The organism is Arthrobacter sp. GW460-12-1-14-TSB2, from assembly GCF_059423525.1.
On the sequence record NZ_JBWKYC010000009.1, the window covers coordinates 1 to 54,726 of the forward strand.

General features: G+C 66.3%; 58 protein-coding genes and 1 pseudogene (1 of these 59 only partly in view). 27 read left to right on the top strand and 32 right to left on the bottom strand.

Translation table 11 applies throughout. From position 1 onward, the window contains the following. Positions 1–5: 5 nt before the first annotated feature. From AC07YR_RS12195 to AC07YR_RS12210, 4 genes are all read right to left on the bottom strand, one after another. Positions 6–683 (bottom strand): YqjF family protein, encoded by a 678-nt coding sequence (locus AC07YR_RS12195; RefSeq protein ID WP_494734205.1) that lies wholly within the window; start codon positions 681–683, stop codon positions 6–8. A gap of 68 nt (positions 684–751) precedes the next feature. After that, on the bottom strand, positions 752–1,159 hold the full coding sequence (locus AC07YR_RS12200; protein WP_055799378.1) for a DUF1622 domain-containing protein: 408 nt from the start codon (positions 1,157–1,159) through the stop codon (positions 752–754). Between the two features lie 79 nt (positions 1,160–1,238). After that, the gene (locus AC07YR_RS12205; RefSeq protein WP_494734083.1) at positions 1,239–2,162 is read right to left on the bottom strand and encodes an NAD-dependent epimerase/dehydratase family protein; all 924 of its coding nucleotides are present in this window, start codon (positions 2,160–2,162) and stop codon (positions 1,239–1,241) included. Between the two features lie 81 nt (positions 2,163–2,243). After that, positions 2,244–3,149, bottom strand: coding sequence for an MSMEG_6728 family protein (locus tag AC07YR_RS12210; protein ID WP_494734084.1), 906 nt, complete (start codon positions 3,147–3,149; stop codon positions 2,244–2,246). Positions 3,150–3,392: 243 nt separating this feature from the next. Between AC07YR_RS12210 and AC07YR_RS12215 the strand changes: the two genes are divergently transcribed. After that, positions 3,393–3,980, top strand: coding sequence for a hypothetical protein (locus tag AC07YR_RS12215; RefSeq protein WP_055799372.1), 588 nt, complete (start codon positions 3,393–3,395; stop codon positions 3,978–3,980). A 98-nt stretch (positions 3,981–4,078) separates the two neighbouring features. Here the strand turns inward: AC07YR_RS12215 and AC07YR_RS12220 are convergent, their stop codons facing one another. Then, complete coding sequence (locus AC07YR_RS12220; RefSeq protein ID WP_494734085.1) at positions 4,079–4,771, bottom strand: transglycosylase family protein; 693 nt, start codon at positions 4,769–4,771, stop codon at positions 4,079–4,081. A gap of 254 nt (positions 4,772–5,025) precedes the next feature. After that, a complete protein-coding gene (locus AC07YR_RS12225; RefSeq protein WP_494734086.1) occupies positions 5,026–7,620 on the bottom strand; it encodes an excinuclease ABC subunit UvrA in 2,595 nt (864 codons plus the stop codon). Between the two features lie 48 nt (positions 7,621–7,668). On the opposite strand from AC07YR_RS12225, the gene AC07YR_RS12230 reads away from it, so the two are divergent. Then, positions 7,669–8,781 carry an adenosine deaminase gene (locus tag AC07YR_RS12230; RefSeq protein ID WP_494734087.1) on the top strand — a complete coding sequence of 371 codons (1,113 nt, stop codon included), beginning with the start codon at positions 7,669–7,671 and terminating at the stop codon, positions 8,779–8,781. Here the strand turns inward: AC07YR_RS12230 and AC07YR_RS12235 are convergent. Beyond that, complete coding sequence (locus AC07YR_RS12235; RefSeq protein WP_494734088.1) at positions 8,772–9,056, bottom strand: hypothetical protein; 285 nt, start codon at positions 9,054–9,056, stop codon at positions 8,772–8,774. The two genes, AC07YR_RS12230 and AC07YR_RS12235, sit on opposite strands and share 10 nt — an antisense overlap. A 178-nt stretch (positions 9,057–9,234) precedes the next feature. On the opposite strand from AC07YR_RS12235, the gene AC07YR_RS12240 reads away from it, so the two are divergent. From AC07YR_RS12240 to AC07YR_RS12255, 4 genes are all read left to right on the top strand, one after another. Next, positions 9,235–11,544 carry an FdhF/YdeP family oxidoreductase gene (locus AC07YR_RS12240; RefSeq protein ID WP_494734089.1) on the top strand — a complete coding sequence of 770 codons (2,310 nt, stop codon included), beginning with the start codon at positions 9,235–9,237 and terminating at the stop codon, positions 11,542–11,544. A gap of 28 nt (positions 11,545–11,572) precedes the next feature. Next, a complete protein-coding gene (locus AC07YR_RS12245; RefSeq protein ID WP_494734090.1) occupies positions 11,573–11,956 on the top strand; it encodes a hypothetical protein in 384 nt (127 codons plus the stop codon). 194 nt (positions 11,957–12,150) lie between these two features. Then, positions 12,151–13,041, top strand: coding sequence for a pullulanase X25 domain-containing protein (locus AC07YR_RS12250; protein WP_055799360.1), 891 nt, complete (start codon positions 12,151–12,153; stop codon positions 13,039–13,041). Between the two features lie 92 nt (positions 13,042–13,133). Further along, positions 13,134–13,928 (top strand): alpha/beta fold hydrolase, encoded by a 795-nt coding sequence (locus tag AC07YR_RS12255; RefSeq protein WP_494734091.1) that lies wholly within the window; start codon positions 13,134–13,136, stop codon positions 13,926–13,928. Positions 13,929–13,965: 37 nt separating this feature from the next. Here the strand turns inward: AC07YR_RS12255 and AC07YR_RS12260 are convergent, their stop codons facing one another. From AC07YR_RS12260 to AC07YR_RS12270, 3 genes are all read right to left on the bottom strand, one after another. Then, positions 13,966–14,196 carry a hypothetical protein gene (locus AC07YR_RS12260; RefSeq protein WP_494734092.1) on the bottom strand — a complete coding sequence of 77 codons (231 nt, stop codon included), beginning with the start codon at positions 14,194–14,196 and terminating at the stop codon, positions 13,966–13,968. A 46-nt stretch (positions 14,197–14,242) separates the two neighbouring features. Further along, entirely contained in the window at positions 14,243–16,120 is a 1,878-nt protein-coding gene (locus AC07YR_RS12265; protein WP_494734093.1) for an alpha-glucosidase, read from the bottom strand. A gap of 88 nt (positions 16,121–16,208) precedes the next feature. Beyond that, positions 16,209–17,453, bottom strand: coding sequence for a mechanosensitive ion channel family protein (locus tag AC07YR_RS12270; protein WP_494734094.1), 1,245 nt, complete (start codon positions 17,451–17,453; stop codon positions 16,209–16,211). A 160-nt stretch (positions 17,454–17,613) separates the two neighbouring features. Between AC07YR_RS12270 and AC07YR_RS12275 the strand changes: the two genes are divergently transcribed. Continuing rightward, complete coding sequence (locus AC07YR_RS12275) at positions 17,614–18,345, top strand: hypothetical protein (protein ID WP_494734095.1); 732 nt, start codon at positions 17,614–17,616, stop codon at positions 18,343–18,345. 127 nt (positions 18,346–18,472) lie between these two features. On the opposite strand, the gene AC07YR_RS12280 is transcribed toward AC07YR_RS12275, so the two are convergent. After that, positions 18,473–18,847, bottom strand: a complete 375-nt coding sequence (locus AC07YR_RS12280; RefSeq protein WP_494734096.1) for a hypothetical protein — start codon at positions 18,845–18,847, stop codon at positions 18,473–18,475. 16 nt (positions 18,848–18,863) lie between these two features. On the opposite strand from AC07YR_RS12280, the gene AC07YR_RS12285 reads away from it, so the two are divergent. Together AC07YR_RS12285 and AC07YR_RS12290 are read left to right on the top strand one after the other, a co-directional pair. After that, positions 18,864–19,388 carry a hypothetical protein gene (locus AC07YR_RS12285; RefSeq protein ID WP_494734097.1) on the top strand — a complete coding sequence of 175 codons (525 nt, stop codon included), beginning with the start codon at positions 18,864–18,866 and terminating at the stop codon, positions 19,386–19,388. 91 nt (positions 19,389–19,479) lie between these two features. After that, positions 19,480–20,700, top strand: a complete 1,221-nt coding sequence (locus tag AC07YR_RS12290) for an acylphosphatase (protein WP_494734098.1) — start codon at positions 19,480–19,482, stop codon at positions 20,698–20,700. An 18-nt stretch (positions 20,701–20,718) separates the two neighbouring features. On the opposite strand, the gene AC07YR_RS12295 is transcribed toward AC07YR_RS12290, so the two are convergent. Together AC07YR_RS12295 and AC07YR_RS12300 are read right to left on the bottom strand one after the other, a co-directional pair. Then, positions 20,719–21,915, bottom strand: a complete 1,197-nt coding sequence (locus AC07YR_RS12295) for a TerC family protein (protein ID WP_055799345.1) — start codon at positions 21,913–21,915, stop codon at positions 20,719–20,721. Between the two features lie 66 nt (positions 21,916–21,981). Beyond that, entirely contained in the window at positions 21,982–22,323 is a 342-nt protein-coding gene (locus AC07YR_RS12300) for a DUF6457 domain-containing protein (protein ID WP_055799343.1), read from the bottom strand. A 102-nt stretch (positions 22,324–22,425) separates the two neighbouring features. Between AC07YR_RS12300 and AC07YR_RS12305 the strand changes: the two genes are divergently transcribed. From AC07YR_RS12305 to AC07YR_RS12325, 5 genes are all read left to right on the top strand, one after another. Next, positions 22,426–22,779, top strand: coding sequence for a GNAT family N-acetyltransferase (locus AC07YR_RS12305; protein ID WP_494734099.1), 354 nt, complete (start codon positions 22,426–22,428; stop codon positions 22,777–22,779). An 82-nt stretch (positions 22,780–22,861) separates the two neighbouring features. Beyond that, on the top strand, positions 22,862–23,245 hold the full coding sequence (locus AC07YR_RS12310; RefSeq protein ID WP_494734100.1) for an AAA family ATPase: 384 nt from the start codon (positions 22,862–22,864) through the stop codon (positions 23,243–23,245). Between the two features lie 24 nt (positions 23,246–23,269). Beyond that, the gene (locus AC07YR_RS12315; protein WP_494734101.1) at positions 23,270–23,761 is read left to right on the top strand and encodes a DUF3592 domain-containing protein; all 492 of its coding nucleotides are present in this window, start codon (positions 23,270–23,272) and stop codon (positions 23,759–23,761) included. Between the two features lie 33 nt (positions 23,762–23,794). Then, positions 23,795–24,682: an alpha/beta hydrolase gene (locus AC07YR_RS12320; protein WP_494734102.1), complete on the top strand. Its 888-nt coding sequence runs from the start codon at positions 23,795–23,797 to the stop codon at positions 24,680–24,682. A gap of 9 nt (positions 24,683–24,691) precedes the next feature. Next, positions 24,692–25,192, top strand: coding sequence for a GNAT family N-acetyltransferase (locus AC07YR_RS12325; RefSeq protein WP_494734103.1), 501 nt, complete (start codon positions 24,692–24,694; stop codon positions 25,190–25,192). 1 nt (position 25,193) lies between these two features. On the opposite strand, the gene AC07YR_RS12330 is transcribed toward AC07YR_RS12325, so the two are convergent. Together AC07YR_RS12330 and AC07YR_RS12335 are read right to left on the bottom strand one after the other, a co-directional pair. Then, the gene (locus tag AC07YR_RS12330) at positions 25,194–25,448 is read right to left on the bottom strand and encodes a helix-turn-helix domain-containing protein (RefSeq protein ID WP_494734104.1); all 255 of its coding nucleotides are present in this window, start codon (positions 25,446–25,448) and stop codon (positions 25,194–25,196) included. Continuing rightward, a complete protein-coding gene (locus AC07YR_RS12335) occupies positions 25,448–25,948 on the bottom strand; it encodes a DUF2975 domain-containing protein (protein WP_494734105.1) in 501 nt (166 codons plus the stop codon). The genes AC07YR_RS12330 and AC07YR_RS12335 overlap by 1 nt, the downstream gene beginning before the upstream one ends. Positions 25,949–26,088: 140 nt before the next feature. Between AC07YR_RS12335 and AC07YR_RS12340 the strand changes: the two genes are divergently transcribed. Then, positions 26,089–27,099, top strand: coding sequence for a squalene cyclase (locus AC07YR_RS12340; RefSeq protein WP_494734106.1), 1,011 nt, complete (start codon positions 26,089–26,091; stop codon positions 27,097–27,099). A gap of 97 nt (positions 27,100–27,196) precedes the next feature. After that, complete coding sequence (locus AC07YR_RS12345; protein WP_055799323.1) at positions 27,197–27,532, top strand: cupin domain-containing protein; 336 nt, start codon at positions 27,197–27,199, stop codon at positions 27,530–27,532. Positions 27,533–27,578: 46 nt separating this feature from the next. Here AC07YR_RS12345 and AC07YR_RS12350 read toward each other — a convergent pair whose 3' ends face one another. Next, positions 27,579–29,024, bottom strand: coding sequence for an HNH endonuclease signature motif containing protein (locus AC07YR_RS12350; protein WP_494734107.1), 1,446 nt, complete (start codon positions 29,022–29,024; stop codon positions 27,579–27,581). 921 nt (positions 29,025–29,945) lie between these two features. Here AC07YR_RS12350 and AC07YR_RS12355 point away from each other — a divergent pair. The 5 genes from AC07YR_RS12355 to AC07YR_RS12375 all read left to right on the top strand — a co-directional run bounded on the left by AC07YR_RS12355 (position 29,946) and on the right by AC07YR_RS12375 (position 35,210). Then, positions 29,946–31,307: an MFS transporter gene (locus tag AC07YR_RS12355; protein WP_436056846.1), complete on the top strand. Its 1,362-nt coding sequence runs from the start codon at positions 29,946–29,948 to the stop codon at positions 31,305–31,307. An 89-nt stretch (positions 31,308–31,396) separates the two neighbouring features. Further along, positions 31,397–32,971, top strand: a complete 1,575-nt coding sequence (locus AC07YR_RS12360) for an SGNH/GDSL hydrolase family protein (protein WP_494734108.1) — start codon at positions 31,397–31,399, stop codon at positions 32,969–32,971. Positions 32,972–33,229: 258 nt separating this feature from the next. Further along, on the top strand, positions 33,230–33,847 hold the full coding sequence (locus AC07YR_RS12365; RefSeq protein ID WP_436056848.1) for a DUF1326 domain-containing protein: 618 nt from the start codon (positions 33,230–33,232) through the stop codon (positions 33,845–33,847). Positions 33,848–33,857: 10 nt separating this feature from the next. Next, a complete protein-coding gene (locus tag AC07YR_RS12370; RefSeq protein WP_494734109.1) occupies positions 33,858–34,694 on the top strand; it encodes a DUF2182 domain-containing protein in 837 nt (278 codons plus the stop codon). A gap of 78 nt (positions 34,695–34,772) precedes the next feature. Beyond that, positions 34,773–35,210, top strand: coding sequence for an ester cyclase (locus AC07YR_RS12375; RefSeq protein ID WP_494734110.1), 438 nt, complete (start codon positions 34,773–34,775; stop codon positions 35,208–35,210). 106 nt (positions 35,211–35,316) lie between these two features. Here the strand turns inward: AC07YR_RS12375 and AC07YR_RS12380 are convergent, their stop codons facing one another. The 3 genes from AC07YR_RS12380 to AC07YR_RS12390 form a co-directional block, all read right to left on the bottom strand. Beyond that, positions 35,317–36,594 (bottom strand): MFS transporter, encoded by a 1,278-nt coding sequence (locus tag AC07YR_RS12380; protein ID WP_494734206.1) that lies wholly within the window; start codon positions 36,592–36,594, stop codon positions 35,317–35,319. A gap of 149 nt (positions 36,595–36,743) precedes the next feature. Beyond that, complete coding sequence (locus AC07YR_RS12385; RefSeq protein ID WP_436056850.1) at positions 36,744–37,184, bottom strand: VOC family protein; 441 nt, start codon at positions 37,182–37,184, stop codon at positions 36,744–36,746. Positions 37,185–37,199: 15 nt separating this feature from the next. Further along, complete coding sequence (locus AC07YR_RS12390; RefSeq protein ID WP_436056851.1) at positions 37,200–37,664, bottom strand: DUF8821 family protein; 465 nt, start codon at positions 37,662–37,664, stop codon at positions 37,200–37,202. A 117-nt stretch (positions 37,665–37,781) separates the two neighbouring features. Between AC07YR_RS12390 and AC07YR_RS12395 the strand changes: the two are divergent. Both AC07YR_RS12395 and AC07YR_RS12400 read left to right on the top strand, forming a co-directional pair. After that, positions 37,782–37,949, top strand: a pseudogene (locus AC07YR_RS12395) (VOC family protein); the annotation flags it as partial. A gap of 145 nt (positions 37,950–38,094) precedes the next feature. After that, a complete protein-coding gene (locus AC07YR_RS12400; protein WP_055799294.1) occupies positions 38,095–38,415 on the top strand; it encodes a GYD domain-containing protein in 321 nt (106 codons plus the stop codon). 76 nt (positions 38,416–38,491) lie between these two features. Here the strand turns inward: AC07YR_RS12400 and AC07YR_RS12405 are convergent, their stop codons facing one another. The 11 genes from AC07YR_RS12405 to AC07YR_RS12455 all read right to left on the bottom strand — a co-directional run bounded on the left by AC07YR_RS12405 (position 38,492) and on the right by AC07YR_RS12455 (position 48,792). Beyond that, positions 38,492–39,244: an ArsR/SmtB family transcription factor gene (locus AC07YR_RS12405; RefSeq protein ID WP_055799291.1), complete on the bottom strand. Its 753-nt coding sequence runs from the start codon at positions 39,242–39,244 to the stop codon at positions 38,492–38,494. A gap of 59 nt (positions 39,245–39,303) precedes the next feature. Beyond that, positions 39,304–40,965, bottom strand: coding sequence for an alpha-amylase family glycosyl hydrolase (locus AC07YR_RS12410; protein ID WP_494734111.1), 1,662 nt, complete (start codon positions 40,963–40,965; stop codon positions 39,304–39,306). Beyond that, positions 40,962–41,891 (bottom strand): carbohydrate ABC transporter permease, encoded by a 930-nt coding sequence (locus tag AC07YR_RS12415; protein ID WP_494734112.1) that lies wholly within the window; start codon positions 41,889–41,891, stop codon positions 40,962–40,964. Before AC07YR_RS12415 ends, AC07YR_RS12410 begins: the two co-directional genes overlap by 4 nt. Continuing rightward, a complete protein-coding gene (locus tag AC07YR_RS12420; RefSeq protein WP_494734113.1) occupies positions 41,888–42,931 on the bottom strand; it encodes a carbohydrate ABC transporter permease in 1,044 nt (347 codons plus the stop codon). Before AC07YR_RS12420 ends, AC07YR_RS12415 begins: the two co-directional genes overlap by 4 nt. Beyond that, a complete protein-coding gene (locus tag AC07YR_RS12425; RefSeq protein ID WP_494734114.1) occupies positions 42,928–44,247 on the bottom strand; it encodes an ABC transporter substrate-binding protein in 1,320 nt (439 codons plus the stop codon). The genes AC07YR_RS12420 and AC07YR_RS12425 overlap by 4 nt, the downstream gene beginning before the upstream one ends. Positions 44,248–44,401: 154 nt before the next feature. Further along, entirely contained in the window at positions 44,402–45,397 is a 996-nt protein-coding gene (locus tag AC07YR_RS12430; RefSeq protein ID WP_494734115.1) for a LacI family DNA-binding transcriptional regulator, read from the bottom strand. A gap of 205 nt (positions 45,398–45,602) precedes the next feature. Further along, positions 45,603–46,859 (bottom strand): MFS transporter, encoded by a 1,257-nt coding sequence (locus AC07YR_RS12435; RefSeq protein WP_055799280.1) that lies wholly within the window; start codon positions 46,857–46,859, stop codon positions 45,603–45,605. Continuing rightward, positions 46,856–47,233 (bottom strand): MarR family transcriptional regulator, encoded by a 378-nt coding sequence (locus tag AC07YR_RS12440; RefSeq protein WP_436059262.1) that lies wholly within the window; start codon positions 47,231–47,233, stop codon positions 46,856–46,858. Before AC07YR_RS12440 ends, AC07YR_RS12435 begins: the two co-directional genes overlap by 4 nt. A gap of 227 nt (positions 47,234–47,460) precedes the next feature. Continuing rightward, complete coding sequence (locus AC07YR_RS12445; protein ID WP_494734116.1) at positions 47,461–47,856, bottom strand: DUF1801 domain-containing protein; 396 nt, start codon at positions 47,854–47,856, stop codon at positions 47,461–47,463. Between the two features lie 17 nt (positions 47,857–47,873). Continuing rightward, complete coding sequence (locus tag AC07YR_RS12450; protein WP_494734117.1) at positions 47,874–48,401, bottom strand: DinB family protein; 528 nt, start codon at positions 48,399–48,401, stop codon at positions 47,874–47,876. Between the two features lie 67 nt (positions 48,402–48,468). Then, positions 48,469–48,792 (bottom strand): hypothetical protein, encoded by a 324-nt coding sequence (locus tag AC07YR_RS12455; RefSeq protein ID WP_494734118.1) that lies wholly within the window; start codon positions 48,790–48,792, stop codon positions 48,469–48,471. A gap of 145 nt (positions 48,793–48,937) precedes the next feature. Here AC07YR_RS12455 and AC07YR_RS12460 point away from each other — a divergent pair, with 145 nt between their 5' ends. Both AC07YR_RS12460 and AC07YR_RS12465 read left to right on the top strand, forming a co-directional pair. Next, positions 48,938–49,438, top strand: coding sequence for a mycothiol transferase (locus AC07YR_RS12460; protein ID WP_436056862.1), 501 nt, complete (start codon positions 48,938–48,940; stop codon positions 49,436–49,438). Between the two features lie 22 nt (positions 49,439–49,460). Next, positions 49,461–50,330 (top strand): class II glutamine amidotransferase, encoded by an 870-nt coding sequence (locus AC07YR_RS12465; protein WP_494734207.1) that lies wholly within the window; start codon positions 49,461–49,463, stop codon positions 50,328–50,330. A 33-nt stretch (positions 50,331–50,363) separates the two neighbouring features. Here AC07YR_RS12465 and AC07YR_RS12470 read toward each other — a convergent pair whose 3' ends face one another. Together AC07YR_RS12470 and AC07YR_RS12475 are read right to left on the bottom strand one after the other, a co-directional pair. After that, a complete protein-coding gene (locus AC07YR_RS12470; RefSeq protein WP_055799258.1) occupies positions 50,364–50,816 on the bottom strand; it encodes an SRPBCC family protein in 453 nt (150 codons plus the stop codon). A gap of 57 nt (positions 50,817–50,873) precedes the next feature. Next, positions 50,874–52,475: a PucR family transcriptional regulator gene (locus AC07YR_RS12475; protein WP_436056864.1), complete on the bottom strand. Its 1,602-nt coding sequence runs from the start codon at positions 52,473–52,475 to the stop codon at positions 50,874–50,876. Positions 52,476–52,641: 166 nt separating this feature from the next. Between AC07YR_RS12475 and AC07YR_RS12480 the strand changes: the two genes are divergently transcribed. Beyond that, positions 52,642–53,913: an alpha-hydroxy acid oxidase gene (locus AC07YR_RS12480; RefSeq protein WP_494734119.1), complete on the top strand. Its 1,272-nt coding sequence runs from the start codon at positions 52,642–52,644 to the stop codon at positions 53,911–53,913. A gap of 81 nt (positions 53,914–53,994) precedes the next feature. Next, on the top strand, positions 53,995–54,726 hold the 5' portion of the coding sequence (locus tag AC07YR_RS12485) for an ABC transporter substrate-binding protein (RefSeq protein WP_055799251.1). 171 nt of this gene lie beyond the right edge of the window; only the first 732 of its 903 coding nucleotides appear in the window; its start codon is at positions 53,995–53,997; its stop codon lies off the right edge, out of view.

A 54,726-nucleotide genomic window follows, 5' to 3' on the forward strand; every position in this document is an offset into this window, starting at 1 on the left:
CCCCTTTAACCCCCCAGCACCCGCGGCCGGCCGAACTGCGTCCGGACGCCGGGGGAGTACAACACGGACTCGGGTGGACCCGACACCTCTAGTCCGGCGGCGCTGATCAACCCGTCTTCAAGGACCGTCGGTTCGGCGCGGTACAGGGGCCATGCCGTGTGGGTGTTCGGGATGTAGAGCGTGCGGCCGCGGAAGCGGGAGTGCAAGCCGAATCTCGCCGTCAGGTGGATGGAGAGCGGATCCGCGGCGACGTCGTCCAGCACCGGAACCACCGCAAAGTCGCTCGTCGCCCCATGCTGAAACCGGCGCACGGAATAGCCAGTCGACGGGTCTCCTGGACCGCCCCGACGGAAGCGTGCGTGCGACCACACATAGGGAATCCCGGCGGCGCGTGCGGCCAGCACCACAGCCAGCCGGTCCGCGTCCAAGCTCAGGAAGACCACGCCTCGGGTCCCGTCCGGCTCCCGTGAATACAGCCGGACGTTGATCTCGTTGAAGTCCCCGAAGAACGGCACCGCGGGCCCGCGGCCGATGCCCGAATGCTGCATGCGGAAGCCGATCAAGCCCACCCACGCTGAGCCGTCGAATTCGTCCGGCACGACTCCGGGCGGCATGAACGCCGCAGCCGCCACGGCGGGGATGCGCCAGTGCAGGAACACGGCATCCGTCCACCGCTGGTCCATGATGACCGGGGAGGGCAGCTCGGGCGGATCCGGCCAGGGGTCGGGGAATTCCTCGGCGGACAAGGGTTTCAGCCGTCAGTGGACGAGCTCGAGGAGCCGGCGGTGGCTGCAGCGCCCGCAGGCTGTTTCTGCCAAGGCCAGCGGCCGGTGATTTCGAGCTCAAGGGAGAAGCTCAGGAAGGTCCGGATGAGCACGATGATCGCCAGCACGCCCACGCTCTCGAAGGTGGGCGTTACGGCCACCGTCCGGATGATGTCCGCCGCCACCAGGAGTTCGAGCCCCAGGAGGATGGAACGACCCAGCAGTTGCCGGTAGGAGCGGTAGACGGAAAGCGGTTCGGAACCTTCGGGCAGGCGTTTCGGCTGGAACCCGCGCAGGGCCATGGGGATGGAGACGACGGCGCCGATCACCATAACGGCGACGCCGGCAAAGTCCATGAACCTGCCGACCGATTCGATGATGTGCTGGAAATCCACAGTTCCCCCTACGATGTTTCGGTCACGAACAAGGATTCGGAAACAAACAAGGCCTCAGCCGCAGGCAAGTGCAGCTGCATCACGGATGCCTGACGCCTTCGCCGGCGAGGATGGAGCGGTACCCCTCACGGAAGGTGGGGTAGGCAAACTCAAACCCGGTGCTGCGGAGCAGCGCATTGCTGCACCGCTTGTTCCCGCCCCGGGACGGCTCGCCGCCGCCGGAACCGCCACCAGCGCCACCGGAACCACCCGAAACGTCCGACGCCGGCAGCGGCAGTCCCAGCTCGTCGGCCAGGAAACGCTGGACCTCGCCGAGCTCCGCGGGATCGTTGTCCACGCCGAGGTACACGGGAGCGGGCTCGGCGGCCATGGTGGATAAATGCACGATGGCCGCGGCAGCGTCGTCCCGGTGGATGCGGTTGGTGTAGCGGGGTTCCGCCGGTGCCGTGGCAGCGCCGGACCGGACCTGGTCGATCAGCCGGGTCCGCCCCGGCCCGTAAATGCCGCCCAGCCGCAGAACCACGGGAGAGATTCCGGTGCCGAGCAGCCGCTGGTGCAGCAGATCCTCCGCCTCGCGGATGATGCGGCCGGAGAATCCGCCGGGCGCCGGCGTCGTGCGTTCATCCACCCAGCCGCCGCCGGCGTCGCCGTAAACGGCGGTGGAGGAGACGAACAACACGCGCCGAAGCGGCGAAGGTGACGCCGCGCCGTCGTGATTCCGGTCGCTGGCCAGCGCATCCAGGACGTTCGACAGCCCGTCCACGTAAGCGGCCCGGTAAGCCTCTTCGGTGGGGGAGGAGGCAGCGACGGCGACGACGACGGCGGTGGTGTCCGCCGGGATGGGCGGCAGCGGCGGGACGGTCAGGTCAGCCCTGGCACCCTCGATGGCCGCCGGAAGCTTGTCCGGCGAGCGTCGCCAGCCCACCACGCGGTGGCCGGCGGCCGCGAAACGCAGCCCGGCCTCGGTACCAAGATCGCCGCAGCCGGCCAGAAGAACAGTCATAGGGGTCAGTCTGCCAGAGCGGTGGCCAAGGCTCGGCAGCGGCGCCGCCCGCAGCTCGCCGGAGCGGCGCCGGAACCTGAGCTACGGCGCCGGAACCGGGAAGAACAGCCGCGGGTCCTGCAGCAGGGCGGGGTAGTCGAACGATGAGCGTTCCACGACCTCGGTCACCTGGAAGTTGCGGGCGAAGCGGCCGTCCACCGTAATGGGACGCCCCTGCACCTTGCCCAGCGCAAAGGTGGCGCCCCCATTGAACGGAACCGCGAGTGCCGTGTTGCCGGGGAGCGTGCGGAAGGCCTCCTCCTGCTGCTGGCGCTTCTTCGTGGGCTTCTTCACGAGCTGCTTGGGGGGCCGCTTCTTCGGGTTCTTGGCTGGGCGGCGCGAGTCGGTGTCTGCATAGACGAACTCGTATTCGTCGGCCTGGGCGGCAGCCTTCGCGGCGCGGCCAACTTCGGGGAGGCTCACGACATCCAGCTTTTCAGGGTCGGTGTCTCCCACGTTGGCCCGCAGGATCCAGAGCCGGTCGCCGACCGGATCTTCGGGGAGGAACTCGTGCCGGGGTTCGGGCCAGACATATTCCAGGTCCGTGGGCGTTCCGGGGAACAGTTCGCTGTAGAAGCGGGGTTCCTTCTGCAGAAGCCGGGAGCGGTGGCTGAGGTGCAGGTCGGGCTCGCCGAGCCACGGCGGCATGGGGATCTTGGCCGCGTAGGCCGCGTGGTCGGCCTGCGGTGCGAATTCGGCAATCTTGGCGCGGGTGGTGTCTTCGCCGCCGCGGGCGATCCACTCATCAACCATTGCCAGGCCGTACATGGTCAGGGCGGGGACGTAGCCCATCCACATGCGGATGGCCGGGTGCGACTGCCAGCCGTACTCCGGGATCACCAGCGCACGCAGTGTTTGCAGCGCCTCGACACGCTGCTTGCCGAGCCGGACGCGGTCCAGGACCGCGGCGCTCTGCTGGAAATCTGGATAGGGAAGGAAAGTCTGCATCCTTCAAGTGTGGAGGTGCCGGAGTCCCAGACCAAATGCCGACGACGGCGGCGCACCGCTCCCGCGCCGGCCGTTGAGCCGGCCGTTGAGCCGGCCGTTGATCGGGTAGGCTGTCAGCGGCTGGAGTGAAGTGCGGCGTAGTCTACTGGACCGTATGGTGAGACGACGGAGACAACACGGTCACAATTTGACTAAGATGACCGCAATCAAACCACCCCTCAGCCACCCTCCGGAAGATACGACATGACACTTACTCAAGCAGTTCCGTTCACGCCGAAGTTCGGACAAATGCTGAGCCCGGAAGCCAATGGCATCCTGGTGCTTGATGAATTCACCATCGACCCGGAAGCGGCCCGCAAAGAGCAGCACGGCTTCCGCGCCGCGATCGGCTCTGTGGCCCTCAAACTCCGGCGCATCGTTGCCCTCCGCCTCTTCATCGCCATCGTGGCCATCGCCAACCTGCCGCTGTTCCTGCTGTCCACCGGCTGGTGGATCTACGCCGTCTCCTTGGCCGTTGTGGTGGCCGTGCACGCAGCCGTTTCATGGCTGAACAGCCATGAACCGAAGGTCCGCCAGCGGCACTCGCTTGAACTGCACCTGCACCGGGAACGCAGCGACAACTACCGCAAGGTGCGCGACGCCGTGAAGTTCGTGATCGATTCGCCGGCACGCATGAACGAGCACCTGTACCTGGAACTCCTGGCCGCCAAGCGGGTTGCCCTGCACCTGCACATCGGCACCGTGGCCGTCCTGGACACCAGTGACGACTCCGCCTGGAAAGTACGGATCGTCCGCGAACTGCCCCAGGCGGCTTATACGCAGGCCGCCTAGACAGCAGCGGGAACCAACTAACTTAAGAAACGACGACGCCGGAGCTCCCCGCAAAGGGGATGCTCCGGCGTCGTGGTTAACGCTTTGTTGCCTGAACGTTAGGCGGGCAGCTGCAGGACCTGTCCTTCAAACACCAGATCGGGATCCACGATGGTGTCCGTGTTGGCGTCGGCAAGGGTCTGCCAGCCGCCGGTGATGTTGAGCTTCTCCGCGATGGTGCTCAGCGTGTCCCCGGCAGCAACCGTGTAGGTTTCGCCGCTCACCGGAACCTCGGCTGCGTGGCGGGGTGCGGCCTCAACCGGCGCCTGCGCAGGAACAGCCTGCACCGGAGCAGCTGACTGCACCTGAACTTCTGCGGGCGCCGCCGGAGTCACCGGAACGCTCGGGGCGGGTGCTCCGCCGCCGCCGCTCAGGCCCAGCTTGGCGGCGCAGGCGGGCCAGGCGCCCCAGCCCTGGCTGGCCTGGACATTTTCGGCGACGGCGATCTGCTGCTCGCGGGTGGCGTTTGCCGCCGATCCGGTGCCGCCGTAGGCCGCCCATGTGCTGTCCGTGAACTGCAGGCCGCCGCTGAAACCGTTGCCCGTATTGGTGCTCCAGTTGCCGCCACTCTCACACTGGGCGAGAGCGTCCCAGGTGCTGCCGCTGGTGGCGGTGGGCACGGCCGCGTTGGCAGCTGTGGCGGACAGTGCGAGTCCTGCCGCGGAAACGGCGGCCAGCGTGACTCCGCGGCGCGCGGCGGTCCCCAGCTTGGATTTGCCCATGGACGTGTTCATGCGAGTGGAAGTGTTCATGAAAGTGGATGCTCCTGAGGGCCACCTGCGCTCGGTCCGTCCCCGGACGTTGTCGCGCCACTGCCCGCCCCTGACGAACTAGAGGTCATGTACGGTGTCTGCCGGCCGGGCAGTAACTGGTGGTGGCAGCACCGGGCATTCGGTTGTCCCGCTCGGCGGGATTACGTTCCACGCTAGGACAGTGCCGCCCCGTTATCAAATCGAAATAGATACCGGGTGCGGAGTCGCAGGCGGGGCGTGAGCACCGGCACCGGTCAGTGCTGCAGCGCCGTCGCCAGGTACGGCGCCGTCCGGCTCTGCTTGGAACGCGCGACGGCGGCCGGCGTCCCGGACGCCACGATCTCACCGCCCGCATCGCCACCGGCCGGGCCGAGGTCGATTACCCAGTCCGCGGCAGCCACCACGTCCATCTCGTGCTCCACCACAATGACCGTATTTCCGGCGTCCACCAGGCCGTGCAGCTGGGCCATCAGCAACTGGACGTCCGCCGGGTGGAGTCCGGTGGTGGGCTCGTCCAGCAGGTAGAGGGTATGGCCGCGGCGGGCGCGCTGCAGTTCCGTGGCCAGCTTGATCCGCTGCGCCTCGCCGCCGGAGAGTTCCGTGGCGGGCTGGCCCAGCCGCAGGTAGCCCAGGCCGACATCGCGCAGGGTCTGCAGGCTGCGGGCAGCGGCGGGAACGCCTGCCAGGAATTCCGCCGCGGCATCCACCGTCATGGCCAGCACCTCGGCCACATTCTTGCCGTTGTAGCTCACCTCAAGAGTTTCCGGGTTGTAGCGCGAACCCGCGCATTCGGGGCAGGGACCATAGCTGCCCGGAAGGAACAGGAGCTCCACCGCCACGAAGCCTTCGCCCAGGCAGGTCTCGCAGCGGCCGCCGGCCACGTTGAAGGAGAACCGCCCGGCGCCGAAACCCCGGGCTCTGGCCTGCTCGGTGGCGGCGAACTCCTTCCGCACCGCGTCGAAGAGCCCGGTGTAGGTGGCCAGGTTGGACCGCGGGGTTCGGCCGATCGGTTTCTGGTCCACCCGGACCAGCCGGTCAATCCGTTCCAGCCCGGAGACCGGGCCCACGGCTCCGGAGACAACCAGCGGCTCTCCGGATCCGGGGTGCGCTTCTGCATCCGGGCCGTCAGCGGTGTCCGTGGCGGCGTCACCCTCCGGATGCAGCCGGGCTCCGACCACTTCGGCGAGAACCTGGCTGACCAGGGTCGACTTGCCGGAGCCGGAGACGCCGGTCACCGCGGTCAGGATGCCCAGCGGGAACTCTGCGTCGAGATCCCGGAGGTTGTGCCGGGTGATGCCGCGCAGCCCCAGCCAGCCGTCCGCCTCCCTGACCGAACCATCCCGGCGGGCGCCGCCGTCGTTCGTTTCGCCGTCGTTCTTCGCTTTTTCAGAACCGTCCGGGAACAGGAACGGCCGCGTGACGGATGCATCCACATCCGCGAGTCCGGCCACGGGCCCGCTGTACAGGATTTCGCCGCCGCCTTCACCGGCACGAGGGCCAACGTCCACCAGCCAGTCGGCGCGGCGGACCACGTCCATGTTGTGTTCCACCACGAACACCGAATTCCCCGAGGATTTGAGCGCTTCGAGCACGGACTGCAGGGGTTCGGCGTCGGCGGGGTGGAGCCCGGCGGACGGTTCGTCCAGCACGTAGACCACGCCGAAAAGTCCGGAGCGGAGCTGGGTGGCGATCCGCAGGCGCTGCATTTCACCGGGGGAGAGTGTGGGAGTCGCCCGGCCCAGGGCGAGGTAGCCAAGGCCCAGTTCCAGCAGCACGGTGATCCGCAGCAGGAGGTCGCGGGTGATGGCCACTGCCACCTCGTTCGTCTCGCCCGATGCTGCGGCCCGGCTCGCTGTCCCGGCGTCCGTGAGCTGGCTGGTGGGCCGGATCAGCTCTGCCAGTTCGCTCATGGGCACGGCGTTGAGCCCGGCGATGGTGTGGCCCGCGAAGGTCACTGCGAGGGCCTCAGGCGTGAGGCCGCTGCCGCTGCAACGCTCGCACGGACCCGTTTCCATGAACCGGAGGACGCGCTGGCGCATGGTGTCGCTCTTGGAGTCGGCCAGGGTGTGGAGCACGTAGCTCTTGGCGCTCCAGAAGCGGCCTTTGTACGGTTTGGCCACGCGGTCCCGCTTCGGAGTCACCTCCACCACCGGCTGCTCCTCGGTAAAGAGGATCCAGTCGCGGTGCTTCTTGGGCAGTTTCCGCCACGGCGTGTTGACGTCGTAGCCCAGGTGGCTGAGGATGTCGCGGAGGTTCTTGCCCTGCCACGCGCCGGGCCAGGCCGCGATGGCGCCGTCGGCGATGCTCAACGAGGTGTCCGGGACCAGGGATGATTCGCTGACCGTGTGGGCAATGCCCAAGCCGTGGCAGACGGGGCATGCGCCGGCAGCGGTGTTGGGCGAGAAGGCGTCCGAATCCAGCTGGGCCACGCCGTCCGGGTAGGTTCCGGCCCGGGAGAACAGCATGCGCAGCGAGTTGGAGAGAGTGGTCACCGTGCCCACGGTGGAACGGCTGCTCGGTGTGCCGCGCCGCTGTTGGAGCGCGACGGCGGGAGGCAGCCCTGTGATCATCTCCACCTTGGGGTTGTGCCCCTGCTGGATGAGGCGCCGCGCGTACGGGGCCACGGACTCGAAGTAGCGGCGCTGGGCCTCGGCATAAATAGTGCCGAAGGCGAGGGATGACTTGCCGGAACCGGAGACGCCGGTGAACGCCACGATGGCATCGCGCGGAACGTCCACGTCCACGTTGCGCAGGTTGTTTTCCCGGGCTCCGCGCACCCGGACGAATCCATCGGTGGGGTGGTCTGGAGTCAGGAAGGGCACATTGGAAGCCTGCTTGTTATGTCGCATTGATTCGACTCTATCGGTGTCAGGGCGCTCCGGGCATATCCTTACCGGATGGAAACTTACGACGGCGCGCCCGAACCCGGCGGCGTGCCAGCACTCAGTGATGCTCCCATTTCCGAAGCTGACGAGGCTGCGGCTCCCGTGCCCGATGCTGAAGAAGCTGCGGCCGTCGTCGAACAGCCCGTCAAGCTGTTGCCAGTGGCGGAGCTGCACCTCCACATAGAGGGGACCCTGGAGCCTGAGTTGATTTTCGCCCTCGCTGAGCGGAACGGCATCGAGCTGCCGTATGCGGACCTCGACGAGCTGCGTGCCCGCTACGAATTCACGGACCTGCAGTCCTTCCTGGACCTGTACTACGCCAACATGGCCGTGCTGCAGACGGAGCAGGACTTCGCGGACATGACCCGTGCCTACCTGGAGCGTGCGGCGGCCGCGGGAGTGCGGCACGCTGAAATCATGGTGGACCCGCAGGCCCACGTGTCCCGCGGAGTCCCGCTGGAAACCTGCGTGAACGGGGTTGCCTCCGTGCTGGTGAACTCCCTGGCGGAGTTCGGGGTATCCACCCTGCTCATCGCCGCGTTCCTGCGCGACCTTTCCGAGGAATCGGCCCTGGACGTCCTGGAACAGCTGCTGGCTATGAACGCGCCCATCGCCGGCATCGGCCTCGACTCGGCGGAGGTGGGCAACCCTCCGGCCAAATTCGAACGGCTGTTTGCGCGGGCGAAGGAAGCCGGGCTGCACCGCATAGCGCACGCCGGCGAGGAGGGCCCGCCGTCGTACATTATCGACGCGCTGGAACTGCTGGACGTGGAGCGGATCGACCACGGCATCCGCTGCATGGAGGACCCCGACCTGGTGGAACACCTCGTCGCGGAGCGCGTGCCGCTGACGGTGTGCCCGTTGTCCAACGTGAGGCTCCGCGCCGTGGACACCCTGGCCGAGCACCCGCTGCCGGCCATGCTTGCCGCGGGACTGAACGTCAGCGTTAACTCGGACGACCCCGCGTACTTTGGCGGCTATGTGGACGACAACTTCGTGCAGTTGCAGACGGTACTGGGACTCTCCGAGTTTGACCGGGTCCGGCTGGCTTCCAACTCCATCCGATCCTCGTTCGCGGACGACGAGCGCAAGACCGAGCTGCTCGCGGAGCTCGGCTACTCCTGATCCCTGCCGGCTCCTAAGCCCGGGCCGCCGGTGGAGAACCCGCCGATCACCAGCATTCCCGAGCCGCCCGCCAGGATGGCCACCGGCGCGACGTCGGCGCTCCACGGGCCGTCGAAGCCGTCGAACCACATGTTGCCGGCCATGTCCACGGTGCCCACCAGGGCAAAACAGAAGGCGACGGCGCCGAGGGGAAGCGGTGGCGCTGAAACCAGTTGCGGAAGCGCGGCATGACGGCTCCGGACACTCAGGGCGGGTGGGTTCCATTGTCCGCCCATCCGCATTTTGGTACCAGCACTGGGGTTGCAGGACGAGCGCGGGCCGAATGCTTGCGGGGCCCTGCCATACCTGCTAATCCTGAGGACAGGTCCGGGTCCGTTGGAGGACACTTCTCCAGTCGGGACATCAGTTCACAGCAGCACTGATCAGCAGGTTCCGAGTCAGGGAGGGCGCAGCATGCCGCGCAAGAATCCGCACGTGGAAGAAGCCGACGAAAACAATCTGGAAGTCGGGAAGCCCAAGGACTGGGCCGCGGGCATCCCCGGTGTCTACCATTCGATGCAGCCCGCCCTGAAACACATGGGCGTGGGCCGTGCCGGCAAGACGCTGCTGGGGCTGAACCAGAAGGACGGCTTCGACTGCATGAGCTGCGCCTGGCCGGATCCCGGACACCGCAAGACCTTCGAGTTCTGTGAGCAGGGCGCCAAGGCGGTCACCTGGGAGGCGACGCCGGTGGTGGTGCCGTCCGAGTTCTGGGCGGCGAACCCGGTCACTGAACTGCGGGAGCGGTCCGAGTACTGGCTGGGAATGCAGGGCCGGCTCACCGAGCCGGTGTACAAACCGGCCGGGGACGACCACTACCGGCCGGTCAGCTGGGACGAGGCTTTTTCCATCATCGGCAGCAAGCTCCAGGGCCTGGACAGCCCGGACGAGGCCGCTTTCTACACCAGCGGCCGGACGTCGAACGAGGCCGCGTTCCTTTACCAGCTGTTCGTGCGGGCGTACGGGACCAACAACCTGCCGGACTGCTCCAACATGTGCCACGAATCCTCCGGCTGGGCCATGGGCCAGACCATCGGCGTCGGCAAGGCCACCATCTCCTACGACGACTTCGCCAAGGCGGACCTGATCATCATCATGGGACAGAACCCGGGCAGCAACCATCCCCGAATGCTGACCGCCCTGGAAGAGGCCAAGGAAGCCGGCTGCGAGATCGTGGCCATCAACCCGCTCCCGGAAGCCGGGCTTATGCGGTACAAGAATCCGCAGAAGGTCAACGGCATTCTGGGGCGCGGAACGGAACTGGCGGACCAGTACCTGCAGATCCGGCTCGGCGGCGACATGGCGCTGATGCAGGCCCTGTCCAAGCGGGTGCTCGACGCGGAGTCCAAGCGCCCGGGGAAGGTGCTGGACCACGAGTTCCTCCGGGAGCACTGCGAGGGCCTGGACGAACTCAAGGCGCACCTTGCATCCCTGCAGGAAACAACCGTGCTGCGCGCCACCGGCCTGAGCAGCATGGAAATCGACGAACTCGCCGAGCGGTATTTGCGGGCCGGGAAGGTGATCATCACCTGGGCCATGGGCATCACGCAGCACAAGAAGGCCGTGCCCACCATAAAGGAGATCATCAACCTGCTGCTGCTCCGCGGAAACATCGGGAAACCCGGTGCCGGAGCGTCACCCATCCGCGGCCACAGCAACGTCCAGGGGGACCGCACCATGGGCATCTGGGAGCAGATGCCGCCGGCTTTCCTGGATGCGCTCGCCAAGGAATTCAGTTTCGAGCCGCCCCGGGAACCCGGCGCTGATGCGGTGGAAACCATCCGTAAAATGCGCGACGGCGGGATCAAGGTTTTCGTCGCGATGGGCGGAAACTTCGTTGCGGCCATCTCGGACACGCACGCAGCCGAGGCCGCCGTCGCGAACACGGAAATGACGGTGCAGATCTCCACCAAACTCAACCGTTCGCACGCGGTCACAGGCGAGGAAGCCCTGATCCTGCCCACCCTGGGACGGACTGAAATCGACCTGCAGGAAACAGGGCGGCAGTTCGTGTCCGTGGAGGACACGGTTTCCGCCGTGCACGCCTCCGAGGGAAAGGTGAAGCCGGTGGCGCCCGGGCTGCTGTCCGAGGTGGCGATAGTTACCCGGCTTGCCCGGGCGACCGTGGACAGCAGGATCAACGCGGACTGGGCCGGCTTTGAACGGAACTACGACCTCGTCCGGGACCACATCTCGCACGTGGTGGCCGGCTGCGAGGACTACAACCGGCGGATCCGGGAATGGGGCGGGTTTGTGCTGCCCAACGGGCCGCGGGATTCCCGGACGTTCCACACCCCCACGGGGAAGGCGATGCTGACCGTCAACCAGTTGGAGCACGTGGAGCGGCCGGCCGGGACGCTGATACTGCAGACCATGCGGTCCCACGACCAGTTCAACACCACCATCTACGGGCACAATGACAGGTACCGCGGAGTGAAGAAGGGCCGGGACGTTGTATTCGTCAGCGCGGAAGATATCTCCGAACTAGGACTGGCTGACGGGCAGTACGTGGACATCCACGGGGTGTACGACGACGGTACTGAGCGGGTGATCAGGAAGTTCCGGGTGGTGTCCTATCCGACGGCACGCGGATGCGCCGCGGCCTATTACCCGGAAGCAAACGTCCTGGTGCCGTTGGAGAGCGTGGCGGAGGGCAGCCACACTCCCGTCTCCAAAGCCGTGATCGTGCGCCTGGAGCCGAGCCCCGAGCCGAGCCCGGTGTGAGCGGGGCCATGCCCTAAGGGAGGGCAGTATGAGTGATTTCCTTGTCTACCTCGATACGTCCGACGTTCAGCCTGGGAAGCTCGGCGAGCTCAAGGTCGCCATGGAGGACCTTGCCCGCTTTGTCGAAGCCAATGAGCCTCGGATCATCGCCTATGACGTCTACTTTTCGGACGACGGCATCCGCATGAACGTCCTCCAGGTCCACCGGGACCTGGCGTCGCTGGAGTTCCACCTGGAGGTGGCCGGACCGCGGTTCCCTCCGATTGCGCCGCTCGTCCGGCTCCGGACCATCGAAATCTTCGGTGCGGTCACCGAAGAGCTGGTCAAACAGCTCGAAGCGAAGACGCAATTGCTGGGCGGCACCGTGATTGTCCGCAACCTCCACGCAGGCTTCGCTCGTGTGGAGGCTTGACGAAAACGAGTCCGGGCGCCTTGTCAACAGGCCCAAAGTCCTGATGTTTCCGCCGATCAGCTGAGACCCTAAGATCACTTGTGCTGCATTCGGCGTCATAGTCGGTCACGACACACGTTGTTAACGCCCATAGTCGCCTCTATTTACAGTTCACTGGCAAAATGCTGAGTGATCACCTGCTCGAAAGGACAAATATGCCCACGGCTATTGCAGACACCACCACTGTTCGACTCAAATCAGTGCTCGACATCCTCGCGGAAAGCGTCCTGTCAGGCGAGACCCTCGGCGCGGGCGCAGTCCTGGCCCAGGCCACGGTCCGGGTACCGCTGAACGAGAAGGAAAGTGAGCTGCTCAGCGGAGGCATCCCCCGGGGACACAAGGCGCTGACCACCGCCACCAGCAAGCTCGTGAAGGCAGGCTGGCTCGTCAAGGGACGCAGCGGCTGGACCATCACCGACGACGGCCTCCGCGCCACCGTTGCGTTCCCGGATCCGGACACCTTTGCCACGGCCCTTGCCGAAGGCACCCCGGTGCCGGCTGACGTACCGGTTCCCACGGAGCTCCCCGCCAAGGCTGCAGCCCCGAAGGCTGCCGCGAAAGCTCCCAAGGCCGCCCCGAAGAAAAAGGCGCCGTCCAAGGCCGCCAAGGTGGTTGAAAAGGCTGCCGAGCTGATCGAAGATGCAGTGGCGCCGGTGGCGAAGGCCGTGCGCACGCGCAAGGCTGCTGCCAAGCCGGCCAAGGCCAGCGAGGAAACGCCGGCAGAGGCTCCCAGTGTGGAATCGATCGACCAGCCGGAGGCAGTTGCCATCGCGGGCGACTTCAATGTGCTCCTGGGTGCACCGGCAAACTGGGCGCCGCAGTACGACGAATCGCAGATGACGCTGGATGCAGTGGACCAGCTGTGGAAGCTCACCACCGACCTTCCCGCCGGGCACTACACGTTCAAGATCGCGCTCAACCGCTCCTGGGACGAGAACTACGGCGCGTTCGGTGCGTTTGACGGCGCAAACCACGAACTTCACCACCCCGGTGGCCGGATCACCTTCAACTACGATCACCGGACCAGGGACATCACCCTGATCTAAGGCCCAACCGCTGCGCTTGGCCTGTAGGCAGCTGACCCTGATCGGCCTAGAATCAACCCATCAGGGTCAGCTCCATAAAGGAGCGGTGCGGCATGGACACCGTTGACATTTCAGGACTGCGGATCGGCTACCAGCGCGCGGGCCAAGGCCCTCCGCTGGTGCTTCTTCACGGCGCCTACGAGGACAGCCGCAGCTGGCGGCAGCAGCTGGAGGGGCTCTCCGACGAGTTCACCGTCATTGCCTGGGATGCCCCGGGCTGCGGCCGGTCCGACGATCCTCCGGCGGACTTCTCCGGCAAGGAACTGGGAGATGTGCTTGCCGGGTTCCTCCGCGAGGTAGCGCCGCGGAAACCGCATGTCCTTGGGCTGTCCTGGGGATCCGGGGTTGCCTTGGAACTGTACCGCGGCCACCCCAACATGGCAGCGTCCCTGCTGCTGGTTTCGGCCTATGCCGGCTGGGCCGGCTCGCTGCCGCCGGAGGAAGTCGAGCGCAGGTACGCCCAGATCCTGGCCGAGCTGGACCAGCCGCCCGAGCAATTCATCCCTGTGTGGATGCCCACGCTGTTCACCGCGCGGGCGGATCCCGCCGTCGTCGAAGAAGCCGGCGCCATCATGGCCGACTTCCATCCCGCCGGAATGCGGGCAATGCTGAGCGCAAGCGGTCACGCAGACTACCGCGACGTGCTTCCCGGCATCAAAGTGCCCACTCTATTGCTTTACGGCGAACAAGACGTGCGATCGCCGCTGGCGGTGGCGCACGAGATGCACCGCCAGATCCCAGGTTCACAGCTCACGGTGATTCCCGACGTCGGGCATATGGTCGCCGCTGAAACGCCGGCGGCGTTCAATACCGAAGTCCGCCGGTTCCTGCATAGCATCGGTGATTGAGCCTTGCCCGGTGGTTAAGCGGTTGGGGAGTGAAATCCTAGAACCGCGTGGGGCCGGGATTCGGCGACGGCGGCACCGGCGGCATGGGACCCGGGTCCGGGATCGGCAGCGGACCGGGCGCCGGGGTCGGCTCCGGCCCGGGGTGCGGCGGGCGGGGCTCCGTGGGGTCCGGCCTGCTGGGCGGGAACGGATTGTCCGGATCCGGCGGGCCGGTGGGTCCAGGCTCCGGCGGGAACGGATCCGGCTCCGGCAGCGGTGGAATGGTCATGATGTTCTCCTTGCTTCGCTGGTGTAACGGCCTTGAGGATGACGGTTCAGTTGTTGTGTTGCCGGCGGAAGACCTTCAGTTCCCAGGGGCGCAGCGTAATCGCAGCGTGCGTCCCGGTTCCGTGAGTCCCGGCTTCGCCGGTTGGGTAGTTTCCGAGGATCAGCTCGGCCGGGTAGTGGCCCAGTTCGGGCTCATCCGCGCCGGCTTCGGTATCGCCCCAGCCGCCGCCGTCGAGCTCCACGGTCCGGTCCTCCCCGGAGAAGTTGCCCAGCACCAGCAACTGGACGCCGGGCCCCGTGGTAGAACCGGGCCCCGTGGACGGAGCCGGCAGTGACCGCCGGAAGGCGTACACGTGCTCGTCATTCGGCAGCAGCATGGTGAAATCGCCTTCCGCCACCACAGGCTCGGCGTGCCGCAGGGCGATGACCTGGCGGTAGAAGCTGAAGACGGAGTCCGGGTTGTCCTCCTGCTCCGCGGCGTTGATGTGGCTGGTGTTCGGGTTGACCGCGATCCACGGCGCGCCGGTGGTGAACCCGCCGTGCCGGGTGGCGTCCCACTGCACCGGGGTGCGGGCGTTGTCCCGGTTCAGCGGTGCCAGGGCGGCCAGGACGTCGGCATCGGTGTGGCCCAGATGGGTGGTGGCTTCGCGGTGGTGGTTGAGCACCTCGATGTCGCGGTAGTCGCTGATGGCGCCGAAGCTCATGTTGGTCATGCCCAGTTCCTCGCCCTGGTACACGTACGGCGTGCCGCGGTGCAGGTGCAGGATGCCGGCCAGCATCTTGGCGGAGAGTTCGCGGTATTGCCCGTCGTCGCCGAATCGGGACACTGCGCGGGCCTGGTCGTGGTTGCCCCAGTAGAGGCTGTTCCAGCCGCGCCCGGCGAGGGCTTCCTGCCAGCGGCCCAGGGACTTCTTCAGGTCCGTGAGCCGCAGCTTCTTGGGCCGCCACTTGTTGCCGTCCTCCTGGTCCAGCGCCACGTGCTCGAACTGGAACACCATGTCCACCTCGCGCCGGGCGGGGTCTGTGAACAGGGCGGCGTCTTCCACGGTGACGCCAGGCATTTCGCCTACTGTCAGCAGCGGCTTGTCGCGGCCGGCGAAGACCTCCAGGTGCATTTCGTGCAGGAATTCGTGGATCCGCGGCCCGGACATGAAGTGCGGGCTGCCGTCGCCGAACAACATGCCGTCCGCCTTCGGCCCGTCCGGCAGCGCGGTGTCCTTGGAGATGAAGTTGATGACGTCCATCCGGAAGCCGTCCACACCGCGGTCCAGCCACCAGTTCATCATGTCGTAGACGGCGGCGCGGACCTCGGGGTTTTCCCAGTTCAGGTCCGGCTGCTTCCGCGAGAACAAGTGGAGGTAGTACTCGCCGGTGGCCTGGTCGAATTCCCAGGCCGGGCCGGAAAACGCCGAACCCCAGTTGTTCGGTTCCGCTCCTGCGCCGCCTGCCGGCTCCGGTCGCGGCGGCCGCCACCAGTACCAGTCGCGCTTGGGGCTGTCCTTGGAGGCACGTGAGTCCACGAACCACGGGTGCTCGTCCGAGGTGTGGTTGACCACCAGGTCCATCACCAGCTTCATCCCCCGCGAGTGCAGCCCGTCGGTGAGTTCCTTCAGGTCGGCCAGGGTGCCAAAGAGGGGGTCAACGTCGCGGTAGTCGCTGATGTCGTAGCCGTTGTCGTCCTGCGGGGAAGTGTAGATGGGGGAGAGCCAGACGACGTCGACTCCCAACTTTTGCAGGTAGTCCAGCTTGCTGATGATGCCTGGCAGGTCGCCGACGCCGTCGCCGTCGGAGTCCGCAAAGCTGCGCGGATAGATCTGGTAGACCACCGCTTTGTGGAACCAGCCGGGATCCGTGGTCACCTCGTCGTCGTTGTCCGCCGCCTCGCTGACAGGGGGTTCCGTTGCGGGGTCTGCGTGGGTGGTCATGGCCTGGTCTCCTCAGTTGCTTGCGGCTGGTCTGATGATGGGGCTCGGTTTGATTATTGTTCAGATCGGCCGGGCAGGAAAGGGCCCGCTAGTTCCGTGCCGAGAGGGTCTTGTCGCGGTCCTCGAAGACCTCCTCGCCGGGGCCGGTGAACGCCCGGGACCGCTCGATCGCTTCGAGGGAGCCGGTGAAAAGCTGGGAGTCCTGCGGATCTGATGGCTGACGCCCATGCACTGGCTGTGCTGGCTCGCGGGCCTCGCGGGCCTCGACTGCGGGCTGCCGGGACATCTCCCGGGCGGGCGCGGGCTGCACAGGTTCCCAGCGCACGTGCGGCAGCGACTCCGGGTGGCCTTGCTGCAGGAAGGTGACCATGGCTTCGCGGATGAGGCAGCGCAGGTCGAAAAGGGCGGCGCTGTCCGCGGCGCTCACCAGGATCCGCACCCGGACGTAGCCGCCGGTGGCATCGGTGATCTGCAGGATTCCCACGCGCTCGTCCCACAGTGCCGTTCCGTCGAGCACGGTCCGCAGTTCGGCCCGCATGTCCTCGATGGGTGCACGCCAGTCAAGGTCGAACTCCACGGTGCCCATCACCTCGGACTGGCGGCGGGTCCAGTTCTCGAACGGCGTGGTGGTGAAGTAGGTGGAGGGCAGGATGAGCCTGCGGTCGTCCCAGATGTGGACCACCACGTAGGTCAGGGTGATCTCCTCAATCCGTCCCCACTCCTTCTGGACCACCACAACATCGTCCACCCGGATCGCGTCGGTGAAAGCGAGCTGCATGCCGGCGAACACGTTCACCAGCGAGGTCTGCGCGGCGAGTCCGGCCACGATGGAGATCACGCCGGCAGAGGCCAGCAGCCCCGCGCCGAGTGCCTGGATCGCGGGGAAGGTCAGCATGACGCTGCCCACCGCCAGCACCACGATGAGCGCAACGGCGATCCGTCGGGCCAGGATCATCTGGGTCCGCAGGCGGCGGGCTCGGCGGTTGTCGGCCACGTCCACGCTGTAGCGGCTGAGGACCACGGCCTCGACGATCAGCAGCATGGCCACGGCGAGCCAGGCAAGGGAGCCCATGAGGGCAATCAGCAGGAGGTGGTCGACGGCGGACCGCCACCCGCCGTCGTGCGTTGTCAGCGCCAGCGCGATCCGGACGCCGATCAGGCAGAGGGCGAGGCGCAGCGGGAGCCTCGCCACACGGGAAGTGGACTGCAGCTCCGGACGGCGGCGGTTGAGCCGGAGGACGGTCTTGCGGATCAGCCAGGATAGGACCAGTCCAGCCGCCACTGCGAGAGTCATGGCCAGGAGGGGCATTGCCGGGGTGAGGAATTCTTGCATTGGTTAAGCTCTATCAAGCTTCGGGGAAGGGCTGAAATCCGGAGTGCCGTAGGCGTGGCGATAACATTTAGACATCGATTGGATTTATTGCTAGGGCGGAGGCGCGCCGCAGTCCAGAATTGAGGAATTATTCGCGGTCTCATGAGATTCAGGAGAACAGATGCACCGCTCAGCACCCTCGGCCATCGCCGTCTCGGGGGCCCTATGCCTCGCTTTTCTGCTGGTCGCCTGCGGACCGCCGGCCTCGTCACCGTCGACGAGTTCCCCGGCAGCCACCGCCACGTCCACCGCTTCCCCCTCGTCCACGTCTGCTTCGCCGAGCGCCACCGCTTCAACGTCGGCGTCCGCCACCCCGGAAGCAGGTTGGAAGTCCTATACGACGGCGGACGGCCTGACCTTTGATTATCCGGAAGACTGGAAGCTCACGGATGCAGCCGGCGAAGCAGCCCCCGGGGGAGTGTTCGTGAAAATCACCAACGCCAACGGCAAGAACCTTGCCTCCCTCCGGACGAACATGGTCACCGGCTCCGAATGCACCGTAAAGCAGCCGTTCGGTGTGTACGAATCCGTGCCCCTTCCGGCACTGGAACAGAGTGGCAGCGTGCCCCGGTACACCTTCGAGACGAGAACAGACACCACCGCCACGGATCCGAAGCTGATGACGGTGTTCGCCTACGGCATCACCACGGCGCCCGAACCCACCGGGACTCAAGCGTGCCCCATCTTCCACTTCTTCACCTGGCCGCCCAGCGGAGCGATGTTCGGGGGTGCATACGATCCCTTTGACACGACCCCCGGGAACGAGATGCATGTGGACACCCCCGAGGTGTACATGGGCACCCAGGAGTACAAGAACATCAAGAAGATGATCACCTCCCTGCGGCCGGCCTAGGCGGACAGGGCAGAAACGCGACCGTTGCGCACTGCGGGGCAACCCGCGGTGCGCAACGTTTTGGCGGCAACTTGCCCCCGTCCCGCGCGAGTCGCGTCAGGGCGGGGCCACAATGAGTTCCTCAGCTTCATGAGGAGGATTGCATGCGCCGATCACTGAAGCCCGGCTTTCGATCGTCCGCACCGGCACGTCCCGGAGCAGCACGTTCCGGCACAGCAGCCGCTGCGGGCGCCTGCCTCGCAGTGCTTGTGGCAGCCTGCGGGCCGCCGCCTGCTCCGTCCGACGCCGGATCCGCGACAGCCACCGCGTCAGGAGCTTCAGCCAGCGGGACGTCGAGCGCGGCGGCGAACGGGTCTGCGCGCGATACCGCCACCGGATCGGCGAGCGGGACTGCCGTGCCGCCAAGCGCGACGGCGGGCGCCCCGGCGGCGGAACCGGCGCCGTCGGTCGCGTCCCCGAGCCGGTTGCCGTCCCCGACGGCGTCCGGCTGGAAGACGTTCACGACGTCGGACGGTGGCTTGACGTTCGACTACCCGGGCGACTGGACCATTGTGGATCCGGCCGGAAAATCACCGCTCGGCGGCGAACACGTGGACGTCTTGAACGCGGCAGGGAAGCCGATGGCTGTCCTGGAGACCAGGATCGTGACCGGTTCGGAGTGCGTCCAGCAGTACCAGTTTGCCGTGCTGGATTCCGAACCCATGACCGCCCTGGCCGAGAAGGGCGTGGCGGACGGGAACGCACCCCGCTTTATGTTCGAGATCCGCGGAGACGCACTGGCGCCCGCACGGACCGCCGAGACCATCGCGGCCTACGGCATCACGATGGTTCCGGAGGAGATCGGGACGCTGGCATGTCCCATCTTCCTGCTGTTCCGGTGGCCGCCCAGCGGGGCCGTGTTCGGGGCGGGCTACGACCCGGCAAACAACACCACGCCCGGCGATCCGTCGCTCCCGTATTGGGAGAAGGCGAAGCTGTACGTGGAGACGGGCGAGTACCGGAATATCCGGCGGATGATCACCTCGCTGCGGCCCTCGAAGTAGCGTGCGGCGGCCTGTACGGGCTCCTTGACTGGCCCCGTGGGCCCGCGCAGACTCGAATCAGGACACGGTCCGATCAGTAGTCGGGGTTCTGATGTACGCACTGGGGAAGCAGCGGCTCGCGAGCGGTGCGAAGGTAATGGCATCCGCCCTGGCAGCCCTGTGCGCGGCGATATGTGTGGCGCTGTTTGTCGTGATGGGCCTGGCCGCCTGCACGCCGCTGCCGAACGAGGAACCGACGTCCACAGCAACTACCGCGCCGCCCACTGCTACACGTCCCCTCCCCAGTGACGGCGGCCCTGCCGAAAGTAAGCCCGGCGCCGGACCTGGCCCGTTCCCGACGCTGCGCCCCACTTCAACCCCGCGTCCCACCTCCACCGCCTTCGAACGGGCCAGGCGGGCCAAGGAAATCCTGGAGACCTGCGTCCAGGGCGAGCTGACCTTCAGGCCGCCGTCGCCCATGCGGCAGGGGGAGACCAGGGAGTTCGTCCTGCACGTCACCCTGGGCGACCCCGGCGCGGGCCATGAGAAGAACATCCCCGGACCCAACCCGGTGCAGACCCGTGCGCCCATTGTGTGCGAAGAGATGCGCGCTGACCTGTCCGGACCGGGCATAACCGTTGAGAGGGCCGGAAATCCCAGCGGCGAGATGCTGGTCCCGGAACAAGGCGTTGCGGAGTGGCGCTGGTGGATCACGCCCAAGGATCCGGGGCGGAAAACCATGACCCTGCAGCTGTTTGCCACCGCCGAGGACGGGCCGGACCTGAGCCTGGAGACGTTCCGGGAGGACATCCAGGTGGAGATTGAGCTGGGCTACGTGCTGAGTTCACTCGTGAAGGACTGGGCGCAACCGCTGGGCGTGACTATCCCGGTGCTCGTCGCTGCCATTGGCGCCGTCCTGGTGTGGTCGCGGTCCAAGCACGGCAAGGCCAAGCACGCCGCGAGCACAATGCCAGTGGACCGGCCGGGTGGGGAGCAGAACCCCCCGCCGCGAGGCTACATTGGAACCATGGCTCACGCAGCAGATAAGGACTTGGGGCCGGACGTCCGCCTGCAGGCCCGCGTCGAGGGGGTCGTCCAGGCGGTCGGCTTCCGGTACTGGACCGTGCGGAAGGCTGAGGAACTCTCGCTGACCGGAACGGTGAAGAACGACGTCGACGGTACTGTCGCCGTCGTCGTCGAAGGCCCGCAGGCGATGGTTCTGGAGTTCCGGCGCTGGCTGAGGTCTAGCGACGCGCCGGGGCGCGTGGACCACGTGGAGGAATCGGTATCGCCCGCGACGGGCGAGTTCAGCAACTTCGACGTGGTGTACTGAGCCGGAACAAGGTCACTCCTACGCGAGGTTCTCCCGCTGCAGGGCGGCGTCGTGCTCGGCGTGGGCCTGCTTGAGGAGGTCCATGAACTCGGTCTCGTCGCGGATCAGCCGCTTGTACTTCTCCGGGAGCTTCCTGAGTTCCGCCTCCTCGCGCAGCATCTTGTTGAAGATTTCCTCGCGCTCGGCAATGCCCGTCTCGTAGTTCAGGTCCACATACTCGGTGGCGTGCCGCTTCGCGCCGGAAACCATGTTCTTGGCCTTGCCCTTGGGGCTGTAGATCGAGGCCAGTACGGTGACCACCAGGACGCCGATGATCACGGTCAGCGAGAGGCCGGTGCTGATCTCGATGACGGTCACGTGTTCGCCGCCGTTGATGAACGGCAGGTTGTTTTCGTGCAGCGCATGGAGGATGAGCTTCACGCCGATGAAGCCGAGAATCGCGGCCAGGCCATAGGAGAGGTAAATGAGGCGGTCCAGTAGTTCGTCGATAAGGAAGAACAACTGCCGCAGGCCCATGAGGGAGAAGGCTGTGGCGGTGAACACGACGAACACGTTCTGGGTCAGGCCGAAGATGGCGGGGATGGAGTCCAGGGCGAAGAGGATGTCCGTCCCGCCGATGGCCACCATCACCAGGAGCATGGGGGTCAGGACGCGTTTGCCGTTCTCCACGGTGAAGAGTTTGTCGCCGTCGTAGTGCTGTGACGCCGGGAGGAACTTCCTGGCGAGCCGGACCACCAGACCCTCGGAATCGTCGTCGTGCGAGTTCGGCCGGAGCAGGTTGCCGGCGGTGATCAGCAGGATGAGGCCGAAGATGTAGAACACCCAGGCGAAGCTGTTGATCAGGGCGGCGCCGAGGAAGATAAAGCCGGTGCGGGCGATCAGGGAGAAGACGATGCCGAACAGAAGCACTTTTTGCTGGTCAGCGCGCGGAACCTTGAAGCTGGCCATGATGATCAGGAACACGAAGAGGTTGTCCACGGACAGGGCCTTCTCAGTGACGTAACCGGCGAAGTACTCCGTGCCCATGGTGGGGCCGCCGAACACAAGGACGCCGATGCCGAAGACCAGGGCGATTCCCACGTAGATCGCGGACCACGTGGCCGACTCCCTGAGCTTGGGGGAGTGCGCCTTGCGGACGTGGAAAAAGAAGTCGAAGGCCAGCAGGCCCACGATGCCGATGACGGTGACAATCCATACGTAAAGCGGGACCTGCATGCTGCGTGCCTTCCGGTCGGTTGGGGTTGAGTCAACCCTACCGGGCGAGTCTTTACAGGGTGTCTGCTACTGAGCGGTGTCTGCCCAGCCTTTGCTGGATGGGCCGCCGTCGGCTCCGTCCTGACACAGCCGGAAGGCGACGTCGGCGGCTTGCGCGACCGCCGCCGCGGAGGCCTCCTTGGAACCGGCGCTGCCGGTGGCTGTGCTGGTGCCGGCGGCCCGTCCCGCCGCATAACCCACCATCAGCGCGGTGATTGGCGCCGCGGCGTGGGTGACGGACCGCGCGGACTCTCCGGCCAGGTCAAGGATGAGTTCGCGGTCAAAATCGAGGTCCAGGAGCTGCAGGGCCTGCGCCAGCCGGTGGCTCCACTGGTCCAGGATCTGGTTTTCGTTGTCGTTGGCGGTCATTGTCGCTCCTAGGTCACAAGTGCGGTCAGATGTGTGGTCGGAAATAACGTCAGATGCCTCGAGGTTAGGCTGTAGCGAGAGCTGCTATCAAGGAGATTCCCGATGAGTGATGTGACCATCCGCCATAACCCGGACCGTGAGCGCTTTGAAGTGCTGGTCGCAGGCACCGTGATCGGCAAGGCGGCGTACAAAGCGTACGACGCCGGCGACTCGCCCCAACGCATTTTCTACCACACGGTAATCAACGAGGAATACGGCGGCCAGGGGCTGGCGGGCAAGCTCGCCACCGCGGCCCTGGACGAAACCGTGGCCGCCGGATTGAGCATCGTGCCGGTGTGCCCTTACATCAAGAAGTTCCTCACCAAACACCCCGAGTACGCCGCGAACACTACCGCCACCACGCCGGCCCACCTCGATTACCTCAGCGGGGCGCTGGCCGCGCGGGCTCGAGCGTAGCGGGCGCCGGCGTAGTCAGACTTCCCCTCTACCAATGCATTTTCACGATGACCCCCTTCCGCACCGGCCGAGGCGGGTCCTGGTGGCGGGAGTGTCGGGCGCAGGCAAGACCACCTTGGCTGCGCGGATCGCAGCCATCACGGGCGGTAAGCACACGGAGATTGACGCGATCTTCCACGGGCCGGACTGGACGCCGCGGGGAGAATTTCTGGCCGATGTGAACAGGTTGGTGGGCGCTGATTCGTGGACCACTGAGAGGCAGTACGATGCCGCGCGGCCGCTGCTGGCTTTCTTCACGGATAGTGACCACCTCGTCCGCTGGGCTGTTCGGACCCGGAGAAAGTACTCCGGGTTGATGCCGCAGGTTGTCACCGAATACCCGCATGTCGTCGTCGTCAGGCTGCGTTCCCAGCGGGAGGTTGACTCATGGCTCCGAGGATCGCTAATTCCGGCCGTCAGTGGTTGATCGGTCCTGGGGCAGAATGGGACCGTGACCTCGCCGAACGTAACAGTGAACCGCAAAGCCAAACGGTCGCCGGGGAGGTGGGCGAACCTCGCGATAACAGCGCTGGTTCTCTGCCTCGGGCCGGTGCTGATCGTCGTCGGAACGCTCCTCATTAAGGCCGACGACGAGCTCATCCGGACCGGCGAGCAGGTCCCTGGAGTAGTCACCGTCTTCAACGATGAATCGAAGGCTTCCCAGCGGAAGATCAAAGTCGAGTTTCAGTCCGGCGACGGATTCGTTCACTACACCTGGGTCACGGTGGACCATGACCAGCACCCTGTGGTGGGCGAGGACGTCACCGTGGTCTACAGGGAGTCCGATCCTGGCAACGCGACCGTCCTCGGCTATGAAAGCGATGGCGTATTTTTTCGGGGGGCGGGCGTTGTCCTGACCGCCATTTTCGGGGGAATCGGCGTCTTCCTGTTCATCAGTTACCTGTTGGGCTGGCGGAAGGACCGCAGGAAGCGCGCGGGATAGCGCCTCGGTATCGCCTGGAAGGTGTGGATCAAAATGGCAGAAAGCGGTGAAGCTGTCCTCCACGACGGCTCAAGAATAGCTGTCACGGTGCAGGGGGAGGGGCCGGCGCTGCTCCTGCCAGTCCGGCTGGAACCGTATGGGACCGTCGAGGCCGAGACCATGCGCAGATGGGGCGGGGATCCTGACGTGGGGCCGGCCCTGGTCCGCGGGCTTTCCGGGACGAACCGCGTGATCGCGGCCGACTACGAAGGCCACCGGATGGCCCATCCTGCGGCAGACACGCTGACCCCCGATCACCTCGCCGCCGATCTGCTGGCAATTGCGGACGCTGCGGGAGCCGACGCCTTCGGTTACTACGGCTACTCCTGGCTTGCGTTGAGCGGGCTCCAACTCGCCCTCCGCACGGACCGTCTCCGGGCCCTGGCCATGGGCGGGTTTCCGCCGGTGGACGGACCGTACCAGAGCATGTTGGCGGTCACCCGCGCCGCACACGCCGTGTCCCAGGCGTCGTCCAACCCGGCTCCTGACCAGTCCACGGTTCCGGTTGCCGACGCCGAACCGGGAGACTGGGACCACGTTTCAGTCCAGACGACCGAGGCGCAAACGCGCCAGTTCGTCACGCTGTATGAAGCACTCCAAGGGTTCGATGATTTCGCTGCCGAAGTCCCGCCTGAATTGCCGCGGCTTGCCTTTGCCGGTGCCGAAGACCAGATTGACTATAGCGCCCAATGGGGCGGAGTCCGAGTGCGGATCGGTGAACCTCTGGCCCAACACCAGGCGGCCCTCATCGCTGCAGGTTGGGACGTGCAAGTCCTCCCTGGCCTGGATCACCTCAGCGCAATGCACAGCTCCGTGGTGCTGCCCATTTTGACCGGCTGGCTTCAGAAGATCGGATGGGTAGGGCGGCCGGCTGCTGATTAGGCTGGGACCATGGAATTTCAAATCCGCCAGGCCACGCCTGAGGATGCCGACGCCGTAGTGCGCATGCACACCCTGGTCCACGAGGAGTGCTACGTACACCAGTTGTCACCCGAATTCTTTCGCGCCCGGCGGGCCAGCATTCCCGAGCGCGTCGAACAGCGGCGACAATTCCTGGCAACCACTGACCCGCGTCTCATTGCCCTGGACGATAGGAATGAAGTGGTGGGTCTGGCCGATGCGGGTCCCGGTCATGATGAGGACGGGCCTGCAGCGTTGGAGCTGTATACCATCTACACGCTCAGGCGGACGCACGGCAGTGGCCTTGGTTCGGCCCTGCTCCAGGCCGCCATCGGAGATTCACCGGCGTACCTCTGGGTGCTCGAGGATAATCCCCGGGCGCAGGCCTTCTACCTCAAACACGGCTTCCGGCCTGACGGGTCACGCAAACTGCTGCCACCCGAGTGGGAGGGGCTCCCCGAGATCCGGATGGTCCGGCGGGGCAAGCCATAGGCTAGTCCGCCGGACCGTCGGGTTCCGCTGACTCCTCGGATTCGGCCGAGTCCCCGGGTTCCCAACGCAGCAGGTCGCCGGGTTGGCACTCCAGGACCTCGCACAAGGCTTCGAGGGTGGTGAAGCGAACCGCTTTGGCCCGGCCGTTCTTGAGCACCGCCAAGTTGGCGGGCGTGATCCCGACACGGTCCGCGAGTGCACCCACGGGCATCTTCCGCTTGGCAAGCATCACGTCGATGTCGACGACGATGGGCATCAGATCACCTCGTCCAGTTCGTCCTGCAGGTGCTTGGCTTCGGTGTCGCGGGCCACCGCCTGCGCCAGCAGAATGCGCAGTACGACGACGACGAGCGCCACTCCGGCGATCAGCACGCCGGCGCCTCCAACCAGGAGGACAACGCCGGGAGCGACCGATTCGCCCGGGGCGAGGACGACGCCGAGCCCGAAGGCCAGCAGGGACGCTGCGGCGATGGCGCCTGTCACCACATCCACGTAGCGGAAGGCGGCGTGGGAGAACACAGTTCCCCGCCGCACCATCGTGAGGAGTCGCCAGACGCAGACCATGGTGACCTGCACGGTGAGGATGCCCAGGAGAACGATCACGAGAACCGGAATCCTGACGCGGGCGATGTCCGGCCCCATGTCCTCGTTCAGGTCCCGGGCCAGCAGTGGCACCATCACCGCCTGCACAAATACCGAACCGGCCAGTCCCATCGCGAGGACAATCCGCAACGCGAGGACAGTCAGCTTTCCCATCAGATCTCCTTGGCTGTCGAATAACAGTTGGATACTATCGATATTCGATAGCTTCAGCAAGATGGCTTGGCGTTTGCTCTTCGAGCGCCGGGACCGAAAGGCCAGCCCGCCGGCCCGGCGCCCGTGGTAGCCTGCCGGGCATGGCTGTGGACCCTTCCCTGCTCAATTGGCTGCTGGACTCAGACCCGGCTCTCCGCTGGCAGATCGAGCGCGATCTCGCTGGCGCTCCCCGTGACATCTGGGAAGCGACCCGCGACAGACTCGCGACGGAGGGTTTCGCCGCGCGGCTCCTCGCGCTGCAGGACCCCGACGGCCAGTGGGCGGGCGGAGCGTTCTTCCCCCGCGACTTCGACTTCCACGGCTCCGAGGCAACCCACGGGCCCGAGGCGGCCGAGGGTGCCGGCCAGCCGTGGACCGCAACCACGTGGACGCTCAACACCCTCCGTGACTGGGGCCTCGATGCAGCCGCCCTCGCCGGCACCGCCGAATCGCTCGCCGTGAACAGCCGCTGGGAGTACGACAACCTGCCGTACTGGGGCGGCGAGGTGGACTGCTGCATCAACGCCTACACGCTCGCCAACGGGGTGTGGCTCGGGGCAGATGTCTCCGGAATCGCCCAATGGTTCCTGGACCACCGCATGGCCGACGGTGGCTGGAACTGCGAGTGGGTGAAGGGCTCCACCCGGTCGTCCTTCCATTCCACCCTCAACGCGCTGAAGGGCCTGCTGGACTACGAGGCCGCGACCGGCGGAACCAGCCGGCTGCGGGCCGCCCGCCGGGCCGGTGAGGAGTACCTGCTGCAGCGCAGGCTGCTCCGCACGCTGTCCACGGGCGAGATCGTGGGGCCGTGGGTGACGCGGTTCACGCACCCGTTCCGGTCGTTCTACAGCGCGCTCAACGCCGCGGACTACTTCAGGGCAGCGGCCCTGCACGACGGCGCCGCGCCCGATCCGCGGCTGGCCGATGCTACCGGGGTGGTCCGGTCCGCCCGCCGTCCTGACGGTACGTGGTGGCAGGAGCGCCGCCACCCTGGACGGGTGTGGTTCGAGGTCGATGTTGCGCCCGGCGAGCCGTCCAAGTGGCTGACCTTCTTCGGCACGCGCGTGCTTGACTGGTGGGACGGGGCGAGCGGATACGTGCCGCCCCGATGAACGGGGCCGCACGTGTCCGCTCGCGATTAACCGGCTGTTCCGGATGAGGGACCACCGGCCTATACCGCCCGGGAGTCCTTGTGGTTATCGTGGCCTCATGCAGAAGATATCGATCGAGGCCCTGGCCCGGCAGCAGCTCGCCGCGGCCCTTGCAGCGAGCAACGGGCGCGCCGCAGACACTGTTTATGGCGGGCACGAAAAGGTGCTCCGCCAGACCGTCATGGCCCTCAAGGCCGGCACACAATTGAGCGAGCACCAGAACCCGGGCGACGCCACGGTCTTTGTCCTGCAGGGCAGCCTCCGACTCCGCGCGGGCGAAGAGTCGTGGGAGGGCAAGCCCGGTGACCTGCTGATCGTCCCGGACGGCCTGCACAGCCTGGAAGCCGAAGAGGACTCGACGTTCCTGTTCACGGTGGCGAAGGGCGCGAAGTAACGGCGGCAGCGCTCAACAGGGCAGCGCTCAACGGGGCAGCGCCCAACTACGCGGCGAGCCACATTTCCCAGTTGGGCAGCGGGTCAACCAACGCGGGGTCGGGGAGGTATGCACCAATGTCAGGGGGGAATTCACCGGGTTGTGCCGGTTCAGGCAGATCGGGTGGCCACGGGATGTCGCGGGGTTGCCAGGGAGGCTCCCAGTCTTGTTCTTCGCTGATGTACCGGCGCCCTGACTGGGCCATCCAGCCGGGCGGCGCGTCGCGGCTGGCGTCCATTGGCTGCCAGCCGTGATGTTTGCGGCAGGGCTGGCTGAGGTTGGAGACACCAGTGGTGCCGCCCTCGTGCCAAGCGAGAGCATGATCCGCCTCGTTGTCGAGGGACTGGTTGTTGCAGCCGGGAAACGGGCACCTGCCGTCGCGGAGGCGCAGCCATTGGCGCAAAACGTTCGGGACGCGGTGGCTGGACCGTCCGATCTCCAGCGGGGTGCCGCTGGCCGGGTCGGTCAGGACACGGTGGAACGAGGATGCACCATCCGCGACGAGCCGTCTGGCCATGCTGGGCGGGATCGGTCCATAGCCGTCCAGCATGGCTGGCTCTTCGGTGGCGCCCATGAGCGTTAACACGGGCACCGTCACGAGGACTTGCGCCTTCGGCGACGGAACACCCTCCGCTACGCCGGCGATGAGCCAGTTTGCAGCAGTGTCTGCCCGGAGCTGGGAGAGGTTCCGCGATTCGCCGGGGCCTTGGAGGGCTCTGGCCGCGGCGGTGGCGCGGTTCCAGATGGAAGCGGCGGCATCGGCCGGCAGGTAGGCGGAGAGCCAGGCCATGCCGTCGCGGTCCGGTGTAAATTCGAGGCGCCGGTCCTGGGCACTGGCCTGGTGTCGTTTTTCGATGCTTAAAGAGTGATGGCGCTCCCGCCAGGTGCGTGCCTTGGCGCGGAAACGGGAGGGCACGAGCTCCCCGGCAGGGCAACCCCGGGCAGCGTTTTCAGCATCAGGGTCCAGGAAATGCGCTTCCAGTCCCGCCGTGGCCGCCCGGTCCAAGCCGGTGGTTTCGTCCACGAGGATCCGGGCGTGCTGCCAGGAGATGGTCCCCGCCTGGAGGGAAGCGAGTGTTAGTGGCAGGGCTGTGGTGAGCTGCCGCGCCTCGTGCAGGAAGGCTCCGGCGGTTCTCTCGCTGATGGTCAGGACGCAGGCCACCTCGGCAACCAGGGCCATGTCCGTGGCGCACCGCTCCTGCGGCGAGGCAGACGGGGATTCCATGGCCTTCGTAGCCTCGACTAGCGTTGCAGCCAGTTGGACCTTGAGGGCTGCGGTCTTGGCTTCCAGCCGGCTCGCTTCGGTGAGCCCGTCCAGGCAGTCATCGGCAAGCTGACGCAAGAGATCCGACGGTGCACCTCCGGCAGGGCGCGCACTTTTGATGTGGCGCGACAGCGCAGCGACGGACGCCGCGACGGCGTCCAATGCGTCAGATGCTGCGGTGCTTTCCATACTCAAAGTCTGGTGGGAGGGTCTGACATTTAGCCGACTATTCCGCCCAAGAGCCCCGCAGTCGGAAGCCGGAAAGCGGGACTAGCTGGCCTCGTAGGGAGTGCCGAAGAGCGTGACTCCCCATGCAGCGTTGTGCAGCGCGATCCCGGTGTCCTTTCGTACGAACTGAAGCGGCGCCTGGAGATGCTGTGCCATCCGCTGCTGTTCCTGGTCCCACGGGAACTCGCACGTGCCCGCGAAACTTTCCATCGTCCCCGGATCAGGCGTGATTGTTTGGCCGGTGATGCTGACCCTCACCGCAAAGGAAGCGCAGGGGATCCGCACGGTCATCAACTGACTGCCGCCCACGGAGCTGAATCTGATCGCGTAGTCGCCTGAACTCAATCCCTCACCAGCGGGTACGCCAGCCGGGATCAACGAACCGGAATTGAAGTACTGGCACACCAACTGTCCGTTGGCGACGTCTCCTTTCGCGCCCGGAGTCAAGCAGTCGTCGGTACCTGGGCCGGCAGGGGCCGGAGGCACCGTTGGAACCGGCGCCAGTGCCATGCCCGGCGACAGTCCTGCGGACGCCGGTGCGGCGGCAGGCGAGCCAGAGGAAGGGGCGGCCGACGGCGTCGTGAAGGTTTGGCTGGCGACCGCACCACCAGCGCGTGGAGGCGAGCCACATCCTGAGGTAAAGACGACGATGGCGACGCACGCCACCCACAACAAAGTGGTGCGCAGTCGATGATGAACGGTTCCCCCGGACGCAGCCATGGTCCGAACACTAGTGTTCGCTGTCCGGTACAGCAACGGGTCCAGCGGACAACAGGTCAACGCCGCCGGGCAGCCAAGAGTCCGGCGGGAAGTTGGCCCGAGGGTGAACACGGGCCGCGTAACGTAGTTCTACCCGAGTCCGATCTGGGACAGACTGTTTCCGTGAGCAACAAACCCCGGACAGCCCTCGCCGTCGCCGGCCTCAGCCTGGGCACGTCCCTGAACCCGCTGAACTCGTCCATGATCGCCGTCGCCCTGGTGGTGCTGCGCGCGGACTTCGGGCTCGACGTCGCCACGGTCACCTGGGTGATCACCGCCTTCTACCTCACCTCCGCGGCGGGCCAGCCGCTGATGGGCCGGCTGGCGGACCGCTTCGGGCCGCGGCGCCTGTTCAATTTCGGGATGGTGCTGGTGGCGGTCACCTGCGCGCTGGCGCCTTTCGCTCCGAACTTCGCCCTCCTGTGCGTTGCCCGGGCCGTCATGGCGCTGGGCACGGCGACGGCTTATCCGAGTGCCGTTGTCATCGTCGGTGCCCTGGCCCGGACCGCCAACGTAAAGTCCACGAGGCCGCTCGGCCGGATCCAGATGGCCAACACGTCCGCGGCGGCGGTGGGCCCGGTGGTGGGCGGCCTGCTGGTGAGCCTGGTCGGCTGGCAGGCCCTGTTCATGATCAATGTGCCGTTGTCGCTGGCCGCGCTGCTCATCGTCCGGAAGTATGCCCCGGTAGACGAGGACCGGGAACGCGGCAGTGCCGCCGAACTCCTCAGAGACTCGGACATTCCCGGCATCCTCGGGTTCATCGGCTCCCTGACGCTGGTCATGATGGCCCTGCTGAACGTGCTGCCGGACGCACGCTGGTGGCTGCTGGCCGGCGGCACGGTGCTGGCTGCACTCTTCGTCTGGCGTGAACTGAAGTTCAGCCCGCCCTTCCTGGACCTGCGGCTGCTCGGCAGGAACCGGCCGCTGCTCCTGGTCTACCTGGGCTTCGCCGTGTTCAACGGAATCTACTACTTTGCGTTCTTCGGCCTGCCGCAGCTGCTGCAGGAAGCGGCCGGCTACGATCCCGGCGTCGTGGGTCTCCTCATGCTGCCGCTGGCAGCGATGTCCGTGATCGCGACGCCGTTCGCGGTGCGTGCGATCGATCGCTTCCGGGTAAGGCGGGTGCTGATCGCCGGGGTCCTGTTCCTGGTGGCCGCCGCTGGAGCCATGTGGCTGCTGACCGCCTCCTTCGCCATCCCGCTGGTGCTGTTGCTAACGGCCCTGATGGGCATTCCGTGGAGCGTGGTGAGCATCGCGTCCAGCCAGGGCATGTACGTCTCCACCCAGCCGCACGAGCGCGGGGTGGCCGCCGGGATCTTCCAGACCTGCCGGTACCTGGGCGCCATTACGGCCACCGTGATGATCGGCATCTTCTACGGCAGCGGCGTGAACCAGGCCAACTGGGGCCTCATGGTTCTGACCATGCTGGTACTGGGCGCGGTGGCTTTCGGCGTGACGCTGCTGTGGCGGGAACGGACCGGATAGCGTGTCCAAATTGGCTGACGGGCTGGAGCAGGAAATACTGGACCAACGGTCACGCCACGGGGGATGACGCAGTTCGTGCAGGGGGATACATGGGACGCCGCTTCATGCTGCCGCCGCCTGTCCGCACGATCTATTCGCCCCGGGGTTGGGCCGACGTACGGCACGGCCTTGGCGTCCTGACCCTGGCAGCGGCGCTTGCGCTGCTCCCGGCCTGTGCCGGCCCGGACAGCGAGTCCGATTCGCCGGATACAAGCGACGTGACTGAAACGATCGTTCCCGGGGACAAAGAAGAATCTTCGGTTGCCTACCAAGTCCGCGGCGCCATAGGGAAGTTACACACCAGCGACTGGGCCGCGAGAGTGCTTTCGGCGCCAACGTCCGCCGAGGACTGCGACAAGTCCGGCTGCCTGCAGCATTTTGAGGGCGGTGACATCGCTTGGTCGGCGCGTACCGGCGCGCGTGTGGTGGCCAACGGCCCCGCACGCGATGCCTGGCTCTACGCTGGCGGGCGGGACGGCCGCTTCGGCTATCCCTCGACGCACACGGAAATTGGCCTTCGCGACGGCGGTGTGTCCCAGGGTTACCAGGGCGGTGTCATTGTGTATTCTCCGGCCACCGGAACGAGGGTCGTTTCCGGCGCTGTTAGGGCGCATTGGGCGTCCTTGGGGGCACAGGATGGCGCCCTGGGATATCCGTTGGGCGAAGAAACCCGCGAAGGAAAGTCTGTGTACCAGATCTTCCAGCGGGGGACGCTCTACTGGTCCGCGGAGACGGGCGCCCATGGCACGACCCGCGGAGACATCCTCAGTCGCTACAGGGAATTCGGTGAGGCCACCGGCCCGCTCGGCCTGCCGCTGTCCGAGGAAGTTCCGCGAGACGAAGGCGTGGTCCAGCAGTTCCAGTACGGCTGGCTGGTCTGGAGTCCATCCACCGGAGCCAGGATGGTGCCCAACGAGACCTACAGGATCTGGTCCGCTAATTCCGGCCGCTTCGGCTGGCCACGCCGCGACGCATGGGTGGATCAGCGGGGCACCCACGTGGAGTTCCAGTCCGTGGAGACCATCTGGGACCCGAATACGTTGGAGCTCTACTCGGCGGAACCGGTGGATTCGTCAAGCGCTGTGATCATCGGCGACTCGCAGCTGGACCTCGACTCCTGGGGCGAGCAGGGAGCGCGCCTGGCAGGCTACAGTCACCAGATCATGCGCGGCTACGGGGGAATGGGGTATGTGGCCACCAACAGGGCGGCAGGTGGCTCCGCCCTGCATGGCCTCACCTCGGACACCATCCTGTTGCCGCAGGGGGAGCCGGGCCTTGTCATTGTGACCCTGGGCGGCAACGACGCGCGAATCGGGGCCACCGACGCTCAGATACTCGAGTCCGCAAACAGCACTTGGGACGAGCTGAAACGTAAATATCCCCGGAGCACCATCATCATCAATGGGGTCCTTTCGCGCGACGATTACAGCCACGCGCAGCGGCGCTGGGTGGACGGGTTGCTGATGCACGCGGCTGCTGCGCGCGGGTTGAAGCGGATTTCCCTCGCCGGCACAGCCTCCGTCGCGGGAGCCGCCAGCAACTATCAGGACGCGAACCACCTCACCCAGGCGGGCCACAACAAGGTGGCGCCCCTGTACGCCGAGGCGCTCCGGGCGACTCGCTGAAGCGCCCGGCCTGCGCGCAACTTGGTGCTGGCGGGGTGCCCCAAATGAGCGCCAAAACCCGGCTGAAAGGGCCCCCACGCGTGGCCGCCAAACTGCCTATCCGCGCCCCAAATTCCTTGTTTTCACGCCATATTGACACCCAGATTGCACGGGAATACTGTCTGCCTTAACGGGGTCCTTCCGCCCCGTGTCCCAATATTTTCGGCGCTGACTCTGGGCCGCTTTCTGCTTGGCGACAGCGCCAGCGAGGAGGGTCCTGTGACTTGGGAAATTTCGGGAACATATGTTGGCAATTGCACTTGCTCGTTGATCTGCCCGTGCCCCGTGGACGGCGTGCCCACCGGCCCGGACGGCGAGTGCCGCGGCTTCAACGTGTTCCATATCGCGACCGGGACGATGGATGAAACGGACCTGTCCGGCGTCGACTTCGCGTTCTTCAACTGGTTCCCGACCAACCTTTCCGCAGGCGGTTGGAAAGTGGGGGCTGTCGTCGACGAGGGTGCTTCGGACGCCCAGGTGGACGCCCTCGAGAGCATCCTCCGTGGTCAGGCCGGCGGCCCGTTCGGTGACTTGGCGGCGCTGTACGGCGAGTGGCTGGGACTGGAACGCGCCAGTGTCTCGTTCTCCGACGGGGATACGCCGTCCGCCTCGGTGGCGGGCCGCGTGGTTGTCACCTTCGAGCCGTTGCCCGGTCCCGACGGCGGCGTGACCACCGTGAAGAACGCGATGTTCGGCTTTGCCCCGGAGTTCCGGATCGGCAAGGGACCGGGGCACCCGGAACGCTTCGGCATGGAGTTCGACGGCGTGTATGGCGAGACGTCCGACTTCACCTTCGCCAGCGAAATGGCTGAGGGCGCTCCCAAGGGCCGCGGCTAAGGCCCGCCTGATGTACCACCGGAAGCTGTTTAGGAGAGTGGGCGTGCAGCCGGTGGCGCACGCCCACTCTCCGGCATACGCGAAGGCGGCCTCCCGGATCGACCCGCGGGAAGCCGGGCTCGTCGCCATCCTTCTGGTCCTCGCAGCAGCGAGCTGGATCCTCACCTCCACCCAGCTGAGCGGGATGGACATGGGCCGCTGGACGGACCCGGGGCCGCTGGGGTTCTTCGTCGCCACATGGGTGGTGATGCTGGCGGCCATGATGTTCCCATCCGTGGCGCCCATGGTGGTGGCCTATGACCGGATCCAGCGGCACCGGAGAGCAACGGGACGGTACGCGCCTGCCGGGGTAACAGCGGTGTTCGTGGCCGGCTACCTGCTGGCGTGGACCGCCTTCGGGCTGGTGGCCTACTCGCTGTATATGTCGGTGGCGTCGCTGGCTCCCGGGCTCTTCGGCTCGGACCAGGGCGGACGTTACCTGGCAGCCGGGGTGATCCTGGTCGCGGCGGTCTATCAGCTGACCCCCGCCAAGAATGTCAGCCTGATGAAATGCCGGACGCCCATGGATTTCATCCTGCACCGCATGCGGCCCGGCTACCGGGGCGCGCTGGTGATGGGAGTGGAGCATGGGGCCTGGTGCGTCGCGTGCTGCTGGGCGCTGATGGTTGCCCTGTTCGCCCTCGGGGTGATGAGCATCGGCTGGATGGCACTGATCGGTGCCTTCATCGCCGCGGAGAAGATGTTGCCTTGGAAACGGCTGGCCAACCGTTCCGTTGCGGTGGCACTCGCCGTGATTGCGCTCGGCGTTGCGCTCACACCCGCGGCGATGGCCGGGATGGGCATGTAACGTGCCGCCGTCGCTGAGCGCCGGCGGCCATGGACCGGGGGAAATATCCAAAGGTCTCACTGAACAAAGGAGCCGAAAATGTCTGAAGGAACTGGACTCCTCAGGCGGTTTTACGAAGAAGTATTGGCAGGCGGAAATCTCGCCCTGATCGATGAATATGTGCTGGACGACATTCAGGACCACGAGGACCCCATGCCCGGGCAGCCGCCGGGAAAGGACGGCGTGAAGTTCTACACCAACGCCATCCGCATGGCGTTCCCCGACCTCACGGTCAAACTTGATCCGACATTGGCCGAGGGCGATCTTGAGGCTGGTCACGTGGTGCTGTCCGGCACGCACACGGGCGAGTTCCTTGGTGTTCCGCCAAGCGGCAAGAGCGTGCAATTCAGCAGCGCGGACATCATCCGCATCCAGGACGGGAAGGTGGCCGAGCACTGGGGCTCCTCCGACACGCTGAGCCTCATGCAGCAGATCGGGGCCGTCCCGTCCCAGACAACGGGCGCGAGCGCCGGGTGACATAGGTTTCGGGCCGAAAGAGTTTCCCGCCGCCGCTCCTAGCCGACGGCGGGAAGCCCCACGTGCGGCACCGTCCCGTGGCGGTGCCGCACCGTTGCCCGCGAGTCTATGGGCGCGCGGTCACGCCCGCATCGGCCGGCGCATCGGCACGCGCGTCCGCTGAAACAGCGGCGTCGGCCGCGTCCGGAACCGGCGCGCCCGCCGCCGACTTTTCAGCCGCAGCGAACCCCGCTTCCTTCGGCCCCGGCGGGTAGGCGTGCTTGCGCCCGGTCACCACAAGCACCAGCGCGACGGCGACAGGCACCGCAGCAGCGACCGGCACCATCAGCGGGCCAGCCGTCGTGAGGGCTGCCGCGCCGTATAGCGCGCCGATGGTGATTCCCAGCTGGATGGTCAGCACGGTGAGGCCGTTGGCAGCTTCCCTGTACTCCCTGCCGGCGCGAAGGATGGCCGACTGGTTGTAGATGCCGATCGCTCCGAAGGCCGCACCCCACACCGCCATGAGCACCAGGGCGCCGGGGACGGTCCTGCCGCCCAGCGGGAGGAGGAGGTACGCGGCGGCGATTATCGCCGTCGTAATCAGCAGTGAACGGCGAGGCCGCATGTCCACGGTGATGCCGGCGATCCAGATGCCCACCAGCCCGGAGAATCCCAGGACGGTGAGGGAGAGGGTGATTGTGTAGTCGGGCAGGCCCGCCTCGCGGAGGAACGGCGCGATGAACGTGAACAGCGCGAAGTGGGCCATGAGCATCAGCGGCCAGGCGATTGCCACCGATTTCACGCCGGGCTGGCCTATTGCCTTGCGCAGCGACGGCCGCGGGGCATCCGGGATCCGGCGGACAGCAGGCAGCAGCCACATGGCCAGGCCCGCGAGGACGACGCCGGCGCCCGCGAGCAGGAGGAAGGACGCCCGCCAGCCGATCAGCCCGCCCAAAGCGGTTCCCAGCGGGGCTCCGATGGCCAGGCCCAGGCTGTTGCCGCTGAAGACGATGGCCATGGCCTTGCCCACCTTGTGGGCCGGAACGATGCGCGCCACGAAGGGGGCCATCGCGGTCCAGAGCAGGCCGTGGGCAATGCCGCCCACCAGCCTCGCAGCGAGGGCGGCGCCGAAGTCGGACACCAGGCCAACGAGGGCATTGCTGATGGCAAAGGTCAGGACGAGCCCTATCAGCAGGGTGTGGCGGGGGATGCGGGCGAGCAGCATCGCGGCCGGGATCACCGTGGCCACGATGATGGCGGCGTATCCGGCGGTGAGGTAGCCGGCCACGGGCTCGGACACGTTGAGGCCGGCGCTGATCTGGGGGAGCAGGCCGGAGGGCAGCAGCTCGGTGGTGATGGCGGTGAAGCCGATCAGCGACAGCACCAGCAGCGCGCCGAAGGGCATGCGGTCGCGTGCAGAAACGGAGGTCGCGGGAGGCACGGGTGAAGAGTCCTTTTCAGGGAGTGGGGAAGGAACACGGCGCCGGTTGCCGGTGTCCTCCACTCAAATTACCTGATCTATCTATCGCCAGGCAGGGTCTGTCAGAACCACCTTCAGCCGATCCGCTCGGCGAGGGAAACGATGATCCCTTCCGGGCCGCGTACGTACGCCATCCGCCAGCTGTTCTCGTACTGGCCGATGCCGCCGACCAGCCGGTAGCCGTCCGCGGCCAGCCCATCCACCGCCGCCTGGAGGTCGTCGACCTCGAAGGACACGTTGCGCAGCCCCAGCTCGTTGGCCATCGCGCCGGGCGACCCGGGCTCGTGGGCGGGCCGGACGAAGCTCGCGAGCTCCAGCCCGGCACCACCGCCGGGCGGGCGCAGCATGACGATCTCGGTGCGGGAGTCCGGGATGCCGCAGACAGTGTCCAGGAACTCGCCCTCCACGAACGTCCGGCCCTCGACCTCGAGACCCAGCCCGACGAAGAACGCCGTCACCGCATCGAGGTCGGCGACGGTGATGCCGACATGGTCGAAACGTTGTATGTGTGCCATGAGAGCACCCTCCTGTCAGTACTCGCCCTTGATCACGAAGTAGGAGCCGCGGATGACGCCTGCCAGCTTTGATTTCTGGCGGGCGAACTTGAAGCGTGACGCCAGTTCCTCCGGAATGTCCATGCCGTCGGCAAGTTTGAACCCCACGGCTCGCTTCCCGCCGTCCTCGATGCTGTACATGACGTTGATCGACAGCCCCGACTCGTAGAAAACGTAGGACATCCGTAAACCGTCGACCTCGAAGTCGGTTGCTTCCAGGGGGCGTGATCCGATGACGATGTCGCGCTCGTCCCGGAGGATCCGGCTCACCCGGTCCACCACCTCCGGAACCTCGCTGGCAGGGCTCACGGTGAAGACGTGGTTGTACTTGTTCCGGAAATAGCGGGCCTCATTGGCGCGCAATCCTGCGGCGGCGTCGGCGACCGGCGACGATTCCAAACCGGCAGTAGAAACGTTCTCGAAGTCAACGATGTGCGTCATGCGCTCTCCTGGTCAGGCGTGGTCAGTCGTGGTGGGACCAATGCTAACGCGACGGCGTGCCGGGATCGGTGTAGCCGAGTTCGGCAGCGATCGCCGCGAGGTCTGCCGCCGGGTCGGTCCGGGGCCACCATTCGCGAGCCCCTGTCCACCTTTGTGTCAGGGGACCGGTTCGCCAGCATCCGGGATCCGTTCGGTGTGCGCTGGTCCATCATGACCCGCGTCGAGGACCTCTCCGAAGAGGAGAGCTCGCAGCGCGTCGCAGACTGGGACGCCAATCAGGGCTGAATCCACGGAGCCGCCGCGAGGTGTGGTTCAAGCCCGCTCTCCCGTTCCGCAGCATCTTTCCGGAACCCGTTGTCAGTGCCGGGAAGTGAGCCTACGCTGTGCGCACGGCCCCACTCCGGGGACCCGCTCCAAGACAGGAAAGACCATGACCAAATATCTGTTCGAAGCGAACTACGTGGGCGAGGGAATCAAGGGGCTCATGCGCGAAGGCGGCACCAAGAGGCGTGAGGCGCTGGTCCAGGCGCTCGACTCCGTGGGGGGATCGCTCGAGAGCTTCTACTACGCCTTCGGGGACACTGATGTCCTCGGGGTTTTTGACGCCCCCAGCCAGGCCGACGCCGCAGCCCTTTCGCTGATGATCAATTCGACAGGCTCCGTGAACGTCCGCCTGAAGCCGCTCATGACGCCGGAAGACATCGACGAAGCGGCCAAGAAGACACCGTCTTACCGGGCGCCAGGGCAGTAGCCCGGCAACGGAATTAGCGGAGAAGTACGACGGCGGCACCCGGTTGGGTGCCGCCGGTCACCTGAGCCCGGTCACCTCAGGTGTACATCAGTGAGCCGGGCGTAGTGAGGAGCTCGCCGGTTTCCAGCCAGGTCTTCAGGCCGGAGAGGATCATCGGCCAGCCGCCGTAGAGCTGGTCGTTGGCGCCTTCGCGCAGCTGGTCGTGCGTGACGGTCAGACGGCAGGAATCGCCCACGGGCTCGATCTCCCAGGTGACCCGCGAGGTGCCTTCGGCCTTGACGTCCTCGCCCCACAAGGCCCGCATGCTCTGGACGAGCCGGCGCGGCGGGTCCACTTCCAGGTTCTCACCCTCACCCAGGAGCTCCCCGGCTTTGGGATTGCCCATCTCGAACCGGCCGCCGGGCGTCCAATCGGAGGTGATGACGGACCCGAACTGGTATTTGCTGCGGATCTCCCCGTCCGTGATGGCCTCCCAGAGCCGCTCCGGGGTGGTCTTGATATAGATTTCGAAGATCTTTTCCATGGGACTTTCCAATCTGGTTTTGAGGTCGCTGAGGCCAGCGGCCCATGGTTCGGCGTACTTGCTCACCCAGCGGTCGTGGACCAGCCGGATGGGCACCGGATTCAGGAAATGGAGTTTCTCCCGCCCCCGACGGCGGGTCACCACCAGGCCGGCTTCCTCCAGGATCCTGAGGTGCTTCATGACTCCGTAGCGCGTCATGTCGAAGTGCGCCTCGAGGGCGTGGAGGGTCTGCCCGTCATTCGCGAAGAGCTCATCCAGAAGGTCGCGACGGGTGGAGTCGGCCAGGGCCTTGAATACGGCGTCCACAAGTCCAGAATAGGTGACTAATTGGTCACATGTCTAGGGTCCGCGCAGCCCTCAGCACCTCAGTCCCGCAGCACCCACGCGGCGTTGTCCGGCTGCAGCCAGCCGTTGGTATCCAGCGGCTCGGCGCTGGCCAGGACAGCCCCGGCCGGCAGCCGCACCGCTTCGGTTCCCATCGCCACTGCCACCAGGAACCGCTGGCTGCGCTCGCAGATCAGCAGGTTCCCGTCCTCCACACGCCAGCTGCCGCCGTCGTCCGCGGTGAACACGCCCTGCTCCCACAACTGACGCCGGAGTCCGACGGCGGCAGTCACCAGCGCGAGCGTGGAACCGGGGTCCAGCTGCTGGATTTCAACGGCGTACCGCCCCCAGCCCCCGGGCTGCGGCAGCCACGGCTTGTGGGGCTGACCCGGCGCGCCGGAGCCCACCGAGAACCCGTGGTTCGCCGCGGCAGACTCGGTCCACGGGAGCGGCACGCGGGCGCCGTCGCGGGTGATGCCGCCGCGCGCCCACATCGGGTCCACCCGGGCTTCCGCCGGGACGTCCACTTCGGGCAGCCCGAGTTCCTGGCCCTGGTAAAGGTAGGCTGCGCCGGGCAGGCCAAGCAGGGCCAGCAAAGCGGCCCGGGCGCGGCGGGTGCCCTGTTCGCCGCCGTCCTCGGTCCCGCTGCCGAACCGCGTCACGGAGCGGACAATGTCGTGGTTCTCCAACGCCCAGCTCGGCGCGGCTCCGTGCAGCAGCCGGGCCGCCTCCAGCTCGGCCCCCACCTCAGCCCACGCCGCGGGATCCCAGCCCAGCTTCACGAACGCGAACGCGAACGCCTGGTGCATCTCGTCGGCGCGGGTGTAGCGGGCGGCGCGGGCCGGTTCCAGGTTGACTTCGCCCACCAGCAGCCGGTGCGGCTGGTACTTTTCGGCCAGGGTGCGCCAGCGCCGGTAAACCTCGTGGACGTCCTCCTGGTCCGAGACCAGGGGGTTGGCCCGGAGCCCGTCCACAACCGCGGTGGCGCACGGTGCATCCGGCAGGCCGTCGGCTTTGAAGAGGCCATGCGCGACGTCGATCCGGAGGCCGTCCACGCCCTTGTCGAACCAGAAGCGGAGCACGCCTTCGAAGTAGTCGCCAACGGCGGGGTTCCGCCAGTTCCAGTCGGGCTGGCCGGGGGAGAAGAGGTGCAGATACCACTGAGTGTCCGTGTCAGAGCCCGGGTTCGCGCGGCTCCAGGCCCGCCCGCCGAACACGCTCTGCCAGTTGTTGGGCGGCAGGTCGCTGGGCGAGCCCGGACCGGAACTGCGGCCTTCGACGAAATGGAACATGTCCCGCTCCGGCGAGCCCGGCCCGGCAGCGAGGGCCTGCTGGAACAGCGGGTGGGCCGAGGAACAGTGGTTGGGGACGACGTCGAGCAGTACCCGCAGGCCCAGTTCGTGGGCCAGCTCCAGCAGCGCATCGAACTGTTCCATGGTGCCGAAGAGCGGGTCAACGCCGCAGTAGTCGCTGACGTCGTAGCCCTGGTCCACCTGCGGGGAGGGCTGGAAGGGTGTCATCCAGATGCCGTCCACGCCGAGGGAGGCGATGTATGGCAGGCGGGCGATGAGCCCGGCGATGTCGCCCACGCCGTCGCCGTTCCCGTCCGCGAACGAGCGCGGGTACACCTGGTAGATGACGGCGGACTGCCACCAGTCGCCGGTGACTGTCCCCGCGGAGGGGGTGCCGCCGTCGTGCGTCATTTGCCGGCCCCGGCGGTGAGGCCTTCCACGATCCGGCGCTGGAAGATCAGCACCATGATCACCAGCGGCACGGTGACGATCACGCCGGCGGCCATCTGCTCGCCGAACGGTGCCTGGAATTCGGTGGCGCCGGTGAACTTGGAGATGGCAACGGTGGCGGTCTGGATTTTGGGATCGTTGATCATCGAGAGGGCGATGATGAACTCGTTCCAGCTGTGGATGAACGTCAGGATGGCGGTGGTGAACACGCCGGGCGCGGCCAGCGGGAGCAGCACTTTCCGGAACGCCTGCCACTTGGTGCAGCCGTCGATCATGGCCGCTTCCTCGAGGTCGAACGGCAGCTGTTTCATGAACGTGGTCAGGTTCCAGACGGCGAGCGGGATGGCGAAGGACAGGTTCGGGATGATCATGGCCTGATAGGTGTTGATCCAGCCGAGGTCCGTGAAGAACCTCAGCAGCGGGACCACCACCGAGATGCCGGGGAACATCGACGTCGCAATAATAACGCCGAGGATCACCGACTTGAACCGGAAGTTCAGCCGGGAGATGGCGTAGGCGGCGAACACACCCAGCACCAGGGCGAACACCGTGGTGGTGCCGGCCACGATCAGGCTGTTGAGCAGGGCCTGGCCGAACATGGTGGAGCCGTCGAACACCTTCACGTAGTTTTCGAGGGAGAACGGCGCGGGCAGGAGGGTGTTGTCGAAGATGTCCGCGGTGCGGCGGAGGCTGGAGACGATCATCCAGTAGAACGGCGCCAGGCAGTAGGCGAAAATCAGCACCAACCCGGCGTACACGGAGTAGGAGCGCCAGGTGCGTTTCTTCTTCGTGGGCAGGGGAGCGCCTGTGTTCTGCCTGTCGGCAGTGCGCTTGCCGCCGCGCGTGCCGGACTCAGTGGCGAGGCTGCGGAGTTCGGAGATGGTCATCGGGTGGCCTCGGCCTTCTGTGAACGGTTTGCCTTGCGCTTCTGGCGGTTCTTAACCGGGCGCAGCCGGTTTGCGCCGGTGACGTCCGTGCCCAGGACCTTCACGAAAACGATCGCGACGACGGCGACGTACAGGAAGAGCACCACGGCAAACGCGGAGGCGGAGCCGTAGCGCAGCTGGTTGGATTCGTCCCAGGCGAGCATTGAGAGGGTTTCCACGGATTCCTTGCCGGGGCCGATGAGGACGAACGGGAGGTCGAACATCCGCAGGGCATCGAGCATGCGGAACAGCACGGCCACCAGGAGCGTCGGCTTCACCAGGGGGAGCGTGATGGAGCCGAGCTGGCGCCACCAGCCCGCGCCGTCGATCTTCGCGGCCTCGTACACCTCCTCGGGGATGATCTGCATGCCGGCCAGGACCAGGAGGCCGATGAACGGTGCGGTCTTCCACACCTCGGCGATGATCACGGCCAGCTTGGAGGCGGTGCCTTCGGCGGTCCAGAGGATTTCGCTGCCCAGCAGGGTGTTGGCGATGCCGTCCGACTGGAAGATCCAGCGCCACAGCAGGCCTGACACAGCGGTGGGCACGGCCCATGGCACCAGGATGCTGGCGCGGAGGAAGGACCGGCCGCGGAACGCCCGGTTCATGGCCAGGGCCAGACACAGGCCCAGGACGGTTTCCAGCAGGACGGTGCTGACGGTGAAGAACGTGGTATTGCCGAAGGCGTTGAGGAAGCGCCGGCCGGATTCGCCCACGAACAGGTCCGCGTAGTTGGCCAGGCCCACGAAGGCCTCGCCCTCGGTGACGAACCCGTCCGCGTCCAGGCCGGACTCGGCACGGAAGAGGGACTGGTGGATGGCCGAGATGAGCGGGTACACGATCACCAGGGCCAGCACCAGGAGGGTGGGGGAGAGCAGCATGGCGGCCATGCGGCCCTCCCCGGGCGTGCGGGACTTACCGGGCTTCTTTCCGGGCGTGCCGGGCGTGCCGGGCTTGCCGGGAGTCTGGTTCCGCGGAGCGGGAGCGGTGGTGACCGTCATTTGGCGGAAATTTCTTCGAGCTTGGCCTGCATGGCTGCCAGGGCGGTGTCCGTGTCCTTTTCGCCGGTGATGGCGGCGTAGGCCTCTTCCTGGATCGCCTTGGTGGTGGCGCCGTACTGCACAACTTTCGGGCGGGGCTGGGCGTTGTTCAGGGATTCCAGCAGGGCGGGGAAGAACGGGCGCTTGGCCACCACGGCCGGGTCCTCGTACAGGGAGGCGTAGGCCGGGGCGCGGGAGCTGAGGGCCAGGCGCTTCTGGGCCTGCGCCTCGCTCGTGAAGAACTTGATGAATTCCAGGGCGGTGGCCTTGTTGGCGGTGAACGGGGAGACGGCCAGGTTGCGGCCGCCCAGGGTGGAGACGCCGGGGCCGTCGGTGCCCGGGATGGAGGTGATGTCGAACTTGCCGGCCACCTTGCTGGAGCCGTCGGTGGCGCTCAGGGAGGCGTAGAGGAACGGCCAGTTCCGCAGGAACACCACTTTGCCGTCCTGGAACGCGCGGCGTCCCTGCTCTTCGAGGTAGGTGATGGCGTCGGACGGGAACATGCCGTCCTTGAAGCCGTCCACCAGGAGGTTCAGTCCTTTCTTGGCTTCGGCGGTGTTCACGGTGGGCTTGCCCTCGGCGTCCACAACGGAGCCGCCGGCGGAAGCCACGGCCTCGGAGAAGTTGACCGTGAGTGCCTCGTTCTTGTCGAACTGGCCGGTGTAGCAGGACATTCCGGCGGTTTCGGGGAGGGCCAGGATCTTGGCGCAGGCGGCCTTCATCTCGTCCCAGGTCTTGGGCGGCGCGGCGATGCCGGCGGCCCTGAGCAGGTCGGAGCGGAAGTAGAACAGGGCGCCGTCGGTGTAGTACGGGGCGCCGAAGAGCGTGTCCCGGTACGTGGCGGCGTTGAGGGTGGCGGGAATCATCTGGTCCGCGGGGACGGCGTCTTCGGGCAGCGGCATGATCCACTTGTTGGCGGCGAACTCGGAGGTCCACACCACGTCCAGGTTGAGCACGCTGAACGTGTCCGACTTGATCTGGGCGTTCTGGATGAGCTGCTGGCGCTGCTGGTCCGCGGAGTCCGGCAGTTCAATGAACGTGACCTTTTCGTCCGGGTGGGCGGCGTTCCATTCCTCGATGCTCTTGTTCGCCGCGCCCGAGGCGTCGCGGTTGGAAACGTAGTTGATGGGGCCCTTGCCTTCGAACGCCGCGGCGGCGTTGGCGCTGGCCTTCGGTTCCTGCGCGGTTCCGCCGCAGGCCGTGAGCGAGACGGCGGCGGCCGTCACGAGTGCGGTGGTGGTGAGAAGAGTCTGCCAGGTCCGGCTGCGCTGCCTCATGTGTTGCTCCTTGTGGTTTGGTTTGGGGTACTTGGTGGGGGCCCTGTTTCAGGGCGCTTGGATTTTGGGCGCGGGGGAGTACGACGACGGCGGCACGGTGGAGTGCCGGACGTCGCCGGTGGGAGGGGGTGGGTGTGATGTGTAGTGCGGGGTGCTAGCTGATCGGAGGCGCCAGCTGTAGGGGTGGCGCGGTGGAGCCGCGTTCGATCAGCTGGTGCGGCATGATCTTCGGTCCCAGGTCGCGGGAACGAAGCAGTTTCTTCACCGCCATCCGGCCCATGTCCTCAAGCGGCTGGGCCATGGTGCTCAAGGGTGGATGGACGTGCAGGGCGGTGGAGGTGTTGTCGAAGCCCAGCACGGAGACGTCTTCCGGCACCCGGCGGCCGCGCTTCTGGAGTTCGTTCACCACGGCGGCGCCCATCTCGTCGCTCATGGCGAAGATGGCCGTAAGGTCCGGTTCCTGGGCGAGGAGCTCGTCCAGGCCGGTGGCGCCGCTTTCGTAGAAGAAGCTGCCGGCGGCCGTGACGGGGGTGCACTTTGCTTCGGCCATGGCACGGAGGTAGCCGCGCTGGCGGGGCTGGGCGACGTAGATCGAGGCGGGATCGCCGGAGAGCAGGCCGATGCGGCGGTGGCCGAGCTTCAGCAGGTGACGGGTTGCGTCGTAGGCTGCCTGTTCGTCGTCGATGGCCACGCTGGGTGAGCCGGACTTGTCGCTGATGGCCACGGAGATGATGGGGATGTTCGGCCCCAGCAGCTGCCGCGTTTCGGGGGTGATGACGGCGGAGATGAGGATGACGCCGGCCGCCCGGTAGGTGCGGAGCGTCCGGAGGTAGCCGGCAATGAACGCCGACTTGGCCCCGGTGCGTCCGAGCATCACGGCGTAGCCGCGTTCCTGGGCTTCCTGTTCCACGCCAAGCATCACCTGTGAGGCGAGGGCGTCCGAAACCATGGGGGCCAGGAGCCCGATAACGGAGGTCTGCCGGGTTTTGAGGCCGCGGGCCAGGTAGTCCGTTTCGTAGCTGAGGCTCCTGACCGCGTCCTCCACGCGCTCGCGGGTCTCGCTGGAGTAGCCCACGAGTCCGTTGACCACCCGCGAGACGGTGGCGGGAGATACGCCGGCGTGCTTGGCGACGTCCCTGATGGTTACCACTGTTGTTTCTCCTCGCGGGTGTTGCTGGCTTCGACATGCTGACCGAAAACGCTGTTACGCAAACGGTTTACGTAATCGGTTTCGTGATCTGCTGCACCAACACTAAACGGAGGCATGGAGGATTGTTGTACGTTTCGTAAACGGGGGTGGTTGAGGCAGTCGAAACCCGGTGCCCCCCCCAGCCCGGACTACGCGTCCGAGACCCTCAGGTGCTGGCGCGCCTTCCGGGAAACGCGGTCCGAAGCTGTGCCCGGAACGTCAGCTGACTTCGCCGGCTGACCGCGATGATGGAGAGCAGGCCTGTCAGCAGCACCACCGCCCCGCCGGCGGCGACTGACCATCGGGCACCGAACTCGGTGCCGATCCACCCCATAAGAGGAGCGCCGACGGCGGTGCCGCCCTGCAGGACGGCCAGGTAGAGGGCCAGTACGCGTCCACGGAACTGCGGTTCCACGGAGAGCTGGATGCTGGTGTTGCAGCTGTTCAGGAAGGTGATGGACGCCAGGCCCACCGGTATCAGCACTGCGGCGTAGAGCCAGAACGACGGCGACACGCTGCCGATCAGCGTGAAAAACCCGAGTCCCAGGGCGCCGCCAAGCATAAAGCGCAGCCGGGGGCCGGAGCGGCGGGCCGCGAGCAGGGCGCCGGCCAGGGTCCCGACGGCCATGATGGAGCCCAGCAGCCCGAACTCCCCGGGACCCGCCCCGAATACCGCGGTGGACATCAGCGCGTTGGTGATGGGGAAGTTCATGCCGAAGGCCCCAAGTACCCCCACCATGACCAGGATGAGCACCAGGTCCGGCCGGCTCCGCACGTAGCGCAGGCCCTCGGCAACCTGGTGCTTGCCGCGGACTGCCAGTGTGGTCGGGGCCAGTTCCGAGGTGCGGATCCGGAACAGCGAGATGATGACGGCGGCAAAACTGGCTGCGTTGATGAGGAACACCGGGCCGGTTCCCACCCAGGCAATTAGGACGCCGGCGATGGCTGGACCGGTGAGCCGGGCCGTGTTGAAGGACGCGGAGTTCAGCGCCACCGCATTGGCCACGCTGTCCTGCCCCACCAGCTCCGAGACGAACGACTGGCGGGCGGGTGCGTCAATGGCGCTGGCCAGTCCCAGGCACAGTGCAGCCAGGTAGGCGTGCCACAACTGGGCGGTGCCGGTGACCACCAGGAGTCCGATGGCCAGCCCGCACAGACCCATCGCCAGCTGGGTCCACAGCAGTATCAGGCGTTTGCGGTGCCGGTCTGCGAGCACGCCGCCGTAGGGGCCAAGCAGCAGCATCGGCAGGAACTGCAGGCCAGTGGTGATGCCGACGGCGGTGCCGGAATGGTTGGTGAGGACGGTCAGTACCAGCCAGTCCTGCGCGATGCGCTGCATCCACGTGCCGATGTTGGAGACAAGTGCGCCTCCCGCCCACAGACGGTAGTTGGGGTTCTCCAGTGCCTGGAACATGGCGCTCATTTGGCGCTCAGCTGCTGCATGATGTGGGCGGCGCGGCTCAGGATCCGGCGGTCTTCGTCGCTCAGGCCCGCCACACGCCGGGCCAGCCAGGCGGTCCGCTGCTCACGGGCCTCGGCCAGGATGGCCGCGCCGGCCGGGGTAATTCCCACCTGGACCTGGCGGCCGTCGCGCGGATGCGCGGTCCGCGTGACAAAGCCTTGTTCCGTGAGGGCGTTGACGATCCGGGTCATGGACGGCGCCTGCACGTGCTCGCGTTCAGCCAGCTCGCGGAGGGTCTGCGGGCCGTAGCCGTTCAGTTGGGCCAGGACCGTGTACTGGCCCGGCGTAATGACGTCGCCGGTTGCCTCGACGCGGAGCCTGCGGGAAGTGCGCATCACCGCTGTCCGAAGGTCGATGGCCAGAATGTCCGGCTTGATGCTGTCCCTTGCCTCGCTGCCCGTGGGTTCCTTGTCCGTTGCCGTCACCGTGTGGTGCGCCTCCTGAATATACTTAGCACTGCTAATTAGCTCTGCTAACCATTATGCTCCGGCGAGGTGCGCGCGGCAAGCACGTGGGTAGGGGGCACCTCAGAGCTGGTGGTGAACGTTCGCCGCCGCACCGGCTATTCGGTGCCCTTGAGCTTCCGCCAACCGCCGGCCCGGTTGTTGGCGATGATGGCCCTGAACATCTCGCCGAGTGCTTCCTCGTTTACGGCCTCGCCCTCGCGGTAAGCGACGGTGCGGGCTGTTTTGTTGGTGTGCCCGGCAGTGATGATGCCGTGTGGATCCGGGACGATGCCGCCGTCGTACATAAAAACGTTGACGTGGTCCTTCGCAGCAAGGAGGGCGCAGATGTTCCCGTCCAGGACGAAGTAGGGCTGCACGGTGCGTTTGATGGTTTCGGCGACGTCGGGATCGGTGGCGTGGACCAGGTCGCGGACCTGCCGGCAGATGGCCTGCTGCCAGGGCGGGAGTGCGTCGATGTAGTGGTCCACGCGCGGGTCCTTGGTGTAGTCCATGACGGTGTTTCGTGGCCTCAGCCGGACGTGACCTGTTGGCTCAGCACCTGTTCGGCCAGGATCTGCTCGCGCAGGATGTCGGCGTGCCCGCAGTGCTGGGCAAGCTCGCGCAGCATGTGCAGATACACCCAGCGCAGCGGCAGCGGGCCGCGGCGGTTGCCGCGGAGCACGTCGTCGAGCTCCATTGCTGACGTGGCGAGACGGGATGCCTCGCAGGCCCCGAGGTGGGCCTGCCGGATGGAGGCTATGGTGTCCTGGTCGTCGAGGATGAACGACTCATCCGGGGTGGCCGGGATGCCGATCTCGGCGCGGGACCGGCAGGTGATGGCTTCGTCGAACCAGACCTTTTCCACGAAGGTGGCGTGCTTCACCAGGCCCAGCAGCGTGGTCCGCGACGGCACCAGGGAGCGGCGCGCCTGCTCCTCGGAGAGCCCGTCCAGACAGGAGTTGAGCATGCTGCGGTGCTCATTGAGGAAGGCCTCAAACTGGACGCGGACGGGCTGGTGGAGGACGTCTTCGGCGAACGTGGCGGGGAGGGGAGGCATGGGTGAAGTATTGCAAGGCCGCCGGCTCGGGGCAACGGCTCGGGCAACGACTATCGCAAGGGCCCGGCTACTGGGCCGATCGCCGGTTGCGGGCCTGGCGCACCAGCTGGGTGAAGGCACACACGAACACGGCCTCGATCAGCACCATCAGTCCGAGCAGCAGCCACTGCCCCTCGCTGATGAAAACAATGGCGCCGGTGAGGACCAGCACTGTCCCGAGGATCAGCGCGTACACGGCGAAACCTATGGCCACCTTGGCGCTGCGCACGCCCGTGCGGAAGCCAAAGCCCAGCGGCTGACCTCCGGGTAATCCCTCGACGCGGTCGGGGCCGGCGGGTGGGAGCCTGTCGAACTCTTCCCACGGGTCCCGTGCCTGATCCTGGTCCGTCATAACTCCATTATCCCGCGCATCCGGTCCGCGCCGGGGCCCGGACGCTGCCACCCCGAATCAGACAACGAAGCTGCACCCGGCCCTATCCGGCAGCGCAGCTTCCGTGCGAGCATGGGCCTCACCGACACTCCGTGAAGGGTCAAAAATGAAATCCAACGAACTGCTGCTGGACGCCTTCGGCCGGATCCGCGAGGCTGTGGCGGACACTCTTGAATGGGTGGACGATGACGTTCTGGTCCGCCGGCCCTCGGGAACCGGGAACCCGATTGTGTGGCTGATCTGGCACCTTGGCCGGGTGGAGGATGCGCAGGTCGCCTCGGCGGCGGGCTTGGAACAGGTGTGGATTTCGCAGGGGTTCGTGGACCGCTTCAACCTCCCGCTTCGCGAGCGCGACACCGGCTACGGCCATTCCAGCGTGCAGGTGGATTCGGTGAAGGCCCCGCCGGAGCTGCTGCTCGAATACTACGACGCCGTCCACCGGCAGACCGCGGACTTCCTGCAGACCCTCGGCGACGAGGATCTGGACCGCATCGTTGACACCCGCTGGGACCCGCCCGTCACCCTCGGGGTGCGGCTGGTCAGCACGATTGCCGACTGCCTCCAGCACGTGGGACAGGCCGCCTACGCGAAGGGATTGAAACACTGACTGATTGCTTTCACCGCCTGCCATGTGCCGACTATTCGCGCTGCACGCCGGTTCCCGACCGGTCCGAGCCACGTTCTGGCTCCTGGACGCCCCGGACAGCCTGGCGGACCAGAGCCGGCGGGAGCCCGACGGCGCCGGCATAGGGACTTTCGACGCCGATGGTAGGCCCCGCGTAGCGAAACAGCCGCTTGCCGCGTGGGAGGATCACGCTTTCGCCCGTGAGGCACGGGACGTGAAGAGCACGACTTTCCTGGCCCACGTGCGGTATGCCAGCACTGGCGCACATACTCTGGTCAACACCCACCCGTTCGAGCAGGACGGGCGGCTGTTTGCCCATAACGGGGCCTTCGGTGATCTCGAACGGCTCGATCAGCGTTTGATCGAGCTTGGCGCTGCGGACCTCGTGTTCGGCCAGACCGACAGCGAACGACTCTTCGCGCTCATCACTGCCGAGACCCGCCGCGCCGGAGGTGCCATTGGGGAAGGTATCACCGCCGCGATCAAGTGGGTCGCTGCGGAGTTGCCCGTCTTTAGCTTGAACATCATCGTCACCACGGCCACGGACCTGTGGGCGCTCAGGTACCCGGCAGCCCACGAGTTATACATTCTGGAACGGGACCCGGCCGCTGCTCCGGCTCCGGCGGCCCCTCTGGACGCGCGGAGCAACCGGATCCACTCCCGCAGCACGGAACTTGCCTACAATCCGCATGTACTTTTAGCTACCGAACCGATGGACCATAGCCCGGCCTGGCGTCCCATGACATCCGGCGAACTGGTGCACGTCGATCAGTCCCTGACGGTGACCGCCACGTACCCCTTCCCGGACGCCCCCGCGCATCCGCTCACTCTCGCCGATCTTGAACCTCATGCGGCGGCGTCCCAGAAGCCTTGACCCCTGATCCACCGAACCGCACATGGTCCGGGACTAACCCCGGCCACCTACCAACGCCTGCAGTTTCTCGAACGATTCAGTCCAGCCGCCGCGGTGCAGTTCCAGCCGTTCCTCCGTGAGGAACGGTCCCTGCGAGAGCGCCAGGCGCGTGCCGTCGTCGGCCGTTTGGAGCGAAAGGTCGACGACGGTGTCCCGGTCATCCGGCGTCGGTTCCTCCCAGCGGAAGGTGTACACGAGGCGCCAGGGAGGATCGATCTCCAGGAACTCGCCTGAGAGGTGGAACGGCTCACCGTCCGGTGGTGCCATGCGGAACCAATAGCGGCCGCCTTCCGCGAGGTTCAGTTCGGCTGACGGGATGGTGAAGCCGTGCGGTCCCCACCACCGCACCAGTTCGGATGATTCGGTCAGCATCCGGAAGATGTCTTCCGGAGGCGCAGGGAGCCTGCACTCCAGGTTCAGGACCAGCCCGCCGGTTTCCACTTTCATGGTTAAACTCTGGCATCCTGCGGACACTGACGAAAGAAGCTGACGGAAGAACCGGCTCTATTGGTTGTGCCTCGCCCACAACTGCAGCCATACGAGCAGGCGCGTTTCGGGATCGTCCAGGTCGATGCCGAAGAGGGTCTCCACCCGGGATAGGCGGTAGCGGACCGTGTTGACGTGCACGTCCAGAGACTTGGCGGCTTCGATCGCGTTGCCACCGCAGCTCAGGTAGGCGTGGATGGTCTCTTCGAAGGACTTCTTATGGTGTTCGTCGTACTCGGCGATCCTGAGGGCGTGGGTCCCGGGCAGCTGGCCGGACGCCGTCAAAGACGAGGCGATCTGCCGCAGTTGCAGGCGCGAACCCAGGGATTCGTCGTCGGCCACCACGTCATCGGAGTCGGCAGATATTCGACCCTCGACGACGTTGCGAACCAGCTCGGACAGGACCAGTTCCGCGTTGACCCTGGACTCAGCAAGCCGGTCGATCGTAGCCGCTGCCCCCAGTGCGGCCAGCACCGGGCGTGAGAGAAGCCGCCGTGCGTTCTGGACGATTTTGAGGATCGCGCCGCGTTGAAACTGCAGGGACGATTCGGTGCTCTGCGGCAGCACGATGTACACGATGCCGTCTGAGAGCCCGCAGACTGCGGAGGGCACCCGGATGGCGCACGCGGTCCGGATGGTGTCGAAGAGCCGGAGACGTGACTGCAACGTTTCGGCCGCTATGGCGTCCGCCGGCCAGACGCTGAGGGCGGCCACCCGGATGGAAGCTGCCGATATTCCCAGCCGGATGGCGGCCAGCTCGGCGCGCTCGGGTTCGAACAGCAGCGGCTGAACCAGATCCATCTGGCGGGTGAGGTTCGAGACGTACGTGGTGCGCTTGTGCAGGATATGGAGCGCGGCAACATTGGCGGCTTCACGCAGGATCCGGTCCGCGTCCTCGTTGTGGTGGTCGGCGCGTTCCAGCAGCCAGAGCGATCCCAGCACGGCGCCGCCGGCCCGGATGGCGATGGCTGTACGCCGGAGCCGGGGGTCCGCCGTCGCCACATCCAGCGCATCGCTCGCGGCATGCACACGCCGGTAGTCCTTGTCGGTTTGCACGGAATGGGGAACGTGCAGGCGCAGGATGGAGCTACGCCGGGTCTCGTCGATGGGCTGGTCCGGGAGGGTGGAATAGGCCAGGATCGTCTGGTCCGGATCGGCGATCGCAATGGCACCGCCGGCCTGGGCCGCCACCGTGTTGGCCAGATCGAACAGGTCCCCGGGACGGATGTCCACCAGGGTGCGGCCTGACTGCCGGTGCGGGACGACGGCGGCGTCCATGATCTCGGCCAGCTGGTTCCACGGAACCGAGTCGGAGGCGCGGAAGAGGGCCAGCCCCGTTTCCCGGGCGGCTGCCCGGAGGGCGGCGTCCGGGTTGCCGTTGGATTTGTAGACGATTGCCACGTAGCCGGCGTCCTTCAGTTCCCGGACCTTCACCCGCAGGCGTTTGCCGGACAGCGACAGGCCGATGGCCAGGGCAACGGCGCCGGGGAACGTGGCGGGCGTGGCCGTCGAGTCGTACAAGACCGAGCCCGCGACAACCTGCTGGTCATCGGCCGGCATTTCGACGAGGCTGACAATTTCCGATCCGGCCGAGCGCGCCACATCTGCGAGCGTAGGCAAAGCATGACTCGCGGCCGCGGGAAACACCGTCACGGTGCCGCCCGACTCACTGTTTGGTAGTTGCTGCTAACGCGGAGCTCCTCAATTTGTCGCTATCTCCATAGTGGCACGGAGTTCCGCTTCCTACGCTGAACCATAACGCATGCACGCACTGGAAAGGCCGTCATTGAAAATCAGCGAAGCCAGGCAGCTCGTCCAGATCAAAGCCCCCGTATTATCCCGACGACGCCGTGTGCTGGCCAACGCTTTTAATGTGGAGGAATACCGGAAATCGGCACGGAGAGTCCTGCCCGCCGGGATTTTCGATTATCTCGACGGCGGTTCTGAAGACGAAGTGACGCTCCGCCGGAACCGCGCCGTCTTCGATTCCTGGGCCCTCATGCCCAGCTGGGGGCCGGTCTCCGGACCCGACACCAGCACCACGTTGCTCGGGAAGAAAAGTGCCCTGCCCCTGACCCTGACGCCCACCGGCGCAACGCGCCTGTTCCATCCCGAGGGCGAGCTGGCCGTCGCCGCCGCGGCTGACCGGGCGCGCATCCCCTACGGGCTGGCCGGGCTAAGCACCGTGTCCATGGAAGCAATTGCGGAGAACCACCCGGCCCTCGACCGCTGGTTCAACTTCGGGCTCACCTCCGACGCGCAGGCCCTGAAGGACAAACTGGCGCGCTGCGAAGCCGCCGGATTCACCACCCTGATTGTCGGCGTCGATACCCGGGCGTTAGGCGCCAGGGAACGGGACCTCCACAACGGCTTCACCGCGCCTCCGGCGCTGACGCTGTCAACCATCGCGGACATCGCCCGGCGGCCTTCCTGGTGGATCAACTTCCTGACGTCGGACGGCATCAGTTTTCCCAACCTGGATCCGCGCAGTGCCGCGGCCACCTCCGTGGTCACCCCGTCCATGTGGCAGCACATCCTTGGCCACTCCGATGCCACCAGCGGATGGAAGGAACTGGAAGCCTTGCGCCAGGCATGGCACGGCAAGATCGTGCTCAAGGGCTGCGTCAACCCGGCAGACGTCGACAAGGCCGCCCTGATCGGCCTGGATGCCGTCCAGCTGAGCAACCACGGCGGCCGGCAGCTGGACCACATGCTCAGTCCCATGGATGTGCTGCAGGAATCCCGGCAGCGGGTGAGCGATTCGATTGAGATCTATGTGGACTCGGGCATCCGGCGGGGGAGCGACGTCCTCAAGGCGCTGGCGCTGGGTGCCGATGCCTGCTCGATCGGCAGGGCCTACCTGTACGGATTGGTGGCGGCGGGCTCGCCGGGCGTCGGGCGCATCATCGAGATTTTCTCGGACGAACTCCGGCGTACCATGACGTTAGTAGGCGTTTCCAGCATTTCCGAGGTGAAAGCTCGAGGCGGGGAGATTCTCCGGGACATCCGTCATTCCGGCGAAATCCTTGAATCAACGGCGTCAGGCAATAAGCACTAACGAGTTCTGAACAAGTACACAGTGCACTTCTCCCGCAGACCCGCGGGCACCCCGAGAATCTCCCGAATAGCTAAGGAAACCATGCGCACCCGATACCTCCTTCCCGTCCTCACCATAGCCACGGCGCTCACACTCTCCGGCTGCGTCGACAACAGCGCACCACCCGCCACCGGCGGCGCATCCGGCACCGCTGACGCCGTCGACGTGAAAAAGAATGATTCCGTTGCCGCGATGCTGCCGGAGAAGATCAAGAACGCCGGCGTGCTCAACGTCGGCATGGCCAACAACTACCCGCCCAACGAGTTCAAGGACGATAACGGAGCGCCGGCAGGGTGGTCCGTGGACCTCACCAACGCCCTGGGCCAGGTGATGGGCCTGAAGGTCAACTTCGACATCGGCACCTTCGACAACATCCTTCCCGCCGTGCGCGCGGGGAAGGATGACATGGGCATGTCCTCCTTCACGGACACGCTGGAACGCGAAAAGCAGGTGGATTTCGTGAACTACTACTCCGCCGGCATCCAGTGGGCCGCCCCGAAGGGCAAGACCGTGGACCCCAACAACGCCTGCGGGCTCAAGGTGGCCGTCCAGGCAACCACGTATGAGGACACCCACGAGGTGCCCGCCAAGTCGAAGGCCTGCACCGACGCCGGCAAGCCGGCCATCACCATCTTCAAGTACGACGCGCAGGACCAGGCTACCAACGCCCTGGTGGTGGGACAGGTGGATGCCATGAGCGCCGATTCGCCCGTTACCCTCTACGCGATCTCCAAGACCAAGGACAAGCTGCAGACCGCCGGCGACGCGTTCGAA

Bases quoted from the DNA above. Each gene is read 5' to 3' on its own strand.
- AC07YR_RS12385 (WP_436056850.1), bottom strand. From the start codon at position 37,184: ATGGCACACATACAACGTTTCGACCATGTCGGCATCACCGTCGCCGAC.
- AC07YR_RS12380 (WP_494734206.1), bottom strand. From the start codon at position 36,594: ATGCCCTTCGGCGCGCTGCTGGTGCTGTCGCTGATCGGCTTCACCGCC.
- AC07YR_RS12295 (WP_055799345.1), bottom strand. From the start codon at position 21,915: ATGCAGGTCCCGCTTTACGTATGGATTGTCACCGTCATCGGCATCGTG.
- AC07YR_RS12340 (WP_494734106.1), top strand. From the start codon at position 26,089: ATGGCTGTGGACCCTTCCCTGCTCAATTGGCTGCTGGACTCAGACCCG.
- AC07YR_RS12225 (WP_494734086.1), bottom strand. From the start codon at position 7,620: ATGCGACATAACAAGCAGGCTTCCAATGTGCCCTTCCTGACTCCAGAC.
- AC07YR_RS12330 (WP_494734104.1), bottom strand. From the start codon at position 25,448: ATGCCCATCGTCGTCGACATCGACGTGATGCTTGCCAAGCGGAAGATG.
- AC07YR_RS12370 (WP_494734109.1), top strand. From the start codon at position 33,858: ATGTACCACCGGAAGCTGTTTAGGAGAGTGGGCGTGCAGCCGGTGGCG.
- AC07YR_RS12305 (WP_494734099.1), top strand. From the start codon at position 22,426: ATGAGTGATGTGACCATCCGCCATAACCCGGACCGTGAGCGCTTTGAA.
- AC07YR_RS12460 (WP_436056862.1), top strand. From the start codon at position 48,938: ATGAAATCCAACGAACTGCTGCTGGACGCCTTCGGCCGGATCCGCGAG.
- AC07YR_RS12360 (WP_494734108.1), top strand. From the start codon at position 31,397: ATGGGACGCCGCTTCATGCTGCCGCCGCCTGTCCGCACGATCTATTCG.
- AC07YR_RS12255 (WP_494734091.1), top strand. From the start codon at position 13,134: ATGGACACCGTTGACATTTCAGGACTGCGGATCGGCTACCAGCGCGCG.
- AC07YR_RS12210 (WP_494734084.1), bottom strand. From the start codon at position 3,149: ATGCAGACTTTCCTTCCCTATCCAGATTTCCAGCAGAGCGCCGCGGTC.
- AC07YR_RS12335 (WP_494734105.1), bottom strand. From the start codon at position 25,948: ATGGGAAAGCTGACTGTCCTCGCGTTGCGGATTGTCCTCGCGATGGGA.
- AC07YR_RS12415 (WP_494734112.1), bottom strand. From the start codon at position 41,891: ATGACCATCTCCGAACTCCGCAGCCTCGCCACTGAGTCCGGCACGCGC.
- AC07YR_RS12420 (WP_494734113.1), bottom strand. From the start codon at position 42,931: ATGACGGTCACCACCGCTCCCGCTCCGCGGAACCAGACTCCCGGCAAG.
- AC07YR_RS12325 (WP_494734103.1), top strand. From the start codon at position 24,692: ATGGAATTTCAAATCCGCCAGGCCACGCCTGAGGATGCCGACGCCGTA.
- AC07YR_RS12215 (WP_055799372.1), top strand. From the start codon at position 3,393: ATGACACTTACTCAAGCAGTTCCGTTCACGCCGAAGTTCGGACAAATG.
- AC07YR_RS12455 (WP_494734118.1), bottom strand. From the start codon at position 48,792: ATGACGGACCAGGATCAGGCACGGGACCCGTGGGAAGAGTTCGACAGG.
- AC07YR_RS12275 (WP_494734095.1), top strand. From the start codon at position 17,614: ATGCACCGCTCAGCACCCTCGGCCATCGCCGTCTCGGGGGCCCTATGC.
- AC07YR_RS12390 (WP_436056851.1), bottom strand. From the start codon at position 37,664: ATGACGCACATCGTTGACTTCGAGAACGTTTCTACTGCCGGTTTGGAA.
- AC07YR_RS12375 (WP_494734110.1), top strand. From the start codon at position 34,773: ATGTCTGAAGGAACTGGACTCCTCAGGCGGTTTTACGAAGAAGTATTG.
- AC07YR_RS12230 (WP_494734087.1), top strand. From the start codon at position 7,669: ATGGAAACTTACGACGGCGCGCCCGAACCCGGCGGCGTGCCAGCACTC.
- AC07YR_RS12465 (WP_494734207.1), top strand. From the start codon at position 49,461: ATGTGCCGACTATTCGCGCTGCACGCCGGTTCCCGACCGGTCCGAGCC.
- AC07YR_RS12435 (WP_055799280.1), bottom strand. From the start codon at position 46,859: ATGAGCGCCATGTTCCAGGCACTGGAGAACCCCAACTACCGTCTGTGG.
- AC07YR_RS12470 (WP_055799258.1), bottom strand. From the start codon at position 50,816: ATGAAAGTGGAAACCGGCGGGCTGGTCCTGAACCTGGAGTGCAGGCTC.
- AC07YR_RS12450 (WP_494734117.1), bottom strand. From the start codon at position 48,401: ATGCCTCCCCTCCCCGCCACGTTCGCCGAAGACGTCCTCCACCAGCCC.
- AC07YR_RS12270 (WP_494734094.1), bottom strand. From the start codon at position 17,453: ATGCAAGAATTCCTCACCCCGGCAATGCCCCTCCTGGCCATGACTCTC.
- AC07YR_RS12320 (WP_494734102.1), top strand. From the start codon at position 23,795: ATGGCAGAAAGCGGTGAAGCTGTCCTCCACGACGGCTCAAGAATAGCT.
- AC07YR_RS12345 (WP_055799323.1), top strand. From the start codon at position 27,197: ATGCAGAAGATATCGATCGAGGCCCTGGCCCGGCAGCAGCTCGCCGCG.
- AC07YR_RS12290 (WP_494734098.1), top strand. From the start codon at position 19,480: ATGTACGCACTGGGGAAGCAGCGGCTCGCGAGCGGTGCGAAGGTAATG.
- AC07YR_RS12260 (WP_494734092.1), bottom strand. From the start codon at position 14,196: ATGACCATTCCACCGCTGCCGGAGCCGGATCCGTTCCCGCCGGAGCCT.
- AC07YR_RS12300 (WP_055799343.1), bottom strand. From the start codon at position 22,323: ATGACCGCCAACGACAACGAAAACCAGATCCTGGACCAGTGGAGCCAC.
- AC07YR_RS12240 (WP_494734089.1), top strand. From the start codon at position 9,235: ATGCCGCGCAAGAATCCGCACGTGGAAGAAGCCGACGAAAACAATCTG.
- AC07YR_RS12205 (WP_494734083.1), bottom strand. From the start codon at position 2,162: ATGACTGTTCTTCTGGCCGGCTGCGGCGATCTTGGTACCGAGGCCGGG.
- AC07YR_RS12425 (WP_494734114.1), bottom strand. From the start codon at position 44,247: ATGAGGCAGCGCAGCCGGACCTGGCAGACTCTTCTCACCACCACCGCA.
- AC07YR_RS12440 (WP_436059262.1), bottom strand. From the start codon at position 47,233: ATGCGCACTTCCCGCAGGCTCCGCGTCGAGGCAACCGGCGACGTCATT.
- AC07YR_RS12350 (WP_494734107.1), bottom strand. From the start codon at position 29,024: ATGGAAAGCACCGCAGCATCTGACGCATTGGACGCCGTCGCGGCGTCC.
- AC07YR_RS12410 (WP_494734111.1), bottom strand. From the start codon at position 40,965: ATGACGCACGACGGCGGCACCCCCTCCGCGGGGACAGTCACCGGCGAC.
- AC07YR_RS12445 (WP_494734116.1), bottom strand. From the start codon at position 47,856: ATGGACTACACCAAGGACCCGCGCGTGGACCACTACATCGACGCACTC.
- AC07YR_RS12400 (WP_055799294.1), top strand. From the start codon at position 38,095: ATGACCAAATATCTGTTCGAAGCGAACTACGTGGGCGAGGGAATCAAG.
- AC07YR_RS12245 (WP_494734090.1), top strand. From the start codon at position 11,573: ATGAGTGATTTCCTTGTCTACCTCGATACGTCCGACGTTCAGCCTGGG.
- AC07YR_RS12250 (WP_055799360.1), top strand. From the start codon at position 12,151: ATGCCCACGGCTATTGCAGACACCACCACTGTTCGACTCAAATCAGTG.
- AC07YR_RS12265 (WP_494734093.1), bottom strand. From the start codon at position 16,120: ATGACCACCCACGCAGACCCCGCAACGGAACCCCCTGTCAGCGAGGCG.
- AC07YR_RS12235 (WP_494734088.1), bottom strand. From the start codon at position 9,056: ATGGGCGGACAATGGAACCCACCCGCCCTGAGTGTCCGGAGCCGTCAT.
- AC07YR_RS12195 (WP_494734205.1), bottom strand. From the start codon at position 683: ATGGACCAGCGGTGGACGGATGCCGTGTTCCTGCACTGGCGCATCCCC.
- AC07YR_RS12220 (WP_494734085.1), bottom strand. From the start codon at position 4,771: ATGAACACTTCCACTCGCATGAACACGTCCATGGGCAAATCCAAGCTG.